This window comes from Sphingobium sp. PAMC28499, assembly GCF_004795815.1.
Classification (GTDB): domain Bacteria; phylum Pseudomonadota; class Alphaproteobacteria; order Sphingomonadales; family Sphingomonadaceae; genus Sphingobium; species Sphingobium yanoikuyae.
Window position 1 is genome coordinate 224,037 of record NZ_CP039248.1, and the last position, 55,529, is coordinate 279,565.

Below are 55,529 nucleotides of genomic sequence, written 5' to 3' on the forward strand. Positions count from 1 at the left end.
GCGCCTTTAGTGCTTTCGGAGGAATCATGGCAGGCTCGGTCAACAAGGTCATTCTCATCGGGAATCTGGGGGCCGACCCGGAAGTGAAGAGCTTCCAGAATGGCGGCAAGATCTGCAACCTGCGGATCGCGACCTCGGAAAGCTGGAAGGATCGCATGTCGGGGGAGCGCAAGGAGCGCACCGAATGGCATAGCGTCGTCATCAATTCCGAAGGCCTGGTCGGCGTCGCCGAGCGCTTCCTGCGCAAGGGATCGAAGATCTACATCGAGGGCCAGCTGCGCACCCGCAAGTGGCAGGACAATAACGGCAATGACCGTTACACCACCGAGGTCGCCCTGTCGGGCCCCGGCGCGGTGCTGACCATGCTGGACGGTGCACCGGGTGGCGGTGGCGGCCAGGGTGGCGGCTATGGCGGTGGTCGCTCGTCGGGCGGCGGCAACCAGGGCGTCAGCGACTGGGGCGCAAGCAGCGGCGGCTTTGGCGGCGGCGATTATGACGATTTCGGCGGCGGCAACAGCGGCGGCGGCTTTGGTGGCGGGCGCTCGTCGGGCGGCGGCAACCAGGGTGGCGGCTTTGGCGGCGGCCGTTCGGGCGGTGGTCAAGGCGGCCCGAACTTCGACAACGACCTGGACGACGAAGTACCGTTCTGATCGGTCCTTTCCACAGGGATTGAACTGACATGCATGTCCTGCTGACCGGATCATCGGGCTGGCTGGGCCGTTTCCTGGCGCCGATGCTGCGCGCGGCGGGACATGCTATGACCGGCCTGGACGTCGCGCCGGGCCGGGACACCGACATCATCGGATCGGTCGCCGACCGGGCGCTGATCGAGCGCGTCTTTGCCGAACGCGGGATCGAGGCGGTGATCCATGGCGGCGCGTTGCACAAGCCGGACATCGCCCGCTACCCCGCCCAGGCCTTCATCGACGTCAATGTCACCGGCACACTCAACCTGCTGGAGGCGGCGGTCGCGGCGGGGCATGACCGCTTCGTCATGACATCCACCACGTCGCTGATGATCAGCCAGGCGGTGCGCGACGAGGCCGGTGATGCGGCGGTGTGGCTCGACGAGCAGAGCGGGCCGCTGGAGCCGCGCAACATCTATGGCGTGACCAAGCTGGCGGCCGAGGGGCTGTGCCGGGTGCAGCAACTGGAGCGCGGCATCGGCTGCACCATCTTGCGCACCGCCCGCTTCTTCCCGGAGGATGACGACACGGACGCCAGCCTGACGGGGCAGAATCTGAAGGCCAATGAATTTCTCCATCGCCGGCTGACGGTCGAGGATGCGGCACGGGCGCATCTGGTAGCGCTGGAACGGACGCCGCCGGTGCGCTGCGAAACCTATCTGGTGTCGGCACCGACACCCTTCGTCCGCGAGGAAGCCGTCGAACTGAAACGCGATGCGGCGGCAGTGATTGCGCGCCATTTTCCCGAAGCTGCGGAGCTATATGCCCGGCGCGGCTGGCAACTGCCGGCGTCGATCGGCCGGGTCTATGATGCGGGATTGGCGCAGCGCCAGATGGGGTTTCGCTGCGAGACGGACTTTGCCGCGATCGTGACGGCGCTGGCGAATGATGCGGCGATGCCGTTCATTCACGACGCCGATTATGTGTCTCCGGCTGTGCAAAGTTGACAGCGAAGCTGACAGTTTGAGCCCGTTGTTGCGTTACTGATTTGAGGGCGGCCATTGCGATCATTCATGACTTTAAATCACGAATGATGATCGGTCCGCTGCATCAGTGTGAGTGGAGAGATGGATGTGACTCTCCGCTCGCATTATGCGATAATGATTTGCATGAGCAAGATTGAAGCCGCTATCGGTGTGCCAATCCGGCAGTTGGTCCGCCCGCTGCAGCTGGCCATCGGGGGCACCATCACCCTGTCGGGCATCGGGATTTTGCTGGCACAGGCCGTCCGCCTGCTCTGACCGTCAGCAGGGGCGACCAGCGGCCACCCCTGCAGATCGAAGCTTAGTTGGCCAGTTCGGCCTTCGCGAAGTCGCGGATATGGGCGCCGATATCCTCGCGCTCCAGCGCCAGGGCGAGGTTCGCCTCGATATAGCCGGCCTTGGAGCCGCAGTCGAAACGGCGACCGTCGAAGGTGACACCGTGGAAGGGCTGCTTGCCGATCAGCGAGGCCATGGCATCGGTCAGCTGAATCTCGCCACCCGCGCCCTTTTCCTGGGTTTCCAGGATCGTCATGACGTCGGGCTGCAGGATATAGCGGCCGGGCAGGATGAGGTTGGAGGGGGCGGTGCCGAGCTTGGGCTTTTCCACCAGACCCTTCACTTCGGTCAGGGCACCGTCGCGCGCGCCCGGATCGATCACGCCATAGCTGGGCGTCTGGTCCATCGGGATTTCGAGCGCGCAGACCAGATTGCCGCCGACCTTTTCATAGGCCTCGACCATCTGCTTCATGCAGCCATTGCCGGGCGCCCCCTTCATGAACTCGTCGGGCAGGATGATGGCGAAGGGCTCGTCGCCGACGATGTCACGGGCACACCAGATGGCGTGGCCCAGGCCCAGCGGCTCCTGCTGACGCAGGAACACCGCGTCGCCGGGCGCCAGGCGCGTCCCTTCGAGCGCCGAAAGATCCTTGCCGCGCTCGCGCTGGGTGATCTCGCATTCGAAGGCGATGTCGAAATAATCCTCGATCGCGCCCTTGCCGCGTCCGGTGACGAAGATCATCTGCTCGATCCCGGCCTCGCGCGCTTCATCCACGGCATATTGGATCAGCGGACGGTCGACCACGGGCAGCAATTCCTTGGGCACCGACTTGGTCGCGGGCAGAAAGCGCGTGCCAAGACCGGCAACAGGAAAGACGGCTTTGCGAATCGGCTTGTTCGACATGGGACTCCGTTCTCGATGGATACCGGTCCGCTGGGGATCGCGAACCGGGAGGAAAAGGTCAAGTGGTGCGACTACTTGTCTTTTATCTGTCAGATATTCAGCAGACGCTGCGCCACTTGTTCAAGCGCAGCGATTTCTTCGTCCAAATGTTCCAGACTGACATGCTGAGCATTATTACGTAGGTCGCGGCAGAGAAAGCCGTCGGGCGCCGGTTGCTGAAAGCCGCCGATGATCAAGGAGCGAAACCGGTCGATACGCTGGAGATCGCGTTCGACCTCTGCAATCTCGGTCAATGCGGCCGCATTGCGACGATCCCGCATCGCGACGGTGGTGCGCAACTCGGTCATCAGCTTCGTCATGGTCGGCCGCGTGCGGGCGCCCACGGTACGCACGTCGCCCATGGTTTCCCGCAATTCGGCCAGCCGCGCCTCCAGACTGTGCTCCAACATCGTCCAGGCACAAACCAATCGTCCGATGCCGCACAATAATGCCGCATCTTCCGGCGCATAGGCCGCAACCGGCTTCGTCACCTTGTCGTCCTGCGCCAATTCCGCGCTCACGCCCCGCATACTCCTCATGCCCCTGAATCTGCGCAGACCCGGCCGGAAAGGCCAGAGCATGGGGTCGCGCTCGCCCGCTAGCCGGGCACGGGCCAGCGGAATATGTGCTGAAACGTCGGCAAGCCGAACAAGTTGCGTTCAGCCGTGGCCGATCGGAAGTCGCCAAATCAGAAATCTATGGCGATGCCCTTGCGCTCCCAGTCGCCATAGCGGACCGGGCTGAGTTCCTCGTCCAGCACCGGCTGCTGGTCGACCGGATCGGGCTGGGGCACGGGCGGGCTCTTGGAGAGATGCTCGGGGGCCTTCACATGCGCCGGGCGCTTGCCGTTGAAATGTCCCATGTCGGGCCTTTCGATTGCGGAGCGCGCGCGGCAACCCCATATTCAGTAGAAGGCCCGCTATCTGGGCCGCAAAGGAGCGATGTGCAAGTGAGTGGTTTTCGCACGGTGATGCTGTTGTCGGCGCTGACGGCGCTGTTCATGGCGCTGGGTTATACGCTGGGCGGCAGCGGCGGCGCGGTGATCGCCCTGCTGGTGGCGGCGGGGATGAACCTGTTCACCTTCTGGAATGCCGACAAGATCGTGCTGTCCATGCACAATGCGCGCGAGGTGGATGCCCGGAGCGCGCCCGAATTTTACGGCCTGGTCCAGGCGCTGAGCCAGCGCGCCGGCCTGCCGATGCCGCGCGTCTATGTGATCGACCAGGATGCGCCCAACGCCTTTGCCACCGGCCGCAATCCTGAAAATGCCGCCGTCGCGGCGACCACCGGCCTGCTCAACATGCTGACCCGCGATGAGGTGGCCGGCGTGATGGCGCATGAACTGGGCCATGTGAAGAATCGCGATACCCTCATCATGACGATGGTGGCGACCATTGCCGGTGCCATTTCGATGCTGGCCAATTTCGGCCTCTTCTTCCGCGGCGGCAATGAGGAGAATGGCCATAGCAACATGATCGCGACCTTGCTGGCGGTGATCGTCGCCCCCTTTGCCGCGATGATCGTGCAGATGGCGATCAGCCGCACCCGCGAATATGGCGCCGACCAGGCCGGGGCGGAGATCAGCGGCAATCCGCGCGCGCTCGCCTCCGCCCTCGCCAAGATTTCCGGCCGGGCCGAGCTGATCCCCAACCCGGTGGCCGAGCGCAATCCCGCCGCCGCGCAGCTCTATATCGTGCCGGTGCATGTGAGCGAGTTGTTCTCGACCCATCCGGCGACCGAGAAGCGCATCGCCGCGCTGGAGGAGATCGCGCAGGATATGGGGCAGAAGGACGGCCCGCCGCCCATGACCATGCCGTCGCAGACTTTGACGCGCGCATCGGCCCTGTCTCCGGTGGCGCCGCCGGTGGCATCGCCCAAGCCGCGCCGCAGCGCCCTTGACCCGCACGGGCGCTGATGCCGGTCGACGAGATTGGCGAGATCGCCTTCCGCGCCGCCGGGTTCGTGGCGCGCGAGGCGGCTGGCCTGGTTGTCGATATTGCCGTCGACTATATCTTTTCCCGCCACACGCCGCGCCTGTTCCACGCGATCGGCCGGCGGACGATCGCGATCGCCACGCTGGGCCGCAAACGCATCCCTTCTTCCTTGCGGGTCGTACCGAAGGGGATGGTGCCGCGCCCGCGCCGGTCGGACTGGTTGGCGCTGTGGGTCGGCGTCGCGACCAGCATCGCCCTGGTTGCGGCAGTGATCTACACGGCCATCTGCTTCGTTTGAAGATGACCCCAAGGGCAAAAGCGCGTAGGGGCCTTTGATGTCCCGTCGTCCTAACGCCCGTTCCGGTGCCCCGCGCGCCGATGATGTCCCCGGCCTGCCCGCGCGCCGCGCGGCCCTGAAGCTGCTGGACGCCGTCTTGCGTCGGGGCGATCCGCTGGAAATCGCGCTGCATGGCGCGACCCAGGGGCTGGCCGACCGGGCCGACCGCGCACTGGTCCATGCCATCGTCGCCGAGACGTTGCGCCATTTGCCCGATCTCGACGCGCTGATCGACGGCGCGACCAAGCAGCCCCTGCCCGACGATGCCAAGGCGCGCATGGTGCTGCGCATCGCGCTCATCCAGGTGCTGGCGCTGGGCACCGCGCCCCATGCGGCGATCGCTACCGCGCTGCCGCTGGTCGATGGCGGGCCGCGCAAGCTGGTCCATGGCGTGTTCGGCACCGTGACCCGCGCCGAGCCGAGCCTGCCCGTGCCGCCCACCCTGCCCGCCGACGTCGCCGAACGCTGGACCGGGCAATGGGGCGAGGCGATGCCGCTGGCCGCCGCCCATGCCTATGCCGTGCGCCCGCCGGTCGATGTCAGCCTGCGCGATCCGGCCGAGACCGGCAAATGGGTCGAGGCGCTGGGCGGCACCAGCTTTGCGCCCGGCCATGTCCGCCTGCCCGAGGGGGCGGTCGTGCCCGACCTGCCCGGTTTTGCCGAGGGCGCCTGGTGGGTGCAGGATATCGCAGCCTCCTGCCCGGCCCGATTGCTGGGCACGGGCGAAGGCCGGACCGTGCTGGACCTGTGCGCCGCGCCGGGCGGCAAGACGATGCAACTGGCAGCGGCCGGATGGGCCGTGATCGCGGTCGACCAGTCGAAGAAAAGGCTGGAGCGCCTGAGCGAAAATCTGGTGCGCACCGGCCTGTCGGCCGATGTCGTGCAGGCGGATCTGCGCCAATGGGCGCCCGAGGCGCCGGTCGATGCGCTGCTGCTCGACGCGCCCTGCACCGCCACCGGCATCTATCGCCGTCATCCTGACGTTTTGCACCGCATCGGCCCGCGCCAGATCGCGGAACTGGCCGACCTGCAGGGCGAACTACTGGCCCGCGTCGCCGATTGGGTGAAGCCGGGCGGGACGATCCTCTATGCCACCTGCTCGCTGGAACAGGCCGAAGGCGAGGCGCAGATGGCCCGTTTCCTGGCGGTGCGCCCCGATTTTCAGGTCCGGCCAGTGCAGGCAGGCGAACTGCCCACAGGCATGGCGCCCAGCGCCGACGGCTGGCTGCGCACCCTGCCCGACACGCTGGCGGAGCAGGGCGGCACCGACGGCTTTTTCGTTGCAAGGATCGTGCGCATCGGGAACTAAGGCTTAACCATGAGGGGCTTAAGGTGACGCCCTTCGCTGGAAAGGCCCGCCTTGCGTCCGACCGAACCCCTGCCCCTGCATCATAGCTGGCCGCTCTACGACCTGCGCGACCATCTTGCGCCGGTGGTGCTGGACCAGGATATTGCGGGGAATGAGGCGGCGCTGGCGGACCGGGGGCTGGGCCTGTGGCATTGCAATCTGGCCGACAACAGCATCAGCTGGACCCAGGGCGTCTATGACATATTCGGGCTGGAGCCGGGCAGCATCGTGCCCCGGCCATTGTCGGTGTCGCTCTATGCCCATGACAGCCGCGAGGCGATGGAGCGGCTGCGCGCCTATGCCATCCGCCACCAGCGGGGCTTCACCCTGGACGTCGACATTCGCCGCCCGGACGGCAGCGATTGCGCGATGCGGCTGATCGCCGCGCCGGTACTGCTGGACGGCGAAACGGTGGCGCTGCACGGGGTCAAGCAATGGCTGCCGAAGGATGCCGGCGCGCCGGTCCGACTGGAACCCACGACCTTCTTCATCCCCTGACGCGACTCATCGCCGCGCCGCGCAAATCATGCGTTGCCCTCGCCCCAAGGGAGGGCTAATGCGGGCGGTCAAATGACCCATCCCATTCTCATCTCTCCGTCCATCCTGTCCGCCGATTTCGCACGGCTGGGCGAGGAAGTCCGCGCCATCGACGAAGCCGGTTGCGACTGGATCCATATCGACGTGATGGACGGCCATTTCGTGCCCAACATCACCATCGGCCCGGCCGTGGTGAAGGCGCTGCGCCCGCACACCAAGAAGCCGTTCGACGTGCATCTGATGATCTCGCCGGTGGACCAGTATCTCGACGCCTTCGCCCAGGCCGGCGCCGACATCATCACCGTCCATCCCGAGGCCGGCCCTCACATCCACCGCACCGTGCAGCATATCAAGTCGCTGGGCGTGAAGGCGGGCGTGGTGCTGAACCCCGGCACCCCGGCCAAGATGCTGGACTATCTGATCGACGATATCGACCTGATCCTGGTGATGAGCGTCAATCCCGGTTTCGGCGGCCAGAGCTTCATCGAAAATCAGCTGCGCAAGATCGAGGCGTGCCGCAAGATGATCGAGAAGAGCGGGCGTGACATCCGCCTGCAGGTCGATGGCGGCATCGACATCAACACCGCGCCCAAGGCGATCGCGGCGGGCGCCGACGTACTGGTCGCCGGCACCGCGACCTTCCGTGGCGGCCCGGCCGCCTATGCCGACAATATCAGGACGCTGCGGGGCGGGTGACGAACCAGCGGCGCCAGTCCTCCCCTGTCGCGGTCGAGGCCGGTCATGAACCGGCCGACGACGGCATCGAACAGGGCAAGCGGCTCATCCGCGTCGCGGATGACAAGGGCCTGTCGCTGGCCGAGCGGATCGCCAATCATTTCTATCGGCTGAGCTGGAAGACGCCGCTGCACAGCCGGCGGCTGAAGGGCAAATATCCGCTCAAGCTGCTGGCAGTGCCGGACGATGTCGTGCCCGGCGACCCGCGCGCCGGCCAGGCGATCCGTGCCGGCTATTTCCTGTTCCGGGGCCAGAAGCTGGCGATCGACACGGTCGATTTCGGCAAATTGGCGGTCGGCCCGGCCTTCACCGACTATCTGCACAGTTTCCGCTGGCTGCGCGACCTGTCGACAGCGGCGACGCGCGAACAGGGCGCGCCGGTGGCCGAAGCGCTGATGCGCAAATGGCTGGCGGCCCATGCCGAAACGCCGAGCGACCCGGCCTGGCGCGCCGACAATGCGGCCTGGCGGCTGCTGTTCTGGACTGCCCATGCGCCGCTGATCCTGTCGTCGAGCGACCTGGTCTATCGGTCGCTGGTGCTCAACTGCATCGCCCGCACCGCGCGCCATCTGGACCAGAGCGCGGACAAGGCCGCGCCGGGCCTGCCGCGCCTGGTCGCCTGGGGCGGGATCGTCGCGGCGTCGATGCTGATGCCCGGCGGCAATCCGCGCAAGCTGTTCGGCGAAGCGGGCCTGAAGCGCGCGATCGACAGCGCCTTCCATGCCGATGGCGGCATTATTTCCCGGTCGCCGCTGGCGCAGCTGGAAGGCGTGATGCTGCTGGCAATGGTGGTCGCGGTCTATGAGGTGCGGCGCGAACAGGTGCCCGGCTTCCTGATCGACGGGCTGAGCCGCGCGGTGCCGGCCTTGCTGGGCCTGACCCATGGCGATGGGGGGCTGGGCAACTGGCAGGGTGCGGGCGCGATCGACCCCGACATGGTCGAGGCGCTGGTGCAGGCAAGCCGGGTGCGGACCCGGCCGCTGCGCCAGGCGCGCGACTGGGGCTATCAGCGGATCAGCGCCGGCAATACGGTGGTGCAGATCGATGCGGCGCCGCCGCCGGTCGCGCGCCTGGCCGCCGCCGGCTGCGCCTCCACCGGCGCGATCGAGATCAGCGACGGACGGCTGCGGCTGGTCATCAATTGCGGCGGCGCGGCGCTGGAAGGCGCCTATATCCCGCGTGATCTGGCCCAGGCGCTGCGCTCCACCGCGGCGCACAGCACATTGGTGCTGGACGACAGCAATTCGACCGCGCTGATGCCCGACGGCACGCTAGGCAAGGGCGTGACCGAGGTCGAGCTGAACCGGCAGGAGCTGGACAATGGCAGCCGCGTGGAACTGAGCCATGACGGCTATGTCCGCCGCATGGGCTATGTCCACCGCCGGCTGCTGATGATGAGCGGCGATGGCAAGGAAGTGCGCGGCGAGGATATGCTGACCCCGGCGACGCGCGGCAAGAAGCCGGTCAAGCGGCCGGTGCAGCTGCGCTTCCATCTGGCGCCCGGCGTGGAACCGACCCTAACCGCCGACAGCCAGGGCGCGTTGCTGCGGATCGAACTGGGCGCGCTGTGGCAGTTCCGGACCGGGGCCGGCGTGCTGAGCGTCGAGGATAGCCTGTGGGTCGATGGCGACGGCCGCCCCCACCCCACAAGGCAGTTGGTGGTCACGAGCGAAGCACTGCCGGGCGGCTCCAGTATCGGCTGGCTGTTCAAGCGGGTCGGCTGACCCGCATCGCATTGGCCATCACGCGGGCGCTATTGTTCAGCCGGCTATCGATGTCCGTTTTTTCCTATGAACGGCCCGGACAAGGGCGCATGCAAGAGGGGCGACCCGAGGCCCGTTTGCTACCAATCAACGACCTCGCTCTCAGGCCCGGCCACTTTCAGCGGCCGGGCCGCTAGCGCCCCCCCTAGTCGCGCCTAATCCGATCTTCATTCTTTCATCCTAGGCAGTCCGCATGATGGCGGGGCTTTACGACCGGATGGGATCGATCCCGACCGCGCAGTTGCGACGGATTGCGTATATATGGTGCGTGGTCGCGGGCGTGCTGTTCCTGACCTACCTCGCCCGACAGCTGCGCCAGGGCATGACCGATGGCGCCGGCCATCCCTTTGGCGAGGATTTCCTGAATTTCTGGTCCGGCGCGCATCTGGCGGTGACGGGACAGGCCGGCATCATTTACGATCTGGCCGCTTTCCATGCGTTCGAGACCGGGATCGCCGGCGCGCCAATCGACCTTTATCATTACAGCTATCCGCCGGTGATGTGGCTGATCTCCGCCCCGTTCGGCCTGATGCCCTATCCGCTGGCCTGGGCCGCCTGGCAATTGCTGGGATGGGGCGCCTTCGCGTTGGCGGTGCGGCGACTGGCGGTTTGGCAACTGGCGCCGGCGCAGTGGCTGCTGGTCGCGCTGGCGGTGCCGGCGGTGTTCATCAATGCGATGGGCGGTCAGAATGGCTGCTGGACGGCGGCCATAATCGGCTGGGGCCTGATCCTGCTGCGCGAGCGGCCGGCGGTGGCGGGCATGATCCTGGCGCTGTTCGTGGTAAAGCCGCAACTGGGCTGGCTTATCCCGCTCGCCCTGCTGGCCGGGCGGCAATATCGGGCGCTGGCCGCGTTCATCGGCACGGCGCTGGCGCTGATCCTCATCACCCTGCCGCTGTTCGGGATCGATGCCTGGATCGCCTATGTGCAACAGGGCAGCCTGCTCAAGAGCGTGATCCTGGAACATGGCGACGGCACCTGGCACCGGATGTTGTCCATCTTCGTGCTCGTCCGGCATGTCGGCGCACAGATCCCGCTGGCCTATGCCGCCCAGGCGATCGCCAGCCTGACGGTCGCCCTGCTGGTGCTGCAGGTCTGGCACCGCGAGGGGCCGACGGTACGGGCCAAGGCGCTGCTGGTGCTGGGCGTGTTGGCAGGGTCGCTCTATGTCAGCGATTATGATTGCGTGATGGCGCTGCTCGCCGTGCTATGGTTGTGGCCACAGGCGACGGCAGGGCTGCGCGGGCGGATGGCGCTGTTGCTGGCGATGCCCTTGTTCGCCGCACCGCTGGCACTGATGAGCGGCGTCGCGCTGGGCGCTCTGGCCTTGTGGCCGGCGCTGCTGGGCGCCGGCCTGCAGCGCGCGCCCTATCTGGCGGACGACGGCTTCAGATAAGTATCGAACCAGGCGACGGTGCGGGTCAGCGAATCGAGCTGATTCTCCTTCTTCTGGAAGCCATGGCCCTCGGCCGGGTAGAAGATCGTCTCCACCACATTGCCCTTCGCCTTGAGGATGTCATGCACCTCCTGCGCCTGGCCGCGCGGCACGCGGATGTCATTTTCGCCCTGGATGGTAAGCAGGGGCGCCTTGGCCGCGCGGATATAGGTGAGCGGCGAGGCGGCGTCATAGGCCTGGGGATCGCTTTCGGGCGTGCCCAGCAGGCTACGCTGATAAGCCTTCAACTCCTCATCCTGGTCGCGATACATGGTGCGCCAGTTGATGATGCCGAACCATTGGACGGCGGCGGCGAACTCGTCGGGCGCCCGGCCGATCGCCATCAGGGTCATGAAACCGCCATAGCTGCCGCCGAAGATGCCGACCCGCTTGGCATCGACATAGCCGCTATCGACCAGGAAATGCTTGGCCGCGACCGTGTCCTTGAGGTCGGCGCCGCCCAGATCCTTGACGTTGCCGTCCTGGAACGCCTTGCCATAGCCGGTCGAGCCGCGGAAATTGGGCTGGATCACGACATAGCCGCGGCTGGCGAAGGCGGTGGCGTAGCGGCTGTAGCCGTCCTGCGCCTGACCGGTGGGGCCGCCATGGGGCAGAACGATGGCGGGGTTGCTGCCGTTGCGCTTGATATTGGCGGGCATGGTCACGATCGCGCTGATCAGCGTACCGTCGAAGCTCTTATAGGTGACGACATCCGACTTGGGCAGCGCAGCGGGCTGGAGGCTGGCAATGGCGAGCTGGGTCGCCGGGCGCGCAGTGCCGGCCGCGAGGTCATAGAGATAGAGATTGGCCGGCGAGTCGGCGCCCGAATGATTGAGCATCAGCATGGCGCCGTCGGGCGAGCGCGGCTCGCTGCCGACCAGATAATTGACGCCCGGCGGGATGGCGAGCGGGGTTTCGGCGCCGCTCGCCAGGTCGAAGCGATAGAGGCTACTGCGCGCGTCGGCGTTGATACGGAAGATGAGCGCCCTGCCGTCGCGGGTGAAGCTGGCCGGCACCTGTTCCCAGGGCGTGGAATTGAGCCAGCGCCATTTGCCGGTGGCGGCTTCAAGCAGGCCGCCATGAATCTGGCCGCTGCCTTCATCGGTGGAGACGGCGATCCATTGGCCGTCGGCGGTCGCATCGGTCGCGGCATAGACGGTGTCGGCCTTGCCGAGCAATTTCGCCGCCTTGCCGCTGGCGACGTCGATGCGCCAGATTTCGCTGACCTTGGAATCGATCCGCATGCGGTTGGCGATCAGCGCCTTGCCATCCGCGATCCAGGCGACCGGTGACCAGCTGAACTGCGGGTCGGCCTCCTGCGTCAGGTCGCGCACCCTGCCCGCCCCGTCCATCACCGCGACATTGGACTGGCCCTGGGTCTTGAGCTTGGTGACGAGTGCGACCAGGCCGCCGCTGGGGCCGACCAGCAGGTCGCTTTCGCGCCGGTCGGGTGTGTTGGTGAGATTCTCGACCGCGCCGCCGCCCACCGGCACGCGATAGATGTCGCTATATTCGTTGCCGCCGACATCCTGCTGGAACAGCAGGTAGCGCCCGTCGGCCGAGGCGGCGAGCCCGGTCTGGGCATCGTCAGACTGGGTCAGCTGCACCGGCCAGCTGCCGGCGGTGTCGGTGCGCCAGATATTGGTGCGCCCGGTGAGGTTGGTGGCGACGAAAATCTGTTTGCCGTCGGCGCTCCACGCCGCGCTCGACAGGCTGCGCGAGGCGCCGATATCGGCGAGCGGCACGGCGCGGGCGTGGGGATTGACCGGCGAGGTCAGGCTTTTGGGATCGGTAACTGCCCGTTCCGGCGTCGGAATTTGCGCCAGCGTCGGGAAGGCAACGAGCAAGGGCAAGGCGGTGGCGGCGAGCAGATAGCGCATGTCAGATCCCCCAACTGTTATGCAATCACAATACAGTAGCGGCAAAAGCCCGCAAGATCGGGAAATTCCCTGCGCGTGAGGACTGTATTTTTGCGCCGCGCGCGACTAGAGGGCTGCGGCAAGCCTGAAGCGGCATCCCGAACAGCAGGAAGCATCCCCATGACCACCGACGTCACCATCAAGCGCGCCCTCCTTTCCGTATCGGACAAGACCGGCCTCATCGAACTGGGCCAGGCACTGGGCCAGCATGGCGTCGAACTGGTGTCGACCGGCGGCACTGCCAAGGCGCTGCGCGAGGCGGGCCTGGCCGTGAAGGATATTTCCGAGCTGACCGGCTTCCCCGAGATGATGGACGGCCGCGTCAAGACGCTGCACCCCAAGGTCCATGGCGGCCTGCTGGCCGTGCGCAACAATGCCGAGCATGTCGCGTCGATGGACGAGCATGAAATCGGCGCGATCGACCTGGTGGTCGTCAACCTCTATCCCTTCGCCGCGACCGTCGCCAAGGGCGCCGACCGCGACGAGATCATCGAGAATATCGACATCGGTGGCCCGTCGATGGTCCGTTCGGCCGCGAAGAATCATGAGAGCGTCGCGATCGTCACCGATCCGGCCGACTATGCCCGCCTGATCGCCGAAATGGCCGAGAAGGGCGGCGCCACCAGCTATGATTTCCGCCGGATGCTGGCGGCCAAGGCCTATGCCGCCACCGCCGCCTATGATTCGATGATCGCCAGCTGGTTCGCCTTCGCCGACCAGGGCGTCGCCTTCCCCGAGAGCCTGTCGCTGTCGAGCAAGCTCAGCACCACGCTGCGCTATGGCGAAAACCCGCACCAGTCGGCGGCGCTCTACCTGCCCAATGGCCCGACCGCGAACGGCATCGCCCAGGCCAGGCAGATCCAGGGCAAGGAACTGAGCTACAATAATTATAACGACGCCGACGCGGCGCTGGAGCTGGTCAGCGAATTCCGCGACGGCCCGCCGACCGTCGTCATCGTGAAGCATGCCAATCCGTGCGGCGTCGCCACCGGCGAGACGCTGATCGAAGCCTATGAAGCGGCGCTCGCCTGTGACAGCGTGTCGGCATTTGGCGGCATCATCGCCGTCAACCGCCCGCTCGACGGCCCGACCGCCGAGGCAATCAGCGGCATCTTCACCGAAGTCGTCGCCGCGCCCGACGCCGATGACGAAGCCAAGGCGATCTTTGCCAAGAAGAAGAATCTGCGCCTGCTGCTGACCGGCGAACTGCCCGATCCGGCCCGCCCCGGCCTGATGGTCAAGAGCATTGCCGGCGGCCTGCTGGTCCAGAGCCGCGACAATGGCAAGGTTGACCTGGACGCGCTGAAGGTCGTGACCAAGCGCGCGCCGAGCGAGCAGGAGTTGAAGGACTGCCTGTTCGCCTGGACCGTGGCCAAGCATGTGAAGTCGAACGCGATCATCTATGCCAAGGGCGGCAGCACCGCCGGCGTCGGCGCGGGCCAGATGAACCGCCTGGAATCGGCCCGCATCGCCGCCTGGAAGGCGAAGGATGCCGCCGAGAAGGCCGGCTGGAGCGAACCGCGTACCATCGGTTCGGCGGTCGCCTCCGACGCCTTCTTCCCCTTCGCTGACGGCCTGCTGGCGGCAGTGGAAGCCGGCGCGACGGCGGTGATCCAGCCGGGCGGCTCGATCCGTGACGAGGAAGTCATTGCCGCAGCAGACGAAGCGGGCCTGGCGATGGTCTTCACCGGCATGCGCCACTTCCGCCATTAAGGCTTGTTTCCCAACGCGCTAGATGGTGCGTCGGGACAATATCGCGATCAGGTTTATGCGGGTGCGAAACGATCCTGTTCGCACCCGCAAAATCGCAGAAAACTGCCATTTTTTGGCAATTGGCCTCTTTTCAATGTCACCGGGCAATCCTATTTAGGATGACGACCCCGCACCCACGTCAGGCGTTGGGCACGACATAAGAAAAAGCATGTTCGACAGGAGAATAGGATGACCAAGAAGACGCTGGTGGCGATGGCCGCCACCCTGGCCCTTGCGCTGCCTGGCATGGCTATCGCCGGCAACAGCAACAACGAAGTCGTCGTTGACGGCACCACCGGCCTCACCACCCGCACCATCGCCGTATCGGTCGCTGACCTGAACCTGGCCAGCAACAATGGCCTGCGCCGCGCCGATTATCGCATCAGCCGCGCCGCCAAGCAGGTGTGCGGCTGGGTCAATGGATCGATCCTGCCGGCGACGCCCGACTATCGCGACTGTGTCGGCAGCGCGCTGGACGGCGCACGCAGCGACCTCAACGCACTGGCGCAGCGCCAGGGCTGATCTTCACCCATCCCGCAAGGGAAGCCTTCCCCGTCACGGGGACTGCAGGGGGCCGTTCCGCACATGCGGGGCGGCCCTTTGTCATGCCGCCTCGTCACCGAACATGCTTACTGTCGATTAACCACTCCTTAGAGGATTTCCTGCACTCAGCGAGACACGAAGGACCATCCAGGGGATATAGAGCATGTCGCGTGTCGACCAGAGTGTGGACGTCGCCATCATCGGGGCAGGCCCGGCCGGCCTCACCGCCGCCTATCTGCTGACGAAGAAAGGCTTTTCCGTCACCGTCATCGAGAAAGACCCGGTCTATGTCGGCGGCATCAGCCGCACGGTCGAACTGGATGGCTATCGATTCGATATTGGCGGCCACCGATTCTTTTCCAAGTCGAAGGAAGTGGTGGACCTGTGGAACGAGATCCTGCCGGATGATTTCATCCAGCGCCCGCGCATGAGCCGCATCTATTATGAGGGGAAATTCTACTCCTATCCCCTGCGTGCGTTCGAGGCGCTGTGGAATCTGGGCATCTGGCGTTCGACCCTGTGCATGGCGAGCTTTGCCAAGGCCAGGCTGTTCCCGAACCGCAATGTCCGCTCCTTCCAGGACTGGACCGTGAACGCGTTCGGCCACAAGCTCTTCTCGATCTTCTTCAAGACCTATACCGAAAAGGTCTGGGGCATGCCGTGCGACGAGATGTCGGCCGACTGGGCGGCGCAGCGGATCAAGGGCCTGTCGCTCTGGGGTGCGGTGGTCGATGGGCTGAAGCGCTCGCTGGGCCTCAACAAGAAGCCCAATGACGGCATGGCGACCAAGACGTTGCTCGAAACCTTCCGCTATCCGCGCCTTGGCCCCGGCATGATGTGGGAAGCCGCGCGCGACCGGGTAATCGAGGGCGGCAACCAGATACTGATGGCGCACAGCCTGAAGCAGCTGGCGCAGGACCAGGGCACCGAGCGCTGGCGCGTGGTGGCGGACGGCCCGGATGGCGATGTCATCATCAACGCCGCCCATGTGATTTCGTCCGCGCCGATGCGCGAACTGGCCGCGCGCATCCATCCGCTGCCCGAAACCCTGCCCGAGGCGATGGAACTCAAATATCGCGACTTCCTGACCGTGGCGCTGATGATCAAGTCGGAGGATCTGTTCCCCGACAACTGGATCTATATCCACGACAGCAAGGTGCAGGTCGGCCGTATCCAGAATTTCCGCAGCTGGTCGCCCGAAATGGTGCCCGATGAATCGGTCGCTTGCGTGGGCCTCGAATATTTCTGCTTCGAGGGCGACGGGCTGTGGGCGTCGGCCGACTCCGACCTGATCGACCTGGCCAAGAAGGAAATGGCCATATTGGGCCTGTGCAATCCCGACGATGTCGTCGGCGGCGCGGTGGTGCGGCAGGAAAAGGCCTATCCGGTCTATGACGATGCCTATGCCGATCATGTGCTGGCGATGCGCACCGAGCTGGAAGCCGTCGCCCCGACGCTCCATCTGGTCGGCCGCAACGGCATGCACCGCTATAACAACCAGGATCATGCGATGATGACGGCGATGTTGACAGTGCGCAACATCGAGGCCGGCACGCGCGTCTATGACGTCTGGGGCGTCAACGAGGATGCCGAATATCATGAATCGGGCGAGGAGGGGCAGGATGTCGAAGGCCAGCGCGCCGCCCTCGCCAGCGAACGACTGGTGCCCTCTCGCCTGAAGGCCGCCTGAGCCGATGGGCGAACCGTTGCGCGCCCTGACCGCCCGGCTGGGCGCCATCGCCACGCGCTTCATGTTCGCCCGCTATCTGCTGGCCAGCATCTGCGCGCTGTCGAGCGACATGGCGACCTTCCTGATGCTGAGCCGGGCCGGTACAACGCCGATGCTGGCCGCCTTTGGCGGCTATGCGATCGGCCTGGTCGTGCATTGGGTGATCAGCATCCGCTTCGTGTTCGATACGGGCGCCGGCCCCAGTCATGCCCAGCGGTTCGGCTTCGTGGCCAGTGCGCTGGTCGGGATGGGGATCACCATGGTTCTGGTCGGCGGGCTGAGCGCGGTCGGCATTGCCCCGGCGATCGCCAAGCTGATATCGGTGCCCGCCAGTTTCCTGAGCGTCTATGCGATCCGCAAATATGGCATTTTCGCGCGCAGTTGAGCGTCATGGCCGCTGGCTGATCCTGCTCGCCTGGCTGGCGTGCAGCGCGGTCATGCTGTGGCTGTTCCATGGCGATTTCGCAGCGCTCGGCTTTCGCGATCCCGACGATGCGATGCGGCTGGTGCAGGTGCGTGACTGGATCGGCGGACAGGGCTTCTGGGACGTCAGCCAGCATCGGGTAAACCCGCCGCTGGGCGGACCGATGCACTGGTCGCGCATCGTCGACATGCCGGTGGCAGGGCTGATCCTGCTGGCGCGGCCGCTATTGGGGCCTTCCGCTGCTGAGATGGTCGCCTGCATCACCGTGCCGCTGCTGTTGCTGGGCGGGTTGGCCGGCGCCGTGCATTTGGCGGCCCGGCGGCTTGGCGATCCTGTTCTGGCGCTGGTGACCGTGGCCCTGCTGCTGACGACACCGTCGATCCTGGTGCAGTTCACGCCGCTGCGGATCGACCATCATGGCTGGCAGATCTGGATGGCGACGATCGCGCTGGCCGGCGCACTGGATGATCGGCGCGTGCGCGGCGGGGCGTCGAGCGCGCTGGCGCTGGCGGTCTGGTTGCAGATTTCGAGTGAAGCCCTGCCCTATGTCGCGCTGTTCGCAGGACTGTTTGCGCTGCGCCAATGGCTCGACGGCCGGGAAGCGTCGCGCTTCTTGGCCTTTGCGGCGACGCTGGGCGGGGCAGCGCTTGCGCTGCTGGCCTTGCTGCGCGGACAGGCGGCCTTGCTGCATAGCCAGTGCGACGCCCTTTCGGCCGCCTATGTCTGGCCGCTGGTGGCAATGGCGGTGCTGGTGCCGCTGGCCGGCGCGCTGATCGGCACGGCCAGCATGACCCGGCGCTTCCTGATCGCCGCGATCGGCGGCGGGGCCGCCATTGCGATCCTGCTGGCGATCGGTGGTCCCTGCCTGTCGGGCGATCCGTTCCAGGCGCTCGGACCGCTGGCCTATAAATATTGGTATCTACAGGTGATGGAGGGCCGGCCGATCTGGGACCAGAGCCTGTCACTGCGCGGCGTCATCCTGCTGCCCGCATTGGTCGGGCTGGCCGGTGCATGGGCCGCCGCAAGGCAGGCCGCGAATCGCGATGCACGCGCATACTGGCTGGCGTTGGCGCTGCTGCTGCTGGGGGCGATAGCAGTATCCATCCTGGTGATGCGCGCTGTGTCGGTCGCCCATGTCTATGCCCTGCCCGGTGTCGCCTGGCTGCTGATTGCCCTGTTCCGCAAGGTACAGGCATCATCGCAGGCGCTGATGCGCGTCCTGGGATCGGTGGCGCTGATCCTGCTGACCCCCGCCGGGATCAGCGCATTGTGGATTGCCCTGATCCCCGAAGCTCCGTCGGCCAAGACCAGCGCCGTCAATTGCCGGGCTGCCGCCACGCTGGCGCCGCTGCACGCCCTGCCCCCATCCACCCTGTTCGCACCGCTGGACCTTGGCCCCGACATATTGGTGCAGACGCCGCACCGCGTGATCGGCACCGCCCATCACCGCAATGCCGCCGGCATTACCGCCGTGATCGAAGGATTCATGGCGACGCCGGAAAAGGCGCGCGCGGTGATCCAGTCGGTCAATGGTGGGCGTGGCGCCGACTATGTCGTGACCTGCGCGAGCCTGACCGAATATGCGCTCTATGCCAAGGAGCATCCCCAGAGCCTGGCAGCGCAATTGTCGCGGGGCAGGATACCCGACTGGCTGCAGCCGCTGCCCACCAAGGGGCCGTTGCGCATCTACAAGGTCAGGCGGGACTGAAGGCCAGCGCCACGCCGTTCATGCAGTAGCGCAGGCCCGTAGGCTTGGGTCCATCGTCGAACACATGGCCGAGATGGCCGCCGCATCGGGCGCAATGCACCTCGGTCCGGGGCACGCCCAGGCTGAAGTCGCGCGAGGTGCCGATGGCGCGGGGCAAGGGCGCATAGAAGCTGGGCCAGCCGGTGCCACTGTCGAACTTGGTCTTGGAACTGAACAGATTCTGCGCGCAGCCGGCGCAGGTGAAGGTGCCGGCGCGATGTTCCCGGTTGAGCGGGCTGCTGTCGGGAAATTCGGTCGCGCCCTGGCGCAGCACCTTATAGGCCCAGGGGCTGAGCCTGCTGCGCCATTGCGCGTCGGTCAGGCGATAGGGATAGGCGGCCTCCGCCGCGTCGGGGCGGAATTGCCACAGGGCCAGTGCAGAGGCGCCGGTTGCGACGCCATAGAGAAAATGCCGCCGGTTCATTATCCCTCCCTAGCCTGTTCAGCCTGTCGAGCTCCTGAACAACTGCTTCCACCAGCGGCCGCCGGATTTGAGCACATGGCGGCGGAACAGCAGTACGCCGATGCGGATGATGAGCGCCACCCAGACGCCCTGCCACAGGATCGCCACCAGATGCGGCCAGAGCGCCCCATCCTGCGCCGCCCGCGCGATCATCGCGAAGGGCGAGGAGAAGGGAAAGACCACCGACGCCACTTCCAGCGGCGATCCCATATGGTCGACCGTGTAGGAGACGAAGAAGAAGATCATCATCTGCCCCATGGTGATCGGCATGTTGAGCGTCTGCACCTCGCGCACGGTCGCCGCCTGCGCGCCGATCCCCAGGAACAGCGAGCCGAGCAAAGTATAGGCCATGGCGAAATAGATGATGCCGAGTGCGATGAAGGCGGGCCAGCCCACCGCCGGATCGGGCAGGACCGTGCCGGGCGCCTTCAACGCCATGAAGATGGTGAAGGCGGTGGCGCCCCAGAAGGCGATGCCGACGAAGCTCATCCCCAGCATGGCGATAAGCTTGCCGAGGAAGATCGCGTCCACCGGCACGGCGGCAGCCAATATCTCGATGATCTTGTTCGTCTTTTCCTCGACCAGATTGGACAGGATCATGCCCGCCAGCAAGATGGTGAGGAAGAAGATGACGATCTGGCCGGTGCGACCGATCAGCAAACGGGCCTGCGACTGGGCACCGAGACTGGTCGCCACTTCCTGCCGCTCGACCTTGACCATGTGCAGCACCTTTTCGGCCTGCGCCGCGCTGGCAATCAGGCTGAGATCGCCCTGTAGCCGGTCCAGATCCTCTGGCTTGCCGGTCAGGACCGGGCGGGAGACCGTGCCCGACAGGATGGCGACGACGTCGGAATCGGGCCGGGCCAGCTGGGTGCGCGGCGGGGTGCCAAGTGCCACGGCGTGAAGCCGCGGCAGCGCCTGTGGCCCCATGCGTTCGGTCAGGCGCTTGTGCGCCCGTTCGAGCGCGCCGACATCGGCCGGCGCCATGGCAATGCCCACGACCGGACGCAGGTCGGTGCTGGAAATCTTCTGGGTGAAACCGGCAAAGACCATGCCGATGACGATCGGCACCAGCGGCCCGATCAGGAACAGGATGAAGGTGCGTGACAGAACGACGGCGGTGAAATCCCGCCGGGCGATCACGCTGGCGGCGCGCAGCAATTCCTTCATGCCTCGGCCTCCTGCGTGGCGTCATCGCGCATCTGGCGCGCAGCAGCCTCCCCCGCGATCGCGACGAAGGCATCATGCAGGCCCGGCCGTTCGATCGACAGGCTTTCGATGCCCGCCTGACCATCGAGCAGGGCGCGCAGCAGCGGTTCGATGCCATCATCGGGCAGCGCGAAATGCCAGGCGCCATCCTGCGCCAGCGTATCGGTCGGCAAGGCGCGGCGCCAGGCGCCGTCACTCAGCCGCGTGCGCAATGTCACCTGGGGCGGCAGACGGTCGCGCGCGTCGCTGACCGATCCTTCAAACCGAATGCGGCCGCCCGCGACGATGGCGATGCGTTCGCACAATCGTTCGGCATGGGCGATGACATGGGTGGAAAAGAGGATGGTGACGCCCTTGCGCGCCTGATCGCGGATCAGCGCCTCCAGCTTTTCCTGATTCATCGCGTCGAGGCCGGAAAAGGGTTCGTCAAGGACGATGAGGCGCGGTTCATGGACGATGGTGCCGAATAGCTGCACCGTCTGGGCCATGCCCTTGGAGAGCTGGCGGATCGGCTTTTCGACCGAGGCACCCATGCCATAGTCCTGGAGCATGGCGCGCGCCCGTTCGCGCCCGACATGGAGCGGCAGGCCGCGTAGCGCCCCCATGAAGGCGATCGCCTCATAGGCCTTCATCGACGGGTAGAGGCCGCGCTCCTCGGGCAGATAGCCGACCTGCTTGGCCATGCGCAGCGGCGCGCCATCGCCCAGCAGGGTGCGGTGGCCCTCGTCAGGGTCGATGATGCCGAGCAGGGTGCGCAGCAAGGTCGTCTTGCCCGCGCCGTTCGGCCCCAAAATGCCATAGATGGTGCCGGCGGGCACGGCGATGTCGACGCCATCCACCGCGCGAAAATCGCCGAACGCCTTGACAAGGGCATGGCCTTCGACGGCATAGGGGGCGGCAGGAGCCGGAGTGTCACCGATCATCCGCCCCTGATAATCCCGGACCATGCCAGTGCAAAACGAAACATTGGAGCAGCGCCTGAAAGCGCAGGCCGCGCAGCTGGGCTTTGCCGCCTGCGCGATCGCGCGCGCCGACGCCGCGCCGCGCACGGCCGAGCGGCTGCGCCAATGGCTGGAGGCCGGCCATCATGGCGACATGCTGTGGATGGAGGAGCGGGCCGAGCAGCGCGGATCGCCCACAGGCCTGTGGCCGCAGGCGCAGAGCGTCATCATGCTGGGGATGAGCTATGCCCCCGGCCGCGATCCGCTGGCGCTGGCCGAGGTCGGCGATCGGGGCCGCATTTCGGTCTATGCGCAGGGTCGCGACTATCATGATGTGGTGAAGAAGGCGCTGAAGGCGTTGGCCCGCTGGCTGGTTGATCAGCAGCCGACCGCGCTGAAAGTGTTCGTCGATACCGCACCCGTGATGGAAAAGCCGCTGGCGCAGGGCGCGGGGCTGGGCTGGCAGGGCAAGCACAGCAATCTGGTGAGCCGTCAGCATGGCAGCTGGCTGTTCCTGGGCGCCATCTATACCGAGATCGCGCTGGAGCCTGATGCGCCGGAAGTGGACCATTGCGGCAGTTGCACGGCCTGTCTGTCATCCTGCCCGACCGATGCCTTTCCCGCGCCCTATATTGTCGATGCGCGGCGCTGCATCTCATACCTGACGATCGAGCATAAGGGACCGATCCCGGAAGAGTTCCGGGCACGGATGGGCAACCGTATCTATGGCTGCGACGATTGCCTGGCGGCCTGCCCCTGGAACAAGTTTGCGCAGGGGGCAGCGGCCAACCGCGCCTTCATCGGCCGGGCGGAGCTGGCCGCGCCGGCGCTGGGCGACCTGCTCGACCTGGACGATGCGGGTTTTCGCGAAATTTTTTCCGGGTCGCCGATCAAGCGGATCGGGCGCGACCGGATGGTGCGCAATGCGGCGATCGCGGCGGGCAATAGCGGCGACCTGGGGCTGGTCGACCGGCTGCGGCCGCTGACCTCCGATCCCGATCCGGTGGTGGCGGAAGCGGCCGAATGGGCGCTAGGCCAATTGCTCAGCGCTGCTGGAGCGTAGCGGCGCAGGAAGCGTGGTCGACGTTTGTGCCGGCGGGCGTGCGGGCATCGACATGGGTCACCACCGGCTCCTTCCCCTTGCCGGGCGAATAGAGATAGGCGTCGAGCACGCAGCGACCATTGGCGAATTGCAGCTTGCGCACGGTCGTTTCGCGAATGTCGAGGCGCGGCGTGCCGAACATCTGGGTCAGGCGCTTGGCGTCCATGCCCATCAGCGGCCCGGTCTTGGTGAAGGCGCTGGCCGGCGGACCGGCGGGCGGCGGGGTGTAGCTGGTGGCGGGCGGGACGACGCCGCCACAGGCCGCGAGCGGCAGCGACAGGAGCGCGGCGAGCGCGAAACGGGGCGACATCAGACCGGCTTCCTCTTGGACCCTAGCAACATGTGGACCGCCATAGCCGCGCTCCAGATCGGCGCAAGCAGGTTGACCAGGGGAATGAGGAAGAGAAGCGCCGAAACGAGGCCCATGAGCCACCGGTTGCCACGGCCGATCGGCGGCAGGCCGGGGTGGCGCGGCTCGACCATGTCGGCAAGGTCGCGGCCGAGCAGATAGGCGTTCACCGCCAGGAACAGCCCGATCGTGCCGAACCCCGTGACCAGCAGCAGCACATAGCCGGGGAGCGCCAGCAGGTTCCAGCCGAGCGTGCGGCCGACCGATCGCAGCGCATAATGGAGGCTGCGGGTGAAGCCGACCGGCCGGCCCACAGCCTGTGGATAAGTATCGCGCTCCACCGCCTCGATCACATCGTCGGCGAACAGGCCCATGACCAGCATGGCGATGGTGCGGAACAGCAGCCAACTGGCCGCGATCATGGCAAGGCCGGTCGCTGCCGCCTCCGCCATGCCGCCCCAGCCATCCCCCTCGCCCCAGCCGAAATGCAGGCGCGTGGCGTGAAAGGCCCCCCATAGGCCGACACCCAGCAGGACGAAGAGCAACAGGGTCAGCGCCAGCGTCTTGACCAGCAGCCGGCGGGCCGCGGCGTGGAAGATCAGGGGGAAGGCGCGCAGCGCCGCGGTGATGATCATGGCCCGATATCCTGCGCCCCGGCGGCTCCGTCAATCAGCAGCGTTGCGCCAGCGCCCCCGGACCGGTAGAGACGGCCCAATTTACCGCTATTTTCCCATCATCTTTCACAGGAGCCCGCGTGACTTCTTCCCCCACGCTTGACGTTGTCGCGATCGGCAATGCCATTGTCGACGTTCTGGCCCGCAGCGACGACGCCTTCCTGGCGCAGCATGCGCTGACCAAGGGCGGCATGCAGCTGATCGACGCCGAAATGGCCGAGACCCTTTATGCCGACATGCCCCAGGCCAAGGAAATCAGCGGCGGTTCGGCCGCCAACACGCTGGCCGGCCTCGCCGCGCTGGGCGCCAAGTGCGGCTTCATCGGCCAGGTCAATGACGACCAGCTGGGCGCGGTGTTCGCCCATGACGTGCGCGCGCTGGGCATCAAGTTCGACACGCCGGTGATGCAGGGCGACATCCCGACCGCTCGCTGCCTGATCCTGGTGACGCCCGACGCGCAGCGCACCATGAACACCTTCCTGGGCGCCTCGCAGTTCCTGCCCGAAGCGGCGCTGGACCTGGAGCTGATCCAGTCGGCCCGCATCCTGTATCTGGAAGGCTATCTGTGGGATCCCGAGCAGCCGCGCGCCGCGATGCGCGCCGCGATCGACGCCGCCCGCAATGCCGGCCGCAAGGTCGCCTTCACCCTGTCCGACAATTTCGTGATCGACCGCCATCGCGCCGATTTCATCGACCTGATCGAACAGGGGCTGATCGACATCCTCTTCTCGAACGAGGGCGAGATCCAGTCGCTGGCGCAGGTCGATGATTTCGATGCAGCGCTGGCCCGCTTCGCCGACAAGGTGCCGGTGCTGGTGTCGACCCGCAGCGAAAAGGGCGCGGTCGCCATCGTCGATGGCGTGCGTCACGAGGCGCCGGCTGCGCCCGTCAGCCAGATCATCGACACCACCGGTGCGGGCGACCTGTTCGCCGCCGGCTATCTGGCCGCGCATCTGGAAGCGCGCAGCGTCGAGGATTGCCTGGCGCTGGGTGCGGCGGCGGCAGCCGAAGTCATTTCGCACTGGGGCGCGCGTCCCGAGGAAGATCTGAACCTGATCCGCGCCAAGCTGTTCGCCTGATCGCGACAGACACTGACAGAAAAGCCCGCCTCTCCGATCGAGAGGCGGGCTTTTTTATGGGGTGGATCAGGCCGGGTTCTTTTGCTTGCGGAACAGGGCGCGGTCGTCCGGGCCGAAGCCCCAGCGCCAGATGACGAAGCCATAGGCGCCCAGGATCGCCCAGACACCGACCGCCAGTTCGACCCATTCGAAACGCGCCGGCAGGGCAACGAAGGCCGCGCCAACGATGCAGGCGACGCCCGAGGCGCTGAGCAAGGGCCAGCGCCAGGCATTGACGCGGGCGTGGAGCAGGCTGGAGAGCAGCCGCGCCTTGACGAAGGCGCCGGCGCCGAGCGCGATGCACAGGCCCAGAGCGGGCGCGGCGGCCAGTTCCTGCGGCGTGAGGCCGAACCGCTTGCCGAGCAGGATCAGGCCGAAGCTGAGTGCGGCTTGGAGCGCGATCATGCTGAGCGAGATCATCAGGTTGCGGTGGCGGGCGATATAGACGAGCGCGGATTCGCTGACCACGGCGGTCGCGGCGACCACTTCGGCCAGCAGCAGGAAGGCGAGCGCGCCGGTGCCGCCGACGAAATGCGGACCAACCAGGCCCATGACGGCCTCGCCGGGAATGCCGAGCGCCAGCGCGATACCGGCCTGCGCGGCAATGATCCAGAAGCCGACCTGACTGACCTGGCGCGCGATCGCCGCCAGATTGCCCTCGGCCAGGTTGCGGGTGATGACCGGGCCAAGGATCGGATCGAAGCTGGTCTTCAATTTCTGCGGCAGCGAGGCGACCTGCTGCGCGACATAATAGATGCCGACGATCGCCGGGCTGACGAAGAGGCCCAGGATCGCCATGTCGAGCCGGCGCGAGCCCCATTCGACGCCGTCCGCGGCCGCGAGCGGCAGGTTGCGGCGGGCCAGACGCCAAAGCCGCCCGGCATCGGGGCGCCAGCCATGCGGCCGGCCATAATGGCGCCACATCGGGATGATCGAGGCGATCATCGCCGCCACCATCGACACGACATAGGAGAGGATCAGGCCGTCGCGCAGCGAATAATAAGCGAAACCGAAGGCGCCGATGCTGATCGCCCAGGGTTCAATGATCGAGCGCGCGCGGACCGTGGCGCCGATGTCAAAGCGATAGGCGCAGGCGGCGAGCGCAACGTCGGAGGTGGCAACAGCGATGACGATCAGCGCCAGCAACCGGTCGAGCCCGTTGATGCCGCTATTGGGGAACATCGCCTGGGGAAAGGCGATCAACAGGCCGGCCCCCAGCAGCGACGCGATCAGCGTCACCACCATCGCGTCGGTCACGACATGGCTGTGCGGCCGTTCGGTCTGGGCGAGCGCGCCGGCAAGGCCCCGCTTGAGACCCAGCGTCGCGATCTGGGCGACGAATTCCACCACCAGCACGGCATAGGCGAAGCGCCCCAGCGCGTCGGCGCCATACCAGCGGCCGGCGATGAACAGGAAAGGCAGGCGTGCAGCCAGGCGCAGCAGGAAGCCGAAGACGTTGGTCCGTCCGCCTTTGGCCAGGGCGGCGATATCATCCTTCTGTTCGGCAGGGGTCGCCTGCGCGGTCACAGGCCCCTGGTCCCCCTCGATTGTCATGCTCATGTCTATAGGCGATCTATTGTGTCGCGGCGATGCTTATTCAGGCCGCAGCGGACGCGCCAGCAGCGCGTCGATGACCTGTGCCAGCGGTGCGGCGTCGGCAAGCAGGGCACAGACGGCTTCCACCACCGGCATTTCGACGCCGGCCGCGCGGGCTGCATCGCGCAGCACCGGCGCGGTGTGCGCGCCTTCGGCCACGGTGCGACGGTTGGAGAGGAGGTCGGCTGCGCTCTGCCCCTCGCCCAGCCCCTTGCCGAGCGAGAAGTTGCGCGAATTGGTGGAGGAACAGGTGAGGACGAGGTCGCCCAGGCCCGACAGGCCGCCCAGCGTTTCGGCACGGGCGCCACGCGCCAGGCCGAAGCGGGTCATTTCGGCAAAACCCCGGCTGATGAGAGAGGCGCGCGCATTGAGGCCGAGGCCGGCCCCTTCCGACACGCCGCAGGCGATGGCGAGCACATTCTTGACCGCGCCGCCGATTTCCGCACCGACGACATCATCGGACAGATAGGGGCGGAAGGTCGGCCGGGCGATGCGCGCCGCCAGCTTTTCGGCCAGCGCCTGGTCGGCGCAGGCGAAGGTGACGGCAGTCGGCAGTCCCTTGGCCACTTCATGGGCGAAGGTCGGGCCGGAGAGGACGGCGATCGGCGCGCTTGGCTGCGCCTGTGCCGCTACTTCCGACATCAACAGGCCGGTGCCCGCCTCAATCCCCTTGGAACAGAGAACCAGCGGCACGCCGGCCGGCGCCTGCGCCACGACGCTGCGCAGATGCTGGGCCGGGCTGACCACCAGAATCAGGTCGCGATCAGCCAGGTCCGCCAGAACGCCGGTCGCCCGGATCGAGGGCGAGAGCGGCAGGCCGGGCAGATAGAGCGGATTTTCATGGGCGCCGTTGATCGCATCGACCACATCGGCTTCCAGCGCCCATAGGCGCACATCCTGCCCGTCGGCCGCCAGCAATTGCGCCAGCGCGGTGCCCCAGGCGCCTGCTCCGATGACTCCCGCCTTCATGCCTTCACTCCTGCTCCACGCGCCTTTTCCGCCGTCGGATCGAGCGGCCAGCGCGGCCGGGCGGGGATGGTGAGATCGTCGGTCATGCCCGCAGCATAGCGCTCCGCGCCGGCCCAGGCGATCATCGCCGCATTATCGGTGCAGAGCCACAAGGGCGGCGCGACGAAGGGCAGGCCATGATCCTGCGCCAGCGTGGTCAATGCTCCACGCACCGACTGATTGGCGGCGACGCCGCCGGCCACGACCAGCGCGGTCACGCCTTCGCTCGCGGCGAGCGCACGCCGGGTGCGGTCGAGCAGGCAGTCGATCACCGCCTGCTGGAAGCTCGCGGCGATATCCTCGACCGCATATTGGCCCGACTGCGCGGCGCGCATCACCGCGCTCTTGAGGCCGGCGAAGGAAAAATGGGGTTCGTCGGTGCCCACCAGCGGGCGCGGCAGCGGCACGGCGCGCGGATTGCCCTTGGCTGCCGCCTTTTCCACCGCCGGACCGCCGGGGAAGCCGAGGCCGAGCAGCTTGGCGGTCTTGTCGAAGGCTTCACCCGCGGCATCGTCGATCGTGGTGGCAAGTCGGCGATACTGGCCGACGCCGTCCACCCTGAGCAACTGGCAATGGCCGCCCGACACCAGCAGCAGCAGATAGGGGAATTGCAGATTCTGGTCGGCGAGGCGCGGCGAGAGCGCATGCCCCTCCAGATGATTGACCGCGACCAGCGGCTTGCCGCTGGCATGAGCGAGCGCCTTGCCGGTGACGAGGCCGACCATCACGCCGCCGATCAGGCCGGGGCCGGCGGTGGCGGCGATGACATCGACATCAGCCAGCGTCATCTTTGCGTCGGCCAGTGCCGCTTCGACCAGCGGGGCCAAAGCCTCGACATGGGCGCGGGCCGCGATTTCGGGCACGACGCCGCCATAGGGGCGGTGCGCGTCTTCCTGCGTGGCGAGGCGATGGGCCAATATCTGCCCGTCGGCCGTCACCAGCGCCGCCGCGGTTTCGTCGCAGCTTGATTCCAGGCCGAGGATGATGGTCATTGCCGCTTCCATCTAGTGCCCGTGGCCATTAGAGCAAGCCGCTTATGAAAAGACCCGAACGACCGTTGCGCCTTGGCACCAGGGGATCGCCGCTTGCGCTAGCCCAGGCCCATATGACCGCGCAGGCGCTGCGCGACGCCCATGGCTGGGATCAGGACGCCATCACCACCGTCATCGTCCAGACCAGCGGCGACCGGATCCAGGACCGGGCGCTGGCGGAAATCGGCGGAAAAGCGCTGTGGACCAAGGAGCTGGACCGGGCGCTGGCAGAGGGCGAGATCGACTGCGCCGTCCACAGCATGAAGGATGTCGAGACGATCCGGCCCGATGCGATCCGCATTGCCGCGATGCTGCCGCGCGCCGATGTGCGCGATCGGCTGGTCGGCGTGGAAAATTTTGCCGCGCTGCCGCCGCAGCCGATCGTCGGCACCAGTTCGCCGCGCCGTGCCGCGCAGGTGAAGCGGTTACGCCCCGATGCGCAGATCATATTGTTCCGCGGCAATGTCGCCACCCGGCTGGCCAAGCTGGAGGCGGGCGAGGCCCATGCGACTTTGCTCGCCGCCGCCGGGCTCGACCGGCTGGGCCAGGCGGACATTGGCGCCACGGTCGAGATCGACACCATGTTGCCGGCGCCGTCGCAGGGCGCGGTCGGCATCGAGACGCTGGCCGACAATGACGCCATGCTGGGCTGGCTGGCGGCGATCAACCATCGCGACACATTCGATTGCGTGATGGCCGAGCGCGCGGTGCTGCGGGGCCTGGGCGGCACATGCCATTCGCCGATCGCCGCCCTCGCGCTGCTGGAGGGCGGACAGGTCCACCTGCGCGCCGAGATCATCAGCCCGGATGGGGATGAGACGGTGCGGGACGAGGCAAGGCTGGCGCGCGGCGATTTCCACGCGGCCGAGGCGATCGGCCGGGGCCTGCTGGAGCGGGCAAGCCCAGCGCTGCGCAGCCTGTTCGAGGGGTGAGACCGCTCATCATCCTGCGGCCCGCGCCCGGCGCCGGCAGGACGGCGGACAAGGCGATGGCCATGGGGCTGGCAGTGCGGCTGTGTCCGCTGTTCGCGGCCGAGGCGCTGGCCTGGACGCCGCCACCCGCCGGGGATTTCGACGCCCTGCTGGTGACGAGTGCGCAGACGGCGCGATCCGGCGGGGCCGTGCTGCAGGCCTATCGCGCCTTGCCGACCTATGCCGTGGGCGCGGCGACGGCTGAGGCGCTGCGGGCGGCGGGATTTGTCGATCCGGTCGCGGGGGATGGCGATGCCAGCGCGATCGCCGCGCGGATCGCGGCCGACGGGCACCGGGCCGTGTTGCATCTGTCGGGCGAGACGGCGGCGCCGATGGACGCGGGGCCGCTGCGGGTGACGCGCATCCCAGTCTATCGGATGATGCCCCTGCCCTGCGATCCGCTGGACCTGCGCGGCGGCGTGCTGCTGGTCCATTCTGCGGCGGCCGGCGCCCGGCTGGCGGAGATTGTTCCGGAGAATCAGCGCACAACCAGCGACGTGGTGGCGATAAGTCCCGCCGCCCTCGCCGCCTGCGGCAGCGGATGGGGCAGCGCGCAGGCCGCCGATGCGCCCAATGATGCGGCGGTACTGGCCCTCGCCCGTCGATTGTGCGAATGAAACCGCGGTCGCAAACGAGAGAGACTTGATGAACGAGCAGGAGAGTGTGGAAATTCAGCAGGAAACGCCGCCGCCCGCGCGCCGACGCACATCCTGGCTGACGCCCGTGCTGCTGCTGTTCGCGTTTCTGATCGGCATCGGCGTCACCATCTGGGCGATGCCGCAGATCGAACGGCGCTGGGGCCAGGATGAGGCGGCGACGCCCGCCCTGCCCGCGCCGCTGCTGGGCAGCAACGCCATCCCGTCAGGCCGTCCGCTGACGGCGGATGCCGCGCAGATGCTCGACGCCCGCGTGATCCAGCTGGAGGAGCGGCTCAACCGCATCACTGTCGAGGCGCAGGCCGCGTCGGGCAATGCCGCGCGCGCCGAAGGGCTGCTGGTCGCCTTTGCCGCCCGCCGCGCGCTCGATACCGGCGCCCCGCTCGGCTATGTCGAGGGGCAGTTGCGGCTGCGCTTCGGCCAGGCCCAGCCCCGCGCCGTCGCCACCATCATCAATGCCGCGCGCGAGCCGGTGACGCTGGCCGACCTGCGCGCCGGGCTGGTCGATGTCGCCGATCGCGTCACGTCGCCACCGGCCGACGCCAGCTGGTGGGACAGTTTCGAGCATGAGGCGCGCGAGTTGATCATCATCCGCAAATCCTCCACCCCCTCGCCCCGGCCGCAAATGGCGATGCAGCGGGCGCTGCGCTATATTGACGCCAGCCGGGTCGGCGCGGCGCTGGCCGAGGTGGAGCGCATGCCCGATCGCGCTGCGGCCGATCGCTGGATGCAATATGCTCGCCGCTATCTGGAGGCGCGCCGGGCGCTCGACCTGATCGAGACAGCGGCGATATTGGAGCCGCGCCAGTTGCGCACGACCGAGGGCGCCAGCGTCGCCCAGACATCCCCCCTCGCCCCCTGAGCTCCATTTCCTGAGACATACCGTTCATCGCTTGCGATGAAACCCATGGACGCACCCTGCGTTTGTCACGAGAATGTCACATTTTCCGCCCGGTTCAGGACAGAGTCTCTCGTGCCACCCTATGCCGATGCCATTGCCAGCTTCTGGAAGGGCCGCCTTGCCAGCGGTCCGCGCGCGTCCGCGCGCCCGTCGCTGTCGCATCTGCTGGGCAATGCCTCGGTGCCGTTCGACATCAGCCGCACCAGGGCCCAGGCCGAACAACTGAGCCGCGCGATTCGCGGCGACGGGCGACATATATTGCTGGTGCCCGGCCTGATGGCGTCGGAACATCGCATGGAGCCGCTGCGCGCGATCCTCAACGCGGCGGGCTATCAGGCGCATGGCTGGGACATGGGTCGCAATTTCGGACCGCGCGCCGACACGCTGGAGAAGATCGACGCCCGCGTCGATGCGATCCGCCGGACAAGCGGCAAGCCGGTGACTTTGGTCGGCTGGAGCCTGGGCGGCCTTTATGCGCGCGAATATGCCAAGTTCGCGCGATCCAAGGTCGGCGGCGTGGTGACGATGGGCACGCCCTTTTCCGGCGACCCGCGCGCCAACCATGCCTGGCGCCTCTATCAACTGGTGTCGGGCTTCCCGGTCGACACGCCCCCCTTCCCCTGCACCCGCGAGGAAAAGCCGCCGGTGCCGACCGTGGCGCTCTGGTCCCAGCGCGACGGCGTGATCCTGCCCGAATGCGCCCGAGGCCGCGCCGGCGAGCGCGACCGCGCAATCGAGGTCGATTGCACCCATATGGGCTTCGCCGCCGCGCCGGAGGGGATTCTGGCCGTCGGCAAGGCGCTGGAGATGATGGCCGCCTGAGCGGTCAGTAACGGACTGGTTCACCCTCCACCGTCAGCAGGCTGGGATCGGTCAGCCGCACATGGGTTTGATAATAATATTTTTCGGTCGGCCGGCCATCCGCCAGAAAATGAATTTTCACCCGCTTCGCTTCGCCACGGACCGCGATGGTCTTGCCCGTCAGATATTGATCGAGTTCCGCGCCGAAACGCTGTGCCAGTGCATCAGCCATGGCGCCGGGAATGGCGATCGTCAGGTTGCGGGGATCGCGATAATCCTGCTGAGAATTAAGATAGAACCAGCCGCCCTGGCGCCCAGTGGCGCGAACAGGCAGCTCGAACACCCCCTTCACCCCATCGGGGTCGACAGCCGCGGCATTCATCACCGCCTGTTCGGGAAAGATATTAAAGGAAGCAGACGGCGCTGCGGCTCCCATGAGCAGCAGGCCGGACGACAGGACGAGAGCATAACGCATCAGGCTGGCCTCCAGAATGGTCCGGTGCAGCCAGCCTAACCCGATCAACCGGCCACTGCCAGCCTCTTCAACGCCTCGTCCCGGCCGATCAGCGGCAGGAACTGGCCCATGTCGGGGCCGTGGTCGAGGCCGGTGAGGGCGCGGCGCAGGGGTTGGAACAGGGTCTTGCCCTTGCGGCCGGTTTCGTCCTTGAGCGCGCCGGTCAGCGTGCGCCAGATGTCGGCGTCGAAGGGGACGGCGGACAGGATGCGATGGGCGGCGGCGAGGAAATCGCGGTCTTCATCGGCTACCTCCGGCCCGTCGATCGGGCCGGTGACGATCTGCCACCAGTCGGCGGCGCCCGCCACCGTCTCCAGATTGGGGCGGATCGCGGCCCAGGCGGCGGCGTCCATGCCGGCGGGCAGGCGGTCGGCGACCGCCTCATAAGGCAGGGCGTGGACGATCTTCTGGTTGAGGCTGGCCAGTTCGGCTTCGTCGAAGCGGGCGGGGGCGCGGCCGAAATGGGCGAAGTCGAACGTATCGATCAGCGGCGCACGGTCGGCGAAGGGCTCGATCGGCTGCGAACTGCCGAGGCGGGCGAGCAGCGACGCGATCGCGGCCGGCTCCAGCCCGATCTCGCGGAAATGGGCGACGCCGAGCGAGCCGAGACGCTTCGACAGCTTGCCTTCGCTGCCGGTCAGCAGCGCCTCATGCGCGAACTGGGGCAGCGGGGCGCCGAGCGCGGTGAACATCTGGATCTGGGTCGCGGTGTTGGAGACATGATCCTCGCCGCGCAGCACATGGGTGACGCCCATGTCGACATCGTCGATCACCGAGGGGAGCATGTAGAGCCATGAGCCGTCGGCGCGGCGGATCACCGGGTCGGACAGCAATTTGGGGTCGAAGCGCTGCTCGCCACGGATCAGGTCGGTCCAGACGATCGGCTGGTCATGGTCGAGCTTGAAGCGCCAGTGCGGCGTGCGCCCTTCGGCCTCATAGGCAGCGATCTGGTCCGGGGTCAGCGACAGGGCGGCGCGATCATAGACCGGCGGCAGGCCGCGGCCGAGCAGCACCTTGCGGCGCAGTTCCAGTTCCTGTTGGGTTTCATAAGCTGGGTAGACATGGCCCGAGGCCTTGAGCGCCGCGAACCGCGCCTCATAGAGGGCGAAGCGTTCGGACTGTTTTTCCTCGCCGTCCCAGTCGAGGCCGAGCCAACGCAGATCAGCCAGAATCGAGTCCGCATATTCGGGGCGCGAGCGCTCCAGATCGGTGTCATCGAGGCGCAGCAGGAAACGGCCGCCGGACTTGCGCGCCCATAGCCAGTTGTGGAGCGCGGCGCGGATATTGCCGACATGGAGATGGCCGGTCGGCGACGGGGCGAAGCGGGTGATGACGGTCATATCTTTATTTCCAAACCCGTGCGCCCCGAACGAAGGGGCTTCGCCATGCTCAGCCTGCCCTTCGACTTCGCTCAGGGCGAACGGATGTTACTTATACGCTGCGGAAGGCGTTGGTGATCGGGTAGCGACGGTCGCGGCCGAAATTGCGGATGCCCAGCTTCACGCCGGGCGGCGACTGGCGGCGCTTATATTCGGCGATGTAGAGCAGATGCTCGATCCGGGTGACGACCGCCTTGTCGAAGCCGCGCTCGACCAGCTGGGCCACCGACAATTCCTCCTCGACCAGGCCATAGAGGATCGGGTCCAGCACCTCATAGGGCGGCAGGCTGTCCTCATCCTTCTGATTGTCGCGCAGTTCGGCGCTGGGCGGCTTGGTGATGACGCGTTCGGGCATCACCGGGCCGGCCGGACCGAAGCCTTCGCCGAGCGAGGGCATATGCGCGTTGCGCCAGCGGCAGAGGTCGAACACGGTGGTCTTGTACGCGTCCTTCAGCACCGAATAGCCGCCCGCCATGTCGCCATAGATGGTGGCATAGCCGACCGACATCTCGCTCTTGTTGCCGGTGGTCAGCAGCATATGGCCGAACTTGTTGGAGAGCGCCATCAGGGTGAGGCCGCGAATGCGCGACTGGATATTCTCTTCGGTGAGGTCGCGCGCCTTGCCCTCGAACACCGGGGCCAGCATCGTGTCGAAGGCGGAAACCGCCGGTTCGATCGGGATGGTGTCGTAGCGGACGCCGAGCAGGCGGGCGCATTCGACTGCGTCATCTAGGCTTTCCTGGCTGGTGAAGCGCGAGGGCATCATCACGCACCAGACCCGGTCGGCGCCCAGCGCATCGACGGCGACGGCGGCAGACAAGGCGGAATCGATGCCACCCGACAGGCCGAGGACGACGCCGGGGAAGCGGTTGCGGTTCACATAGTCGCGCAGGCCCAGCACCATCGCATTATAGATGTCGGCCGGGCGCGGATCGAGTTCATGACGCTCGCCGGGCAGGCAGACCCATTGGCCGTCCCATTTCTCCCACTGGGTCAGCACCAGCTTTTCCTCCCAGTCGGGGAGTTGCTGGGCGATGGAGAGGTCGCCGTTCATGACGAAGGAGGCGCCGTCGAACACCAGTTCGTCCTGACCGCCGACACGGTTGAGATAGACGAGCGGCAGGCCGGTTTCGCGCACGCGGGTGCCGGCGACGACGTTCAGGCGGCGATCATCCTTGTCTACCTCGAACGGGCTACCATTAGGACTGATGAGGATTTCCGCGCCCTCGGCCCGCAGATGGGCGGTGACGAAGGGGAACCAGATATCCTCGCAGATCGGCACGCCGATCTTCACGCCGCGAAAATCGATCGGCGCGGGCAGCGGGCCGGGCGCGAACAGGCGCTTTTCGTCGAACGTGCCGTAATTGGGCAGTTCTCGCTTCTGGCGGATCGCGGTGACGGCGCCATTCTCGATCAGGGCGACGACATTGAACAGCACGCCCTGCGAGGCGACGACGGTGCCGACCAGCATCGCCGGGCCGCCATCGGCGCTTTCCTGCGCCAGCCGGTCGAGATGATAATTGGCCTGGTCGAGCAGCGCGGGCTTGAGCACCAGATCCTCGGGCGGATAGCCGATCAGCTGCAGTTCGGGATAGACGATCAGGTCCGCGCCCTTGGCGCGTGCGCGCCATTCCAGCATGGCGTCGGCATTGGCCCGCGGGTCGCCCATCGTCTGGGTCATCTGGGCGAGCGCGATCACGAGTTTGTCGGTCATGCCTTGGCCCCTAGAGCATTTTCGCATGCTGCGAAAACGCTCTATTCCCCGATGCCGCATTTTCGAACCGAATGCCCGCTTCGCGGTCATCCTGAAAATGCTCCGGCCATTTTGTCGCAGGGCGCAAAAGCGCCTTTCCACATGGGACATGCGCCGCTAAAGGGGCCGCGTTTCGCGCATCGTCATCAATTCGTCACGCCAATTAGCCTGGGGATTTTCGCCATGAAACTCATGACCGGCAATTCGAACAAGCCGCTCGCGGCCGCCATCGCCGACTATATCGAAATCCCCCTGACCGAGGCCAGCGTCCGTCGCTTTGCCGACGAAGAAGTTTTCGTGGAAATTCATGAGAATGTCCGCGGCGAAGACGTATTCGTGATCCAGTCGACGGCCTATCCGACCAACGACAATCTGATGGAATTGCTGATCATGATCGATGCGCTCAAGCGCGCGTCGGCCAAGCGAATCACTGCCGTCGTCCCCTATTTCGGCTATGCCCGCCAGGACCGTAAGCCCGGCCCGCGTACGCCGATCAGCGCCAAGCTGGTCGCCAACCTGATCACCACCGCGGGCGCCGACCGCGTCCTCTCGGTCGATCTCCATGCCGGCCAGATCCAGGGCTTCTTCGACATCCCGACCGACAATCTGTTCGGCGCCCCGGTGATGTCGGCCGATATCCAGGCGCGCTTCGGCGACAAGAATATCATGGTCGTGTCGCCCGACGTCGGCGGCGTGGTGCGCGCCCGTGCGCTCGCCAAGCGCCTCGACAACGCCCCGCTCGCCATCGTCGACAAGCGCCGCGAGCGCGCCGGCGAGTCGGAAGTGATGAACATCATCGGCGACGTGAAGGGCCGTTTCTGCATCCTGATCGACGATATCGTCGATTCGGCCGGCACGCTGTGCAACGCCGCCGCCGCGCTGAAGGCGCAGGGCGCCGAGGAAGTCGTCGCCTATGTCAGCCATGGCGTGCTGTCGGGCGGTGCGGTCGCCCGCGTCGAGGCGTCGGAACTGCTGGAACTGGTCATCACCGACTCGATCCAGGGCACCGACGCGGTGAACGATGCCAAGCGCATCCGCCACCTGCCGATCGCCCCGCTGCTGGGTGAAGCGATCAAGCGCATCGCGGACGAAAGCTCCGTTTCCAGCCTGTTCGACTAAGACGCGCATGCGCATCCTGCTGGTTGGGGCCTATGGCTTCATCGGCAGCGGGATTGCGCGCGCGCTGATCGCGGCGGGGCATAAGGTCATCGGCATGGGCCGGTCCGAACGGACCGCCCGCCGCCTCTTCCCCGCCCTGTCCTGGCATTTCGCCGACCTCAACCACATGACCCAGCCGGCCGACTGGGCCACGGCGCTGCACGGCGTCGACGCCGTGGTCAATGCCAGCGGCGCGTTGCAGAGCGGCGGCGGCGAACGGCTGGAGGCGATCCAGGGCGCCAGCATCGCCGCGCTGATCGACGCCTGCGCCGCGCAGGGCATTGCCCGCTTCATCCAAATTTCCGCGCCCGGCGCCACGGCAAAGGACGCCAGCCCCTTCCTGTCGACCAAGGCGGTGGCCGACGATCATCTGCGCGCGTCCGCGCTGCACTGGGCGATCCTGCGCCCCGGTCTGGTGATCGGCCGCAATGCCTATGGCGGCACGTTGCTGATCCGGGCGCTGGCGGCGATGCCGCTGCGGCTGTTCAGCGTCCATGGCGACAGCCGCATCCAGAGCGTCGCGCTGGACGATGTGGCGCAGGCGGTGGTCTGCTGCCTGGCGCCCGACGCGCCGCGCGCAATCGACATCGACCTGGTCGAGCGTGAGGCATCGACGCTGGACGCCATTATCGTCGCCCATCGCCGCTGGCTGGGGATTGCGCCCGTTCCGGTTATCGCCCTGCCCGGCCGGATCGCCACGCCGGTCAGCGCGGTCGCCGACCTGCTTGGCCATCTGGGCTGGCGATCGCCGCTGCGCAGCACCGCCATGGCCATGATCGCGCGCGACGTGACCGGCGCGCCGGAAGGCGGCGAGGCGCTGCTGGGCCGGCCGCTGCTGACGCTGGACCAGATATTGGCGCGCCACCCATCGGGGCTGCAGGATCGCTCGCAGGCGCGGCTGATGCTGCTGATGCCGTGCCTAGTGGCGGCGCTGTCGCTGCTGTTCCTGCTGTCGGGGCTGGTCGGCCTCGCCCGGCTGGACACGGTGGCCGGCGAATTGCAGGGGACGCCGGTCGCAGGAGTCGCCATGGCGCTGAGTATCGCCGGCAGCGTCGCCGACCTACTGCTGGGCGCGGCAATCCTGGTGCGGCGTTGGGCGCAGCGCGCGGTGCTGGGCATGGCTGGACTGACTGCCGCCTATCTGGTCATGGACAGCTGGGTGCGGCCGGACATGTGGGTCGATCCGCTGGCGCCGCTGGCCAAGGCACTGGTGGTGATGATCGCCGCGCTGATCACCCATATACTGCTGGAGGAACGATGAGCGATGTCCTGATCCTGGCGCTGCGCTGGGCCCATGTGCTGGGCGCCTGCGTACTGATCGGCACCGGGGCGGGCATCGCCTTCTTCATGCTGATGGCACACCGCACCGGCGACGCGCGGGTGATCGCGGCGGTCGCACGGATCGTGGTGATCGCCGACATGCTCTTCACCGCCAGCGCAGTGGTGGTGCAGCCGATTACCGGGCTGGCGCTGGCCCACGGGCTCGGCTGGCCGCTCGACACGCCCTGGCTGCTGCTGTCGGTTGCGCTCTATCTGCTGATCGGCGCCTTCTGGCTGCCGGTGCTGTGGATGCAGGCGCGGATGCGCGACCTGGCGGCAGCCGCCGTCGCCGGCGGTGATTCGCTACCATCCGCCTATCATCGACTTTTCCGCTGGTGGTTCGCCTTCGGCTTTCCCGCCTTTGGCGCGATTCTGGCGATCGTCTGGCTGATGCTGGCGCGCCCGGCGCTTTAATGCGTCGGGAACAGGATGATCGGCAGGGCGAAGACCAGCGCCAGGCCGGAAACGATGCGCTGGCCGCGCGAGACGCCCAGCGGCAGTTCGCGCCATACCATCGGGCAGGCGAGCAGGGCGAAGACGACGAGGATGTTGGAGATCGCCACCGATCCGCCGATCGGCATGTCCTGCCGCAGCGCGAGGCCTGCGAACAGGCAGATGAAGCTCAAGATCCAGCCAAGCAGCGCCATGATGGCCCCCTTTCTTCCGGGAGGCTAGAACGGCACGGTTTCCAAAAGCTTAATCACCGTCTTCGGGGATCGGCTCCCAGGGGTCATAGCTGCCGAAGCTCCACACATTCCCCTCGGGATCGAGCGCGGTATAGCCGCGCCCCGGATAGCCCGGATTGTCATGCGGTTCGTCCACCACCACTGCGCCTTCGTTGCGGGCATGAAGGCAATGGGCATCGACATCGGGCACGACCATATAGACGCAGGCGGTGATACCGCCGAGGTCGCGCACCGTCGACCAAGTATAGAGCGATTCGCCCTCCATATCCTTGACGCTACCCAGCATCACCATGCCCTCACCCAGGACAAGCTGGGCATGATGGATGATGCTGTTGTCGAGATCGTCGGGATAGACGGCGTGCCGCTCGAAGCCGAAGGCGGCGCACAGGAAATCGATGGCGGCGGGCGCATCGGCATAGCGCAGGCACGGGATGACGGGTGAACCGGGCATCTTTCCTCTCCCCTTCGGTGAATCAGGCCTTCGGTGAATCAGGATGGCGCAGTCTGGACCTTGATCGCGTCAGGCTGAACCGGACCGACGCGTGAATCAAGGTCCAGAATCAAGGAATAGAGCCCGATTCACGCCATCGGTGCAAGCGCGATGCGCTTTCCCCTCAGACGATCGGGCTCTAGCCTAGCGCGCGCCGACCGGCTAGGCGAAGGGGCATGACGACCCGCGATGACCTGGCCCTTGCCAACCGCCTTGCCGACGCCGCCGGCGCCGCCATCCGCCCCTTTTTCCGCGCGCGCTACGATCTGGAGATCAAGGCCGACAAGTCGCCGGTGACGGAGGCTGACCGCGCAGCCGAGGCCGCGATCCGCGCGATCCTGGAAAAGGAACGGCCGAACGACGGCATCATCGGCGAGGAATATGGTTCGGTTCGCACCGATGCCGAACGGGTGTGGATTCTCGATCCGATCGATGGCACGCGCAGCTTCATCGCCGGGCGGCCGATCTTCGGCACGCTGATCGCGCTGACGCAAGGCAGCTGGCCGACGATCGGCATCATCGACCAGCCGATCGCGCAGGAACGCTGGGCCGGGATGAGCGGCCAGCCCACCACCTTCAACGGCAAGCCGGTGCGCACCCGCGCCTGCAAGGCGCTGGAGGGAGCAGGGATAGCCACCACCAGCCCGCATCTGTTCGCCGAAGGCGATGTGCCCCATTATATGGCGCTGGTCGGCGCGGTGTCGGGCGGATCGCCGCGCCAGGGGCCGGTCTATGGCGGCGACTGCTATAATTACGGTCTGCTGGCGTCGGGCTTCCTCGACATCGTCATCGAATCCGGGCTGCAAAGCTATGACTTCGCCGCTTTGGTGCCGGTGGTCGAGGGCGCGGGCGGCCTGATGTGCGACTGGAATGGCGAACCGCTGACAGCGGACAGCGAAGGCCATGTGCTGGCGCTGGGCGATCCGGCGCGGCTGGAGGATGTGCTGGAGGCGATCCACGGCGCGGGCGATGGGCATGACCATGGGCATCATCACGATCATTGAGGGGGCTGCAAGCGACCAAGAGCGATCGTTCCTCCCCGGCACGTGGAGGTGAGGGGCAAGTGCCTATTAGTGCTGCGCTATCCGGCCTGTGCCCCTCCACCACTCGCTACGCGAGCGGTCCCCCTCCCCGTGCCGGGGAGGAATGTCTTGTTCACACCCTAATCCCCCGCCACAGCATCCCTGACAGCGGCGTCGTAAAGATCGCGATTGTCTTCGTCGAAGCAGACGAAGAGGATTTGGTCGAAGGCGTCGGGATCGCGGCGTAGCGCTTCCGCCACGGCGCGGGCGGCGACCTTGGCGGCCTGCGCCCTGGGATAGCCATAGGCGCCGGTCGAGATCGCCGGGAAGGCGACCGCGCGCAGGCCATGGTGGCGGGCGAGCGACAGGCTGTGGCTGTAGCAACTGGCGAGCAGGTCGCGCTCGCCCTGATTGCCGCCCTGCCAGACCGGACCGACCGTGTGGATGACATAGCGGGCCGGCAGCCGATAGCCGCGCGTGATCCGCGCCTCCCCGGTCGGGCAGCAGCCGATGCCCCTACATTCCTCCAGCAGCTCCGGCCCGGCGGCGCGGTGGATCGCGCCATCCACGCCGCCGCCGCCGAGCAGGCTGTTATTGGCGGCGTTGACGATCGCGTCGACCGCGCAACGGGTGATGTCGCCCGTCACCACGTCCCAGCGCGTCGTCCCCACCATCATCGCGTCACTCCCTGATCGGCCCGCCGATCGACCAGACATGGCCGAAGGGGTCGGTGAGCTGGCCGTAGCGCGCGCCCCAGAACTGGTTGTCGATCGGGAAGCGGATCGCCGCGCCGGCGGCCAGCGCGCGGTCCCACCAGCGATCGGCATCGTCCACTTCCAGATGCAGCGTGACCGCCGCCGGCTTTTCCGCCGGGGCGCCGCCGCACATTTCAGGGAAATGATCGTTCAGCATCAGCCCGCCATCATTGACCGTCAGATGGGCGTGCATGATGCGTGTGCCATCCTCTTCCAGATGGCGGCTCTGTTCGGTCGCGCCGAACGCAGCCGCGTAGAAGGCGATGGCGTCGGCGGCCTTGCCGTCGGCGATGGTCAGATGGGGCGTGACCCCCGGCAGGACAAACGGCGTGTCGCTCATGATCCTCTCCTTCGGTCCGACCCCTGATCGAGTCGGCAGGGCCGCAGGATAGGCCCGACGCATGACCTTCAGAAGATGCCGAGGAACTTCTTGTCCTGCGCCTTCTTCTCGGCCTTGCTGCCCTTGCCGGCCTCATCCTTCGCGGTGGTGCCGCGGCCGACATCGTCGCGCGGCTTGCCGCCACGGGTGCGCTGGGCTGCGGCATCGGCGCCGGCCAGCACCGGGCCGCAGGCCGCCGCCTTGGCGTCACCCACATCGACAAAGGCGAGCGTCGCGGCGATCGGCGTGGCGACGATGCCCAGCGCCGCCGCTGCGCCGCCGCGCGCGATCAGGTCCGGGCTGATGACGTTGATCGACGGCCGGGCGAAATAGCCGCCAATGCCGACCGGCGACTGGCCGGAAAAGAGGCTGATCTTCTTGCCGTCGGCGCGGAAGGCGAGGTCGAGGCTTTCATTCCTGAACGAGAAGCCGCCCCGGCCGATCATCACATTCTTGCGCGTGTCGATCAGGATCGGGTCGGCCGCCGCCACGCCGTCGCGCACGGTGAAGGCGATCAGGCCGCAATTGATCTGCACAGGGTCCTTGAGCTTCTGCTCGAACATCTTGGTGATGAAGGTGCCGACATCGATTTCCGACAGCTGGACGTTGCGCGCCCACATGCTGCCCGCCGGCAGGATGACGGCGATGCGGCCATTGGCGGTGGCAAGCGAGTTATGGACGGTATCGCCCAAGCCCGTCATCTGCATCCGCCCCTTGACCATGCCGGTCGTGCCCGATTGCTCGACGCCCCATCGGGCGAGCAGCATACCCATCGGCGTGGGCGCCAGGCGGACGTCATAGCTCGTGCGCACCGGCTGGTTGCGGGCATTGATCTCGATATCCGACGCGACATGGCCGCCCGCCATGTCGAAGGTCAAAGGCGAGAGCGTCAGCAGGCTATGGTCGAGCTTCACCGTCATAGCGGCATTGGCGATCGGCACATTGGGCGCGCGGATGGTCTTCACGCTGTAGCGGACATTGGCGTCGAAATTGCGGATCGCCTCGATCCGCAGCGGTGCGTCGGGCAGCAGGCGCGGGGTGCCCTGCACGGTCGTGATCGCACCCGCCCCGCCCTGCGCATCCAGCCGTTCCGGATCATAGCCGATGAAGGGGCCGACATCGATGATGTCGAGCCGCTGCGTCGCCAGATCGGCGTCGAGCAGCAGCCGGTTGTTCGGCAGCGACACGGTGAAACGCCCGGCCAGGTCGGAAGCGCCGAACCGGCCCTTCAAATGGGTGAAGCGCCACTCCTCGCCCGCCTTGGTCAGGGCCGCGGTGAAGCGATAATGGCGGGTGCCGGGAATTGCCACGCCCAGGAAATCGAACAAATGGCTGAGATTGGGGCCCTGCGCCACGACGCGCAGGTCGCTGCCCTCCAACTCGGTCGCGCCGGGCAGCGTGCCGGTTATCTCCAGCACGGTCGCGCCCGCCTGTGCCCGCAGCGCCAGGCTGTTCTTGCCGCCGGTGACGGTGGCGTTGGGCGACAGCAGTCCGCCCTTCAGGGTAAAGGGCTTGCCGCGCATCGTGCCCGTGCCCGACAGGCGAACATCGCTGGCAAAGCGGGTGTCCTGCGCCTTCACCGTCTCGAAGCCGATATCGGTCGACAGCATCAGCACCGGATCGCGATAGCGCATGGTCGTGCCGGCGAGCAGCGCGCGGCGGACGAGCGGCAGGGTCATCGGCTCGCCCTTGCGATCGGGGTCGCCCAGCGTCCATGTATTATGCTGCCGGTCGCGCGACCATTCGAGGTCGGCGGCGGCCCCCCGCAGTTCCAGCCAGGGGATGCGATATCTGCTGCCGAAGATCAGGCTCAAGGGCGCGATCCGTGCGTCGATCAGGTCGGCGCGCAGCAGGTCGGGCCGGCTGGCCCAGGGCAGGTTGGCGACGCGCATCCCCTCCGCCCGGAACTTGATCGCGATCGGCGCGAAATAGAGCTGGAAGTCGCCGCCGACCTCTACCTGCCGCGCCAGCCGGGCGGACAGGATGCGCTCGAACGGCCCTTTCAGGAACCGCCCCTTGGTGACGAAGAGGATCAGCCACAGGGCAAGGATGATGCCGACGATCCACAACAGGATGCGGGCCGGCAGCGGCAGGCGCCGCCAGCGGTCGTGCGCGCGGCGCAGATGCACAGCCGCGCCGCCCGTCAGGGCGGGCTTGGACGCGCGGGGCGGCACAGGTTCGACATCGGCCATGGCGGGGTCAACGCGGGCATGCCGCCTTTGGGTCCGAATCGCTTGCTTTTGCGGGCGCGGCCGACTATGGGCCGCCCTTCGCGATATTCAGTGAGACCGCCCGGCTAACTAGGGCTGCCGTGGCTGTCTGTAATCGTCGCGCCAAACAAGGAGACGAAAATGCCCAAGCTCAAGACCAAGAGCGGTGTGAAGAAGCGCTTCAAGTTCACCGCTTCCGGCAAGGTCAAGCACGGCGTCGCTGGCAAGCGTCACCGCCTGATCTCGCACAACGCCAAGTATATTCGCCAGAACCGTGGCACTTCCGTGCTGTCCGATGCCGACGTGGCTCACGTCCGCCTCTGGGCACCCTACGGCCTGAAGTAAGGAGTAGAGGACAATGGCACGCGTAAAACGTGGTGTAACCACCAAGGCGAAGCATAAGAGGATTTTGGTTCAGGCGAAGGGCTATTATGGCCGTCGCAAGAACACGATCCGCGTCGCTCGCCAGGCTGTCGAAAAGGCCGGCCAGTACGCTTATCGCGACCGCAAGGTCAAGAAGCGCACCTTCCGTGGCCTGTGGATCCAGCGCATCAACGCGGGTGTCCGCGCTGAAGGCCTGACCTATTCGCAGTTCATGCACGGCCTGAAGCTGGCCGGCGTCGAGCTGGACCGCAAGGTCCTGGCCGACATCGCGATGCACGAAGGCGAGGCGTTCAGCGCCATCATCGCCCAGGCCAAGGCTGCGCTGCCCGCAGCCTGACGCTGATCGATCGTAAAGATCGTAAAAGGGGCGCCGGGGCAGATGCCTTCGGCGCCCTTTTTGTTTTTCCTCGACCTCCGTTCGTTTCGAGCGTGTCGAGAAATGCCCGCACTGCGCTTGCCGCTTCTCGACTTCGCTCGAAGCGAACGGTGAAGGGAGCGCCTTGGAGAAGTGATCCCATGTCGCTGCATCTCTGGTGGTTGTACGTTACGGCGGTCTTCCTGATCTCGGCCACGCCGGGGCCAAACATGCTGCATGTGATGACGCAGAGCATCGCCCATGGGCCGCGCAAGGCGCTGGTGACGATGGCGGGCCTGATGAGCGCCGTGCTGCTGTGCCTGATAGCCTCCGCGCTGGGCCTTGGCGCCCTCCTCAAGGCGTCGCCGCGCCTGTTCGACATATTGCGCTATGCCGGCGTCGCCTATCTCATCTGGCTGGGAATCAAGGCCTGGCGCGCGCCGGTCGGCACTGCCGACGGCGGCGATGCCGGCCCGGTCCGCTCGGCCCGCGCGCTGTATGCGACCGGCCTGCTGACGGGCCTGTCCAACCCCAAGCTCATCATCTTCGCCGCAGCGCTCTTCCCCCAATTCATCGACCTGGCCCGCCCCTTCTGGCTTCAGCTCGCGATCCTGATCGTCAGTTTCGTGGTGATCGAGAGCTTCTGGTATTCGGTCTATGCGCTGGGCGGCCTGCGCCTTGCCCGCTGGCTGGCGCCCGCCAACCGGCAGAAGCTGTTCAACCGCGGCACCGGCCTGATGTTCATCGGCTTTGGCGGCGCGCTGCTGGGCGCGCGCGCCTAACCCTATCTCCGTCATTCCCGCGAAAGCGGGAATCCATTTCCGGACAAGGCCAATGCAGCGAGACTTCGATCCGACAGTCTACATATTGGCCAGCCATAAAAATGGCACGCTCTACATCGGCGTCACATCAAACCTCGTGCAACGCCTGTATCAGCACCGTTCTGGCTTGATCGAAGGCTTCACCAGCGACTACGGGGTCAAGCGACTGGTCTGGTTCGAATGCGGCGCATCCATGGAGGAAGCAATCCGGCGCGAGAAGCAGATCAAGAAGTGGAACAGGCAATGGAAGATCGACCTGATCGAACGGAGCAATCCCGATTGGCGCGATCTGGCTATCGATTTGGGCTTTGAGCCATTGGACAGTCGGCGCATCGATTGAGCGTCAGGATGATTGGTTAGCGCGGGAGATGGATTCCCGCCTTCGCGGGAATGACGAATGATATGACCGAAATTAGCGCATTGAAAGCCGGCCTGATCGCCGACATCGAGGCTGCCGACACGCTGGACGCGCTGGAAGGGCTGCGCGTGGGCGCGCTGGGCAAGAATGGGGTCGTCACCGGCCTGCTCAAGACGCTGGGCGGCATGTCGCCCGAGGAGCGTCTGGAGAAGGGCCCGCCGATCCAGGATCTGCGCGAAAGCGTGACCGCCGCGATTGCCGACCGCAAGGCCGCGCTGGAGCAGGCCGCGCTCGACGCCCGCCTCGCCTCGGAAAAGGTCGACATGACCCTGCCGGCCGATCTGGGTCCGCAGGGCAGCGTTCACGCCGTGTCCCAGGTGATGGACGAGCTGGCTGAAATCTTCGCTGACCTAGGCTTCTCGGTCGCCACCGGTCCGGAGATCGAGGACGACTGGCATAATTTCACCGCGCTCAACATTCCCGAGACGCACCCGGCGCGCGCGATGCACGACACCTTCTACTTCCCCGACGAGGAAGGGCAGAAGAAGATGCTGCTGCGCACCCACACTTCGCCGGTGCAGATCCGCACCATGATGACGCAGGAACCGCCGATCCGCATCATCGCGCCCGGCCGCGTCTATCGCAGCGACTCCGACGCGACCCACACGCCGATGTTCCACCAGATCGAGGGTCTGGTGATCGACAAGGGCATAACCTTGGGTCACCTCAAATGGACGCTGGAAACCTTCCTCAAGGCATTCTTCGAGCGCGAGGACATCGTCCTGCGCCTGCGCCCGAGCTATTTCCCCTTCACCGAACCGTCGGTGGAAGTCGATGTCGGCTACACGCTGACCAATGGCCAGCGCGTCATCGGCGGCGACGGCGATGCGTCCGGTGGCGGCTGGCTGGAAGTGCTGGGCAGCGGCATGGTCAACCGCCGCGTGATCGAGGCCTGCGGGCTTGATCCCGACGAATGGCAGGGCTTTGCCTTCGGCACCGGCGTCGATCGTCTCGCCATGCTGAAATATGGCATGAACGACCTGCGCGCCTTCTTCGACGGCGATCTGCGCTGGCTGAAACATTATGGATTCTCGGCACTCGACGTGCCCACGCTGTCGGGAGGAGTCGGCGCATGAAGTTCACCCTGAGCTGGCTCAAGACGCACCTCAAGACCGACGCGGACCTGGCCACCATCCTCAAGACGCTGAACGCCATCGGGCTGGAAGTCGAGGATGTGGAAAACCCGGCGGAGAAGCTGGGCGCCTTCAAGATCGCCAAGATCCTGACCGCCGAACGTCACCCGCAGGCCGACAAGCTGCAGGTGCTGAGCGTCGACCATGGCGACGGCAATCCGTTGCAGGTCGTGTGCGGCGCGCCCAATGCCCGCGCCGGCCTGATCGGCGTGTTCGGGGTCGAGGGCGCGGTGGTGCCGGTCAACGGCATGGTGCTCAAGAAGACCGCCATTCGCGGCGTCGAATCCAACGGCATGATGTGCTCCACCCGCGAACTGGAGCTGGGCGACGATCATGACGGCATCATCGAACTGGCCGCCGACGCGCCGGTGGGTGAAGTCTATGCGAACTGGGCCGGCCTCAACGACCCGGTCATCGACGTGTCGATCACGCCGAACCGTCAGGACTGCATGGGCGTGCGCGGCATCGCCCGCGATCTGGCGGCGGCGGGCCTGGGTACGCTGAACGCCATCATCGTGCCGGAGATTGCCGGCGTGGGTCCGGGACCGGACGTGCGCACCGACGATGTCGACGGCTGCCCCGCCTTCTTCGCCCGCTCGGTCAAGGGCGTGACCAACGGCGCCTCGCCCGAATGGATGGCGCGTCGGCTCAAGGCGATCGGCCAGAAGCCGATCAGCGCGCTGGTGGACATCACCAACTACATCATGATCGACCTCGGCCGGCCGCTGCATGTCTATGACATGGCGACGCTCAAGGGCGGTCTGGTTGCGCGCAAGGGCAAGGCCGGCGAGGAAGTGCTGGCCCTGAACGGCAAGACCTATGCCATCGACGAGACGATGACCGTCATCGCCGACGACGAAGCCGTGCATGACATTGGCGGCATCATGGGCGGCGAACATTCGGGCGCGCAGGACGGCACCACGGACGTGCTGATCGAATGCGCCTATTTCACGCCCGAGCGGATCGCGGTGACTGGCCAGAAGCTGGCGCTGACCTCAGATGCGCGCGGCCGGTTCGAGCGCGGCGTCGACCCCGCCTTCCTGGACGATGGCCTGTCGATCGCCACCAGCCTGGTCATGACCCTGTGCGGCGGCACCGCATCGGAAGCGACTCGCGCCGGCACCCCGCCCGCGACGCCCAGGACGGTCGCCTATGCGCCTGACCAGTGCCTGGCGCTGGCCGGCGTCGATGTGCCGCATGACGTGCAGAAGCGCATTCTGGAAAGCCTGGGCTTCGGCGTCAGCGGCGACGCCGGCGGCATCGAATATCAGGATGGCGTGCCGGTGAGCGTGCCGGGCCACTGGACGATCAGCGTGCCGACCTGGCGCCGCGACGTCGATGGCTGGCCTGACATTGTCGAGGAAGTGGTGCGTATCGTCGGTCTGGACCATGTGCCGTCCACCCCGCTGCCGCGCGTGCCAGGCGTCGCCCGCCCGACCGCCACGGCCGAGCAGCTGGTCGAGCGCCGCGTGCGCCGCACCGCCGCCGCCTGCGGCCTCGCTGAAGCGATCAACTGGTCCTTCATTTCCGAGAAGGAAGCCGCGAGCGTTGGCGGTGGCGACTGGACGCTGGCCAATCCGATCTCCGAAGACCTGAAGGTCATGCGGCCCTCGCTGTTGCCCGGCCTGCTGTCGGCGACCAAGCGCAATGTCGATCGCAGCGCGACGTCGATCCGGCTGTTCGAACTCGGCCGGCGCTATTTCAAGCAGGGCGAGCGCGCCACGGTCGGCTTCGTGCTGGCTGGCGAGAAGACCGCGCGCAGCTGGCAGAGCGGCAAGGCCCAGCCCTTCGACGCGTTCGACGCCAAGGGTGAAGTGATCGCGCTGCTGGCGGCCGCCGGTGCGCCGGTCGGCAACCTGCAGAGCATGGGCGAGGCATCGGCAGCCTATCATCCCGGCCAGTCGGGCACGCTGCGCCTCGGCCCCAAGGTGGTGCTGGCTGAATATGGCGTGCTGCACCCGAGCCTCGCCAAGCAGTTCGGCCTGTCCGGCACGGTGGTCGCAGGCGAGATCTTCCTCGATGCGATCCCGGCCAAGCGCAAGAGTGGCTTCATGCGCGCGCCTTACGCCCCGCCGGCCCTGCAGGCGGTGAAGCGCGACTTCGCTTTCCTGGTGCCCGAAGCGGTCGAGGCCGATGCGCTGGTGCGCGCGGTCAAGGGCGCGGACAAGAAGGCGATCGTCGACGCGCGCCTGTTCGACGTCTTCACCGGCCCCGGCGTGGATGAAGGCCACAAGTCGCTGGCGGTGGAGATCACGCTGCAGCCGGGCGAAAAGAGCTTCGCCCAGGAAGAGCTGGACGCGATCAGCGCGGCGGTGGTCAAGGCCGCCCAGAAGCTGGGCGCGAGCCTGCGCGGCTAAGACAGGAAAGGCCGGCGATGGACGGGAAGGCTGAACGACTTCAGGCCCGCCTCGCCGGCCTCTTCTACATCGGCACCATTGGCTGCGGCATGTTTGCCGAGGCGGTGGTGCGCGCGGCCCTGATCGTGCCGGGCAACGGGCGCGAGACGATGCGCAACATCGCGGACTATCCCTGGCTCTACCGGGCCGGCGGGGCGAGCGATGTCGCCATGCTCTGTTGCTATCTGGCGGTCACCGCCCTGCTCTATGGCCTGTTCGCGCCGACCGGGCGGGTGTTGGCGCGCATAGCCGCCCTGTTCAGCCTGACCGGCATTGCCGTGCTGGCGGGCAACAGCCTGCTCCATCTGCTGCCGCTCGCGCTGATCGATGGTGCGCCGCATCCCGGCATTCCGATGACGGAGGTGCAGTCGCTGGTGCGGATCAGCCTCAGCCTCCACAATGATCTCTACGGCATCAGCCTCATCTTCTTCGGCATTTATTGCCTGCTGATAGGCTGGCTGGCGATCCGATCGCGACGATTGCCGGTGGTGGTCGGTGCGCTGCTGATGGCGGGCGGCGCGGTCCATCTGATCGCGCGCAGCCTGGCGCTGCTGTCGCCAGCGATCGGCGAGGCGATCCCCGGCCAGCTCGATTTCGTGCCTTTGCTGGGCGAAGGCGCCTTCGCCATCTGGCTGCTGCTGTTCGGGGCGCCGCGCCCGGCGGCGCCGGAGGTCAGCCCGTAATCTTGCAGCCCTTGGCCGATGCCATGCCGCGTAGATAGCCGCGCCGGGCGAGACCGGCGGCAATCGCGGCGCGCAGTCGACGTTCCGCCGGGGCTGCGCCGCTGATTTCCCGCACCACGCCGCGGAAGGGGATCAGCGAATTCACCAGCGACTTGCCCACACCCTCGGCGATCTTGCTGGTACGATCCTCATTGGCTTCGCGGCCGATGGTGAAATCGGGACCAAGCACCTTGTTGAGCGCCGCCATGTCGCCATTCAGCGCCTTGCAGGTCTTGCCCGATGGCGCGGCATAGGGATTTTCCTCGGCCGCGACGAGGATCGGCGGCACCTGCGTCTTTTCGATGCCGACATCGCGAGCCGGCTGGGACGCGATTTCGCCCGCCTTGTCGAGCGTGTCGTCCCTCTTCTTGCCCTGTTCCTGGGCGAGCGCCGACGTGCCGAGCAGCAACAGAATCGTGGCGGTCGATACGGCAATTTTCATCATTGGTCCTCCCGCTGGCTCAACCCGCCAGCCCCCATGTCGGTTCCGCAACGTAACGATTGCGCGGCGGGCGAGACAGTCGGGATTTGCCGCATCGGACCTTGGAATAGAGCCTGTTTCACGTCATCTGTGGAAGCCCAAGGCGCTTCCACAGATGACGATCCGGCTCTATGTCGCTGGGCAAACAGGAGTGTTTCGCCATGAACGACCGCATCGCCATCGCCTCCGACAATCTGTCCGCCAGCATATCGCCGCTGGGCGCCGAACTCTGGTCGCTGACCGATGCGCAGGGGCGCGAGCTGATGACCGATGCCGACCCGCAATGGTGGACCGGCCATGCGCCCCTGCTCTTCCCCTTCGTCGGCCGGTCGCGCGGCGACGTCTATCGGCTGAACGATGTCGACTATCCGATCGGCCAGCATGGCTTTGCCCGGACCAGCCCCTTCACCCTGGTCCATCGCAACGAGGAAGCCGCCCTGTTCCGGCTGGAGGCGGACCGGGATACGCGCACCGTCTATCCGTTCGATTTCCGGCTCGACATGGGGTTCGTGCTGGAGGGACCGAGCCTGCGCATGACCGCCACCGTCATGAACCGGGGCGAGACGGCGATGCCCTTCTGCTTTGGCTATCACCCCGCCTTCGCCTGGCCTTTGCCCTATGGCGGCAGCGTCGAGGAGCACCGCATCCGCTTCGAGCAGGCCGAACCCGCGCCGATCCGCAAGGTCGGCAGCGAGCCGGGGCTGATCGCGCTGGAGAGCGTGCCCTCCCCGGTCGAGGGGAAGGAACTGGCGCCGACCCATGATATGTTCGCGGGCGATGCCCTCATCTGGGACGATCTCAACAGTCGATCGCTGAGCTGGGGCGTGCCCGGCAAGCCGCACCTGAAGATCGATTTCCCCGACACGCCCTGGCTCGGCCTGTGGCAGAAGCCGGGCGCCCATTATCTGTGCGTCGAACCCTGGGCCGGCATGGCCGACCCGGTCGGGTTCACCGGCGATGTCTGGGACAAGCAGGGTGTCATGACCCTGCTGCCGGGCGATAGCCGATCCTTCCGCATGGACGTAACGCTGGTCGACGTGTAACGGGCTTTCCCAAGTTCCGTTCAGGCTGAGCGAAGTCGAAGCCCTCCACTGAGCGCAGCGAAGTGCCTCGCCTCCGCTCGGCAAGGCCCTTCGACTTCGCTCAGGGCGAACGGGTTATTTAACTCGGACCCCAGAAAACAGCATCATGAGCATCCCATCCCGCCGCACCTTCGCGATCATTTCCCACCCGGACGCCGGTAAGACCACGCTGACCGAAAAGCTGCTGCTGGAAGGCGGCGCGATCCATCTGGCCGGCGAGGTCAAGGCGCGTGGCGCGAACCGGCGCGCGCGATCGGACTGGATGAAGATCGAGCAGCAGCGCGGCATCTCCGTCACCTCCTCGGTCATGACGTTCGAGCGGACGCGCGATGGCGAGACCATCACCTTCAACCTGCTCGACACGCCGGGCCACGAGGATTTCAGCGAGGATACCTATCGCACCCTGACCGCCGTGGACTCGGCGGTGATGGTGATCGACGCGGCCAAGGGCATCGAGCCGCAGACGCGCAAGCTGTTCGAGGTCTGCCGCCTGCGCAACGTGCCGATCATCACCTTCGTCAACAAGGTCGACCGCGAGGGACGCGAGCTGTTCGGCCTGCTCGACGAGGTGGCGGACCAGTTGCAGCTCGACGTCTGCCCGATGAGCTGGCCGGTCGGCATGGGCGGCGAGTTCGAGGGCATTTACGACTTCGCCACCAATCGGCTGATGCAGCCGGTCGGCCCATCCAAGGAATTTGACGGCACCCGCCACCAATTCAGCGGCCTGGATGATCCCAAGCTCGCCGACTTTCTGTCCGAGCGGGGCCTGGAAAAGCTGCGCGAGGAAGCCGAGCTGGCCCAGGGCGGTTATGCCGAGTTCGACCTGGAACGCTATCGCCATGGCGACCTGACCCCGGTCTATTTCGGGTCGGCGCTCAAGCTGTTCGGCGTGACCGAGCTGATCGACGCGCTGTCGGCGCATGCGCCGCCGCCGCGCGCCCAGCCGGCCGAGCCGGCCCCGGTCGAGCCCGAGGGCAGCGAAGTCACCGGCTTCATCTTCAAGGTGCAGGCGAACATGGACCCGATGCACCGCGACCGCATCGCCTTCATGCGGCTGGTGTCGGGCAAGTTCCGCCGCGGCATGAAGCTGACCCCGTCGGGCAGCGGCAAGGCGCTGGCCGTCCATTCGCCGATCCTGTTCTTCGCGCAGGACCGCGAGCTGGCGGACGAGGCCTTCCCCGGCGACATCATCGGCATCCCCAATCATGGCGCGCTGCGCGTGGGCGACACGCTGAGCGAGAAGCCGGGCCTGCGCTTTACTGGCCTGCCCAATTTTGCGCCGGAAATCCTGCGCCGTGTGCAACTCAAAGACCCGACCAAGACCAAGCAGCTGCGCAAGGCGCTGGACGACCTGTCCGAAGAGGGCGTGATCCAGGTCTTCTATCCCGAAATCGGCAGCAACTGGATCGTCGGCGTGGTCGGCCAGCTGCAGCTGGAAGTGCTGATCAGCCGGCTGGAGGCGGAATATAAGGTCGCGGCCGGGCTGGAGCCGTCGCCGTTCGACACCGCCCGCTGGATCAGTGGCGACGATCAGGCGATCAAGGATCTGGTATCCTATAATGGTGCCAACATGGCCAAGGACCGCGACGGCAATCTGGTGTTCATGGCGCGCAGCGCCTGGGACATCGGCTATCAGCAGGAACGCCATCCCAAGGTGAAGTTCAGCGCCACCAAAGAGCGCTAAGCCGACAGCGAAAGTGACAGGGCAGCGCCCTGTCACTTCATGGGTCAGGCCGTCACCCAATCCTTGCGCAGCGCCTTGCCGGCGAGTGCCATGAACAGGCCGGCGAGCAGGTAGAAGCCGAGCGCCGCGACGATGGCGTAGCGCAGCGCTTCGTTGCCATAAGTCGGCGTCAGCGCATCGGACAGGGCGCCGACGCTCCAGCTGCCAAGGCCGAGGCCGACGAGATTGTTGATGAGCAGGAAGGTCGCCGAGGCGCTGGCCCGCATATGCGGCGGCACCAGATGCTGCACGGCGGTCAGCACCGGGCCGAGCCAGACATAGACCAAAGCCTGCGGTATCAGGAACAGGGCGAAGGCGAAGGATACGCTGGACGACAGCACGCCGACCACGAACAAGGGCATGCCGATCACATAGCTGATCGCCGGCACCCAGGCGAACCAGGCCTTGTCGCGATTGCCCATGGCATCGCCCAGGAAGCCGCCGAGCAGCACGCCCGCGACCCCGCCCAGCAGCAGCAGACCACCGAGGAACTGACCCGCGCCCATAAGGTCGAGGCCGAAGCTGCGCATCAACAGACTGGGCAGCCAGAAGGCGACGCCATAGCCGCACATCGAGCTGCACGCCGCGCCGAGCGCCAGGAACCAAAAGCTGCGCTTGGCCGCGAGAATGCCGAACACGGCGCTAACCGGCACGGGCGTGCCCAACTGCACCGGCCGCGCGGGTTCGCGCACCACCAGGCGGAAGAGCGGTGCGATGAGGATGCCCATGATGCCGACCGCGATGAAGGCGGTGCGCCACTCGACGGTCTGGGCGATATAGCCGCCCAGCAGCACGCCGCCGGCCGAGCCGAGCGGAATACCGAGCGAATAGATGGAGAGGGCGCGGGCACGCTGATGCTGCGGAAAATAGTCGGAGATGACGGCATAGGAAGGCGCCACACCGCCCGCCTCCCCCACGCCGACGCCGATGCGGAACAGGAACATCTGCATGAAATTGCCGGCCATGCCGCATAGCGCGGTGAAGCCACTCCATATCGCCAGACTGACGGTGATGACCCAGGTGCGGCTGGTCCGGTCGGCCAGCAGCGCCAGCGGGATCGCCAGCGTCGAATAGAGAAGCGCGAAGGCTATGCCGCCCAGCGCACCGAGCTGGGTATCGGTCAGCCCCAGCTCCGCCTTGATCGGCCCGGCGAGGATGCCCAGGATCTGCCGGTCGAGGAAGTTGAAGGTATAGACCAGCAGCAGCGTCGCCAGCACGACGCCACGATAGGCGGGGGAAGAGGTTCGGTCGGTCATGCGGGCCTGATACCAAATTTTCCGTTCGCTTCGAGCCAAGTCGAGAAGCCGGTTATGCAATGGTTCTCGACAGGCTCGAACCGAACGGATGGGAAACGCAGCTTAGAACTTGACCGACCCGGTCACGAACACCTGGCGCGGATTGCCGTAGAAGGCGGTCAGCGTGCCTTCCTTGCCCAGCGAGGGGGTGGGATAGCCGGCCGCATTGTTGATGATCGCACCGGTCACCGGATTGGCCGCGACGAAGGTATAGCCCGAGGTCTTATATTCCTTGTCGAGCAGGTTCTTGCCATGGACGCCGATGCTCCAGCGATCGCTGGGCGCGGTATAGACCAGGCTCGCATCCCACAGCGCATAGCCCTTCTGATCGATATAGGGGTTGGGGATTTCGAACTGATAGGTCTTGGAGCGCCAGGAGACGGTGCTGCCGAAATAGAGGCTGCCATCCCCCACCGGGACATTATAGCTGAGCGTACCGCTGGCGGTCCATTTCGGCGTGTTCTGGACCCGGCGATAGTCGGCGACATCGGTCGGTACGCTGGCGATATTGGCGATATATTCGCGATAATCGGCATCGATGAAGCCGATCGCGGTCTGCAGGTTCAGACGGTCGCCGCCGCTGAAGATGTCGCGGCCAAGACGCGCATTGCTTTCGAACTCCAGCCCCTTGAAGCGCGCCTTGCCGGCATTCGACACGACACCGCAGAAGGAGGGCGTCGCCACGCCGCCGACATTGACGGTGCAGGCGACCGAGCCGGGGATCTGCACATCCTTGTAATCGGCATAGAAGCCGGCGACCGCGACATAGAGGGCGCCATCCATCAGATTGCCCTTGTAGCCGACTTCATAGCTGTCGACCTGTTCGGGCGCGAAGCTGAGGAAGGAGGCAATTTCGCTGTCCTGGCGAATGCCGTCGCCATTGAGGTCGGGCGCGTTGGTGCCGACCCCGCGCGGGTCGAAGCCGCCGCCCTTGAAGCCCTTGGAATAGCTGGCATAGATATTGTGATCGGCGGTCGGCTTGTAGCTGACCGAGAAGCGCGGCGTGAACTTCTTGAACTCGCGCTCGCCCCGGAAATTGGTGCTGGGCGCGCCGAAGGGGATACCGGCGCCGTCGAACACCGGCGAGCCGCCACCCAGATAGCTTTGCCGCAGGATATTGGCGCGGCGCGTATCCCAGGTAT

At 66.4% G+C, this 55,529-nt stretch carries 57 protein-coding genes (1 of these 57 only partly in view); 34 read left to right on the forward strand and 23 right to left on the reverse strand.

The window, feature by feature from the left end; all coding sequences use genetic code 11:
- Positions 1 to 26: 26 nt before the first annotated feature.
- The 3 genes from ssb to E5554_RS23435 all read left to right on the forward strand — a co-directional run bounded on the left by ssb (position 27) and on the right by E5554_RS23435 (position 1,927).
- Positions 27 to 650, forward strand: a complete 624-nt coding sequence (gene ssb / locus E5554_RS01135; protein ID WP_136185705.1) for a single-stranded DNA-binding protein — start codon at positions 27 to 29, stop codon at positions 648 to 650.
- Between the two features lie 29 nt (positions 651 to 679).
- Complete coding sequence (locus E5554_RS01140; RefSeq protein ID WP_136185706.1) at positions 680 to 1,633, forward strand: NAD(P)-dependent oxidoreductase; 954 nt, start codon at positions 680 to 682, stop codon at positions 1,631 to 1,633.
- A gap of 162 nt (positions 1,634 to 1,795) precedes the next feature.
- Complete coding sequence (locus E5554_RS23435; RefSeq protein WP_268746431.1) at positions 1,796 to 1,927, forward strand: hypothetical protein; 132 nt, start codon at positions 1,796 to 1,798, stop codon at positions 1,925 to 1,927.
- Between the two features lie 43 nt (positions 1,928 to 1,970).
- Here E5554_RS23435 and E5554_RS01145 read toward each other — a convergent pair whose 3' ends face one another.
- From E5554_RS01145 to E5554_RS01155, 3 genes are all read right to left on the reverse strand, one after another.
- Positions 1,971 to 2,849, reverse strand: coding sequence for a UTP--glucose-1-phosphate uridylyltransferase (locus E5554_RS01145; protein ID WP_004208866.1), 879 nt, complete (start codon positions 2,847 to 2,849; stop codon positions 1,971 to 1,973).
- A gap of 89 nt (positions 2,850 to 2,938) precedes the next feature.
- A complete protein-coding gene (locus E5554_RS01150; protein WP_048938125.1) occupies positions 2,939 to 3,418 on the reverse strand; it encodes a hypothetical protein in 480 nt (159 codons plus the stop codon).
- A gap of 158 nt (positions 3,419 to 3,576) precedes the next feature.
- Positions 3,577 to 3,750 (reverse strand): DUF1674 domain-containing protein, encoded by a 174-nt coding sequence (locus E5554_RS01155; protein WP_010338697.1) that lies wholly within the window; start codon positions 3,748 to 3,750, stop codon positions 3,577 to 3,579.
- A gap of 87 nt (positions 3,751 to 3,837) precedes the next feature.
- Between E5554_RS01155 and htpX the strand changes: the two genes are divergently transcribed.
- The 7 genes from htpX to E5554_RS01190 all read left to right on the forward strand — a co-directional run bounded on the left by htpX (position 3,838) and on the right by E5554_RS01190 (position 10,938).
- Positions 3,838 to 4,803, forward strand: coding sequence for a zinc metalloprotease HtpX (gene htpX, locus E5554_RS01160; RefSeq protein ID WP_210729789.1), 966 nt, complete (start codon positions 3,838 to 3,840; stop codon positions 4,801 to 4,803).
- The gene (locus E5554_RS01165; protein ID WP_125988584.1) at positions 4,803 to 5,120 is read left to right on the forward strand and encodes a hypothetical protein; all 318 of its coding nucleotides are present in this window, start codon (positions 4,803 to 4,805) and stop codon (positions 5,118 to 5,120) included. Before htpX ends, E5554_RS01165 begins: the two co-directional genes overlap by 1 nt.
- Before the next feature lie 37 nt (positions 5,121 to 5,157).
- Entirely contained in the window at positions 5,158 to 6,468 is a 1,311-nt protein-coding gene (locus tag E5554_RS01170; RefSeq protein ID WP_136185707.1) for a transcription antitermination factor NusB, read from the forward strand.
- 51 nt (positions 6,469 to 6,519) lie between these two features.
- Positions 6,520 to 7,005 (forward strand): diguanylate cyclase, encoded by a 486-nt coding sequence (locus E5554_RS01175; RefSeq protein ID WP_136185708.1) that lies wholly within the window; start codon positions 6,520 to 6,522, stop codon positions 7,003 to 7,005.
- A 72-nt stretch (positions 7,006 to 7,077) separates the two neighbouring features.
- Positions 7,078 to 7,740 carry a ribulose-phosphate 3-epimerase gene (rpe, locus tag E5554_RS01180; protein ID WP_017501091.1) on the forward strand — a complete coding sequence of 221 codons (663 nt, stop codon included), beginning with the start codon at positions 7,078 to 7,080 and terminating at the stop codon, positions 7,738 to 7,740.
- The gene (locus E5554_RS01185; protein ID WP_136185709.1) at positions 7,737 to 9,503 is read left to right on the forward strand and encodes a heparinase II/III family protein; all 1,767 of its coding nucleotides are present in this window, start codon (positions 7,737 to 7,739) and stop codon (positions 9,501 to 9,503) included. The genes rpe and E5554_RS01185 overlap by 4 nt, the downstream gene beginning before the upstream one ends.
- A gap of 232 nt (positions 9,504 to 9,735) precedes the next feature.
- Complete coding sequence (locus E5554_RS01190; protein ID WP_136185710.1) at positions 9,736 to 10,938, forward strand: glycosyltransferase family 87 protein; 1,203 nt, start codon at positions 9,736 to 9,738, stop codon at positions 10,936 to 10,938.
- Here the strand turns inward: E5554_RS01190 and E5554_RS01195 are convergent.
- Entirely contained in the window at positions 10,911 to 12,857 is a 1,947-nt protein-coding gene (locus tag E5554_RS01195; protein WP_136185711.1) for a S9 family peptidase, read from the reverse strand. The genes E5554_RS01190 and E5554_RS01195 overlap by 28 nt on opposite strands.
- A gap of 159 nt (positions 12,858 to 13,016) precedes the next feature.
- Here E5554_RS01195 and purH point away from each other — a divergent pair, with 159 nt between their 5' ends.
- From purH to E5554_RS01220, 5 genes are all read left to right on the forward strand, one after another.
- Positions 13,017 to 14,609 carry a bifunctional phosphoribosylaminoimidazolecarboxamide formyltransferase/IMP cyclohydrolase gene (gene purH, locus E5554_RS01200; protein WP_136185712.1) on the forward strand — a complete coding sequence of 531 codons (1,593 nt, stop codon included), beginning with the start codon at positions 13,017 to 13,019 and terminating at the stop codon, positions 14,607 to 14,609.
- A 228-nt stretch (positions 14,610 to 14,837) separates the two neighbouring features.
- Positions 14,838 to 15,170: a UrcA family protein gene (locus tag E5554_RS01205; protein ID WP_037522099.1), complete on the forward strand. Its 333-nt coding sequence runs from the start codon at positions 14,838 to 14,840 to the stop codon at positions 15,168 to 15,170.
- Between the two features lie 184 nt (positions 15,171 to 15,354).
- Positions 15,355 to 16,881, forward strand: a complete 1,527-nt coding sequence (locus E5554_RS01210; protein ID WP_136185713.1) for an NAD(P)/FAD-dependent oxidoreductase — start codon at positions 15,355 to 15,357, stop codon at positions 16,879 to 16,881.
- A gap of 4 nt (positions 16,882 to 16,885) precedes the next feature.
- Positions 16,886 to 17,305, forward strand: a complete 420-nt coding sequence (locus E5554_RS01215) for a GtrA family protein (protein WP_136185714.1) — start codon at positions 16,886 to 16,888, stop codon at positions 17,303 to 17,305.
- Positions 17,283 to 19,052 carry a hypothetical protein gene (locus tag E5554_RS01220; RefSeq protein ID WP_136185715.1) on the forward strand — a complete coding sequence of 590 codons (1,770 nt, stop codon included), beginning with the start codon at positions 17,283 to 17,285 and terminating at the stop codon, positions 19,050 to 19,052. Before E5554_RS01215 ends, E5554_RS01220 begins: the two co-directional genes overlap by 23 nt.
- Here the strand turns inward: E5554_RS01220 and msrB are convergent.
- Genes msrB through E5554_RS01235 form a run of 3 tightly spaced genes read right to left on the reverse strand, consistent with a single transcriptional unit; the run spans position 19,039 to position 21,686 of the window.
- A complete protein-coding gene (gene msrB / locus E5554_RS01225) occupies positions 19,039 to 19,515 on the reverse strand; it encodes a peptide-methionine (R)-S-oxide reductase MsrB (protein ID WP_004208881.1) in 477 nt (158 codons plus the stop codon). The genes E5554_RS01220 and msrB overlap by 14 nt on opposite strands.
- An 18-nt stretch (positions 19,516 to 19,533) precedes the next feature.
- Positions 19,534 to 20,724, reverse strand: coding sequence for an ABC transporter permease (locus tag E5554_RS01230; RefSeq protein ID WP_136185716.1), 1,191 nt, complete (start codon positions 20,722 to 20,724; stop codon positions 19,534 to 19,536).
- Positions 20,721 to 21,686, reverse strand: coding sequence for an ATP-binding cassette domain-containing protein (locus tag E5554_RS01235; protein WP_136188211.1), 966 nt, complete (start codon positions 21,684 to 21,686; stop codon positions 20,721 to 20,723). Before E5554_RS01235 ends, E5554_RS01230 begins: the two co-directional genes overlap by 4 nt.
- Before the next feature lie 22 nt (positions 21,687 to 21,708).
- On the opposite strand from E5554_RS01235, the gene queG reads away from it, so the two are divergent.
- Complete coding sequence (gene queG / locus E5554_RS01240; RefSeq protein WP_136185717.1) at positions 21,709 to 22,767, forward strand: tRNA epoxyqueuosine(34) reductase QueG; 1,059 nt, start codon at positions 21,709 to 21,711, stop codon at positions 22,765 to 22,767.
- On the opposite strand, the gene E5554_RS01245 is transcribed toward queG, so the two are convergent.
- The gene (locus tag E5554_RS01245) at positions 22,748 to 23,116 is read right to left on the reverse strand and encodes a hypothetical protein (protein WP_136185718.1); all 369 of its coding nucleotides are present in this window, start codon (positions 23,114 to 23,116) and stop codon (positions 22,748 to 22,750) included. The genes queG and E5554_RS01245 overlap by 20 nt on opposite strands.
- A complete protein-coding gene (locus E5554_RS01250) occupies positions 23,116 to 23,790 on the reverse strand; it encodes an EI24 domain-containing protein (protein WP_136185719.1) in 675 nt (224 codons plus the stop codon). The genes E5554_RS01245 and E5554_RS01250 overlap by 1 nt, the downstream gene beginning before the upstream one ends.
- A gap of 119 nt (positions 23,791 to 23,909) precedes the next feature.
- On the opposite strand from E5554_RS01250, the gene E5554_RS01255 reads away from it, so the two are divergent.
- Positions 23,910 to 24,908, forward strand: coding sequence for an adenosine kinase (locus E5554_RS01255; protein WP_048938140.1), 999 nt, complete (start codon positions 23,910 to 23,912; stop codon positions 24,906 to 24,908).
- Between the two features lie 66 nt (positions 24,909 to 24,974).
- Here the strand turns inward: E5554_RS01255 and E5554_RS01260 are convergent, their stop codons facing one another.
- Genes E5554_RS01260 through tsaD form a run of 3 tightly spaced genes read right to left on the reverse strand, consistent with a single transcriptional unit; the run spans position 24,975 to position 28,543 of the window.
- A complete protein-coding gene (locus tag E5554_RS01260) occupies positions 24,975 to 26,507 on the reverse strand; it encodes a lipopolysaccharide biosynthesis protein (protein WP_010338681.1) in 1,533 nt (510 codons plus the stop codon).
- A gap of 33 nt (positions 26,508 to 26,540) precedes the next feature.
- Entirely contained in the window at positions 26,541 to 27,512 is a 972-nt protein-coding gene (locus E5554_RS01265; RefSeq protein ID WP_136185720.1) for an NAD(P)H-dependent glycerol-3-phosphate dehydrogenase, read from the reverse strand.
- On the reverse strand, positions 27,509 to 28,543 hold the full coding sequence (tsaD, locus tag E5554_RS01270; RefSeq protein WP_136185721.1) for a tRNA (adenosine(37)-N6)-threonylcarbamoyltransferase complex transferase subunit TsaD: 1,035 nt from the start codon (positions 28,541 to 28,543) through the stop codon (positions 27,509 to 27,511). The genes E5554_RS01265 and tsaD overlap by 4 nt, the downstream gene beginning before the upstream one ends.
- A 44-nt stretch (positions 28,544 to 28,587) precedes the next feature.
- Here tsaD and hemC point away from each other — a divergent pair, with 44 nt between their 5' ends.
- The 4 genes from hemC (at position 28,588) to E5554_RS01290 (ending at position 31,932) form a co-directional block, all read left to right on the forward strand.
- Positions 28,588 to 29,514 carry a hydroxymethylbilane synthase gene (gene hemC, locus E5554_RS01275; protein ID WP_136185722.1) on the forward strand — a complete coding sequence of 309 codons (927 nt, stop codon included), beginning with the start codon at positions 28,588 to 28,590 and terminating at the stop codon, positions 29,512 to 29,514.
- Positions 29,511 to 30,170 (forward strand): uroporphyrinogen-III synthase, encoded by a 660-nt coding sequence (locus tag E5554_RS01280; protein ID WP_136185723.1) that lies wholly within the window; start codon positions 29,511 to 29,513, stop codon positions 30,168 to 30,170. Before hemC ends, E5554_RS01280 begins: the two co-directional genes overlap by 4 nt.
- A 28-nt stretch (positions 30,171 to 30,198) precedes the next feature.
- Positions 30,199 to 31,071 (forward strand): hypothetical protein, encoded by an 873-nt coding sequence (locus E5554_RS01285; protein WP_136185724.1) that lies wholly within the window; start codon positions 30,199 to 30,201, stop codon positions 31,069 to 31,071.
- A 111-nt stretch (positions 31,072 to 31,182) separates the two neighbouring features.
- Complete coding sequence (locus E5554_RS01290; RefSeq protein WP_010338674.1) at positions 31,183 to 31,932, forward strand: alpha/beta fold hydrolase; 750 nt, start codon at positions 31,183 to 31,185, stop codon at positions 31,930 to 31,932.
- Positions 31,933 to 31,936: 4 nt separating this feature from the next.
- On the opposite strand, the gene E5554_RS01295 is transcribed toward E5554_RS01290, so the two are convergent.
- The 3 genes from E5554_RS01295 to E5554_RS01305 form a co-directional block, all read right to left on the reverse strand.
- Entirely contained in the window at positions 31,937 to 32,434 is a 498-nt protein-coding gene (locus tag E5554_RS01295) for a hypothetical protein (protein ID WP_247594344.1), read from the reverse strand.
- A complete protein-coding gene (gltX, locus tag E5554_RS01300; protein ID WP_136185725.1) occupies positions 32,431 to 33,765 on the reverse strand; it encodes a glutamate--tRNA ligase in 1,335 nt (444 codons plus the stop codon). The genes E5554_RS01295 and gltX overlap by 4 nt, the downstream gene beginning before the upstream one ends.
- A gap of 91 nt (positions 33,766 to 33,856) precedes the next feature.
- Complete coding sequence (locus E5554_RS01305; protein ID WP_136185726.1) at positions 33,857 to 35,518, reverse strand: NAD+ synthase; 1,662 nt, start codon at positions 35,516 to 35,518, stop codon at positions 33,857 to 33,859.
- Between the two features lie 222 nt (positions 35,519 to 35,740).
- Between E5554_RS01305 and E5554_RS01310 the strand changes: the two genes are divergently transcribed.
- From E5554_RS01310 to E5554_RS01320, 3 genes are read left to right on the forward strand one after another with little or no spacing between them, the layout of a single operon-like run.
- The gene (locus tag E5554_RS01310) at positions 35,741 to 36,676 is read left to right on the forward strand and encodes a ribose-phosphate pyrophosphokinase (RefSeq protein ID WP_010338670.1); all 936 of its coding nucleotides are present in this window, start codon (positions 35,741 to 35,743) and stop codon (positions 36,674 to 36,676) included.
- Between the two features lie 7 nt (positions 36,677 to 36,683).
- Positions 36,684 to 37,976 carry an SDR family oxidoreductase gene (locus E5554_RS01315; protein WP_168708659.1) on the forward strand — a complete coding sequence of 431 codons (1,293 nt, stop codon included), beginning with the start codon at positions 36,684 to 36,686 and terminating at the stop codon, positions 37,974 to 37,976.
- Positions 37,973 to 38,449: a DUF2269 domain-containing protein gene (locus E5554_RS01320; RefSeq protein WP_048938148.1), complete on the forward strand. Its 477-nt coding sequence runs from the start codon at positions 37,973 to 37,975 to the stop codon at positions 38,447 to 38,449. The genes E5554_RS01315 and E5554_RS01320 overlap by 4 nt, the downstream gene beginning before the upstream one ends.
- Here the strand turns inward: E5554_RS01320 and E5554_RS01325 are convergent.
- Positions 38,446 to 38,682, reverse strand: a complete 237-nt coding sequence (locus E5554_RS01325; protein WP_136185728.1) for a hypothetical protein — start codon at positions 38,680 to 38,682, stop codon at positions 38,446 to 38,448. The two genes, E5554_RS01320 and E5554_RS01325, sit on opposite strands and share 4 nt — an antisense overlap.
- A gap of 49 nt (positions 38,683 to 38,731) precedes the next feature.
- Positions 38,732 to 39,172, reverse strand: coding sequence for a VOC family protein (locus E5554_RS01330; protein ID WP_004208902.1), 441 nt, complete (start codon positions 39,170 to 39,172; stop codon positions 38,732 to 38,734).
- A 215-nt stretch (positions 39,173 to 39,387) separates the two neighbouring features.
- Between E5554_RS01330 and E5554_RS01335 the strand changes: the two genes are divergently transcribed.
- Positions 39,388 to 40,215, forward strand: coding sequence for an inositol monophosphatase family protein (locus tag E5554_RS01335; RefSeq protein ID WP_010338667.1), 828 nt, complete (start codon positions 39,388 to 39,390; stop codon positions 40,213 to 40,215).
- Between the two features lie 158 nt (positions 40,216 to 40,373).
- Here E5554_RS01335 and E5554_RS01340 read toward each other — a convergent pair whose 3' ends face one another.
- The 3 genes from E5554_RS01340 to E5554_RS01350 form a co-directional block, all read right to left on the reverse strand.
- Positions 40,374 to 40,910, reverse strand: a complete 537-nt coding sequence (locus tag E5554_RS01340) for an O-acetyl-ADP-ribose deacetylase (RefSeq protein WP_136185729.1) — start codon at positions 40,908 to 40,910, stop codon at positions 40,374 to 40,376.
- A gap of 4 nt (positions 40,911 to 40,914) precedes the next feature.
- A complete protein-coding gene (locus tag E5554_RS01345; RefSeq protein ID WP_136185730.1) occupies positions 40,915 to 41,328 on the reverse strand; it encodes a glyoxalase/bleomycin resistance/extradiol dioxygenase family protein in 414 nt (137 codons plus the stop codon).
- A gap of 68 nt (positions 41,329 to 41,396) precedes the next feature.
- Positions 41,397 to 43,559: an AsmA family protein gene (locus tag E5554_RS01350; protein WP_136185731.1), complete on the reverse strand. Its 2,163-nt coding sequence runs from the start codon at positions 43,557 to 43,559 to the stop codon at positions 41,397 to 41,399.
- A 159-nt stretch (positions 43,560 to 43,718) separates the two neighbouring features.
- On the opposite strand from E5554_RS01350, the gene rpmI reads away from it, so the two are divergent.
- The 7 genes from rpmI (at position 43,719) to E5554_RS01385 (ending at position 49,767) form a co-directional block, all read left to right on the forward strand.
- On the forward strand, positions 43,719 to 43,922 hold the full coding sequence (gene rpmI / locus E5554_RS01355; protein WP_004208916.1) for a 50S ribosomal protein L35: 204 nt from the start codon (positions 43,719 to 43,721) through the stop codon (positions 43,920 to 43,922).
- 13 nt (positions 43,923 to 43,935) lie between these two features.
- Entirely contained in the window at positions 43,936 to 44,298 is a 363-nt protein-coding gene (rplT, locus tag E5554_RS01360; protein ID WP_004208917.1) for a 50S ribosomal protein L20, read from the forward strand.
- 179 nt (positions 44,299 to 44,477) lie between these two features.
- Positions 44,478 to 45,098: a LysE family translocator gene (locus E5554_RS01365; protein WP_010338655.1), complete on the forward strand. Its 621-nt coding sequence runs from the start codon at positions 44,478 to 44,480 to the stop codon at positions 45,096 to 45,098.
- A gap of 52 nt (positions 45,099 to 45,150) precedes the next feature.
- Positions 45,151 to 45,477: a GIY-YIG nuclease family protein gene (locus tag E5554_RS01370; protein ID WP_136185732.1), complete on the forward strand. Its 327-nt coding sequence runs from the start codon at positions 45,151 to 45,153 to the stop codon at positions 45,475 to 45,477.
- Between the two features lie 62 nt (positions 45,478 to 45,539).
- Entirely contained in the window at positions 45,540 to 46,631 is a 1,092-nt protein-coding gene (gene pheS / locus E5554_RS01375; protein ID WP_063976541.1) for a phenylalanine--tRNA ligase subunit alpha, read from the forward strand.
- Positions 46,628 to 49,045: a phenylalanine--tRNA ligase subunit beta gene (gene pheT, locus E5554_RS01380; protein WP_136185733.1), complete on the forward strand. Its 2,418-nt coding sequence runs from the start codon at positions 46,628 to 46,630 to the stop codon at positions 49,043 to 49,045. The genes pheS and pheT overlap by 4 nt, the downstream gene beginning before the upstream one ends.
- A 17-nt stretch (positions 49,046 to 49,062) precedes the next feature.
- The gene (locus tag E5554_RS01385; protein WP_136185734.1) at positions 49,063 to 49,767 is read left to right on the forward strand and encodes a DUF4386 domain-containing protein; all 705 of its coding nucleotides are present in this window, start codon (positions 49,063 to 49,065) and stop codon (positions 49,765 to 49,767) included.
- Here E5554_RS01385 and E5554_RS01390 read toward each other — a convergent pair.
- Entirely contained in the window at positions 49,757 to 50,251 is a 495-nt protein-coding gene (locus E5554_RS01390) for a hypothetical protein (RefSeq protein ID WP_004208924.1), read from the reverse strand. The two genes, E5554_RS01385 and E5554_RS01390, sit on opposite strands and share 11 nt — an antisense overlap.
- Positions 50,252 to 50,448: 197 nt before the next feature.
- Between E5554_RS01390 and E5554_RS01395 the strand changes: the two genes are divergently transcribed.
- Together E5554_RS01395 and E5554_RS01400 are read left to right on the forward strand one after the other, a co-directional pair.
- Positions 50,449 to 51,330 carry an aldose 1-epimerase family protein gene (locus tag E5554_RS01395; RefSeq protein WP_136185735.1) on the forward strand — a complete coding sequence of 294 codons (882 nt, stop codon included), beginning with the start codon at positions 50,449 to 50,451 and terminating at the stop codon, positions 51,328 to 51,330.
- Between the two features lie 145 nt (positions 51,331 to 51,475).
- Positions 51,476 to 53,053, forward strand: a complete 1,578-nt coding sequence (locus E5554_RS01400; protein ID WP_136185736.1) for a peptide chain release factor 3 — start codon at positions 51,476 to 51,478, stop codon at positions 53,051 to 53,053.
- Between the two features lie 44 nt (positions 53,054 to 53,097).
- Here the strand turns inward: E5554_RS01400 and E5554_RS01405 are convergent, their stop codons facing one another.
- Both E5554_RS01405 and E5554_RS01410 read right to left on the reverse strand, forming a co-directional pair.
- Positions 53,098 to 54,348 (reverse strand): MFS transporter, encoded by a 1,251-nt coding sequence (locus E5554_RS01405; protein WP_136185737.1) that lies wholly within the window; start codon positions 54,346 to 54,348, stop codon positions 53,098 to 53,100.
- Between the two features lie 102 nt (positions 54,349 to 54,450).
- Positions 54,451 to 55,529: the end of a TonB-dependent receptor gene (locus E5554_RS01410; protein WP_136188213.1), read on the reverse strand. 1,279 nt of this gene lie beyond the right edge of the window; 1,079 of the gene's 2,358 nt are visible here — the last part of the coding sequence; its start codon lies off the right edge, out of view — the gene reads right to left on this strand; it ends in the stop codon at positions 54,451 to 54,453.

Coding starts and splice junctions, on each gene's coding strand:
- ssb (WP_136185705.1), top strand. CDS start 27: ATGGCAGGCTCGGTCAACAAGGTCATTCTCATCGGGAATCTGGGGGCC.
- E5554_RS01140 (WP_136185706.1), top strand. CDS start 680: ATGCATGTCCTGCTGACCGGATCATCGGGCTGGCTGGGCCGTTTCCTG.
- E5554_RS23435 (WP_268746431.1), top strand. CDS start 1,796: ATGAGCAAGATTGAAGCCGCTATCGGTGTGCCAATCCGGCAGTTGGTC.
- E5554_RS01145 (WP_004208866.1), bottom strand. CDS start 2,849: ATGTCGAACAAGCCGATTCGCAAAGCCGTCTTTCCTGTTGCCGGTCTT.
- E5554_RS01150 (WP_048938125.1), bottom strand. CDS start 3,418: ATGCGGGGCGTGAGCGCGGAATTGGCGCAGGACGACAAGGTGACGAAG.
- E5554_RS01155 (WP_010338697.1), bottom strand. CDS start 3,750: ATGGGACATTTCAACGGCAAGCGCCCGGCGCATGTGAAGGCCCCCGAG.
- E5554_RS01165 (WP_125988584.1), top strand. CDS start 4,803: ATGCCGGTCGACGAGATTGGCGAGATCGCCTTCCGCGCCGCCGGGTTC.
- E5554_RS01170 (WP_136185707.1), top strand. CDS start 5,158: ATGTCCCGTCGTCCTAACGCCCGTTCCGGTGCCCCGCGCGCCGATGAT.
- rpe (WP_017501091.1), top strand. CDS start 7,078: ATGACCCATCCCATTCTCATCTCTCCGTCCATCCTGTCCGCCGATTTC.
- E5554_RS01190 (WP_136185710.1), top strand. CDS start 9,736: ATGATGGCGGGGCTTTACGACCGGATGGGATCGATCCCGACCGCGCAG.
- E5554_RS01195 (WP_136185711.1), bottom strand. CDS start 12,857: ATGCGCTATCTGCTCGCCGCCACCGCCTTGCCCTTGCTCGTTGCCTTC.
- purH (WP_136185712.1), top strand. CDS start 13,017: ATGACCACCGACGTCACCATCAAGCGCGCCCTCCTTTCCGTATCGGAC.
- E5554_RS01205 (WP_037522099.1), top strand. CDS start 14,838: ATGACCAAGAAGACGCTGGTGGCGATGGCCGCCACCCTGGCCCTTGCG.
- E5554_RS01210 (WP_136185713.1), top strand. CDS start 15,355: ATGTCGCGTGTCGACCAGAGTGTGGACGTCGCCATCATCGGGGCAGGC.
- E5554_RS01215 (WP_136185714.1), top strand. CDS start 16,886: ATGGGCGAACCGTTGCGCGCCCTGACCGCCCGGCTGGGCGCCATCGCC.
- E5554_RS01220 (WP_136185715.1), top strand. CDS start 17,283: ATGGCATTTTCGCGCGCAGTTGAGCGTCATGGCCGCTGGCTGATCCTG.
- msrB (WP_004208881.1), bottom strand. CDS start 19,515: ATGAACCGGCGGCATTTTCTCTATGGCGTCGCAACCGGCGCCTCTGCA.
- E5554_RS01230 (WP_136185716.1), bottom strand. CDS start 20,724: ATGAAGGAATTGCTGCGCGCCGCCAGCGTGATCGCCCGGCGGGATTTC.
- E5554_RS01235 (WP_136188211.1), bottom strand. CDS start 21,686: ATGATCGGTGACACTCCGGCTCCTGCCGCCCCCTATGCCGTCGAAGGC.
- queG (WP_136185717.1), top strand. CDS start 21,709: ATGCCAGTGCAAAACGAAACATTGGAGCAGCGCCTGAAAGCGCAGGCC.
- E5554_RS01245 (WP_136185718.1), bottom strand. CDS start 23,116: ATGTCGCCCCGTTTCGCGCTCGCCGCGCTCCTGTCGCTGCCGCTCGCG.
- E5554_RS01250 (WP_136185719.1), bottom strand. CDS start 23,790: ATGATCATCACCGCGGCGCTGCGCGCCTTCCCCCTGATCTTCCACGCC.
- E5554_RS01260 (WP_010338681.1), bottom strand. CDS start 26,507: ATGAGCATGACAATCGAGGGGGACCAGGGGCCTGTGACCGCGCAGGCG.
- E5554_RS01265 (WP_136185720.1), bottom strand. CDS start 27,512: ATGAAGGCGGGAGTCATCGGAGCAGGCGCCTGGGGCACCGCGCTGGCG.
- tsaD (WP_136185721.1), bottom strand. CDS start 28,543: ATGACCATCATCCTCGGCCTGGAATCAAGCTGCGACGAAACCGCGGCG.
- hemC (WP_136185722.1), top strand. CDS start 28,588: ATGAAAAGACCCGAACGACCGTTGCGCCTTGGCACCAGGGGATCGCCG.
- E5554_RS01285 (WP_136185724.1), top strand. CDS start 30,199: ATGAACGAGCAGGAGAGTGTGGAAATTCAGCAGGAAACGCCGCCGCCC.
- gltX (WP_136185725.1), bottom strand. CDS start 33,765: ATGACCGTCATCACCCGCTTCGCCCCGTCGCCGACCGGCCATCTCCAT.
- E5554_RS01305 (WP_136185726.1), bottom strand. CDS start 35,518: ATGACCGACAAACTCGTGATCGCGCTCGCCCAGATGACCCAGACGATG.
- E5554_RS01310 (WP_010338670.1), top strand. CDS start 35,741: ATGAAACTCATGACCGGCAATTCGAACAAGCCGCTCGCGGCCGCCATC.
- E5554_RS01315 (WP_168708659.1), top strand. CDS start 36,684: ATGCGCATCCTGCTGGTTGGGGCCTATGGCTTCATCGGCAGCGGGATT.
- E5554_RS01320 (WP_048938148.1), top strand. CDS start 37,973: ATGAGCGATGTCCTGATCCTGGCGCTGCGCTGGGCCCATGTGCTGGGC.
- E5554_RS01325 (WP_136185728.1), bottom strand. CDS start 38,682: ATGGCGCTGCTTGGCTGGATCTTGAGCTTCATCTGCCTGTTCGCAGGC.
- E5554_RS01330 (WP_004208902.1), bottom strand. CDS start 39,172: ATGCCCGGTTCACCCGTCATCCCGTGCCTGCGCTATGCCGATGCGCCC.
- E5554_RS01335 (WP_010338667.1), top strand. CDS start 39,388: ATGACGACCCGCGATGACCTGGCCCTTGCCAACCGCCTTGCCGACGCC.
- E5554_RS01340 (WP_136185729.1), bottom strand. CDS start 40,910: ATGATGGTGGGGACGACGCGCTGGGACGTGGTGACGGGCGACATCACC.
- E5554_RS01345 (WP_136185730.1), bottom strand. CDS start 41,328: ATGAGCGACACGCCGTTTGTCCTGCCGGGGGTCACGCCCCATCTGACC.
- E5554_RS01350 (WP_136185731.1), bottom strand. CDS start 43,559: ATGGCCGATGTCGAACCTGTGCCGCCCCGCGCGTCCAAGCCCGCCCTG.
- rpmI (WP_004208916.1), top strand. CDS start 43,719: ATGCCCAAGCTCAAGACCAAGAGCGGTGTGAAGAAGCGCTTCAAGTTC.
- rplT (WP_004208917.1), top strand. CDS start 43,936: ATGGCACGCGTAAAACGTGGTGTAACCACCAAGGCGAAGCATAAGAGG.
- E5554_RS01365 (WP_010338655.1), top strand. CDS start 44,478: ATGTCGCTGCATCTCTGGTGGTTGTACGTTACGGCGGTCTTCCTGATC.
- E5554_RS01370 (WP_136185732.1), top strand. CDS start 45,151: ATGCAGCGAGACTTCGATCCGACAGTCTACATATTGGCCAGCCATAAA.
- pheS (WP_063976541.1), top strand. CDS start 45,540: ATGACCGAAATTAGCGCATTGAAAGCCGGCCTGATCGCCGACATCGAG.
- pheT (WP_136185733.1), top strand. CDS start 46,628: ATGAAGTTCACCCTGAGCTGGCTCAAGACGCACCTCAAGACCGACGCG.
- E5554_RS01385 (WP_136185734.1), top strand. CDS start 49,063: ATGGACGGGAAGGCTGAACGACTTCAGGCCCGCCTCGCCGGCCTCTTC.
- E5554_RS01390 (WP_004208924.1), bottom strand. CDS start 50,251: ATGATGAAAATTGCCGTATCGACCGCCACGATTCTGTTGCTGCTCGGC.
- E5554_RS01395 (WP_136185735.1), top strand. CDS start 50,449: ATGAACGACCGCATCGCCATCGCCTCCGACAATCTGTCCGCCAGCATA.
- E5554_RS01400 (WP_136185736.1), top strand. CDS start 51,476: ATGAGCATCCCATCCCGCCGCACCTTCGCGATCATTTCCCACCCGGAC.
- E5554_RS01405 (WP_136185737.1), bottom strand. CDS start 54,348: ATGACCGACCGAACCTCTTCCCCCGCCTATCGTGGCGTCGTGCTGGCG.